This window comes from Nonomuraea sp. CX421 (assembly GCF_059358955.1).
The window spans coordinates 340,731-397,145 of sequence record NZ_JCADBK010000001.1 but is presented as its reverse complement, the minus strand read 5'-3'; the positions used below and the strand labels follow the sequence as shown (position 1 = coordinate 397,145).

The window sequence follows — 56,415 nt, the reverse complement described above, 5'->3', positions numbered from 1 at the left end:
GGTGTGACCGTGGGCGTGACGGTCGGGGTCGGCGAGGACGTGCCGCCCGGGCCGACGCCGGTGACCTCGCCGTTGCCGCCGTCGAAGACGACGTCGGAGCAGCTGTAGAAGTTCTCCTGGCTGTCGGCGCGGATCCAGTGGATGTAGATCATGTGTCGGCCGGTCTTCCCGGACGGCAGTTGGACGTTCCAGTAGTAGTAGTTGAGCCCGCCCGGCCCGCCGGACTGCGGCGGGTCGGTCACGCTGCCGAACGACTCCAGGTCGGACCACTTCAGCGGCCCGTTGGGGTTCCAGCCGTTCTTGGTGACGTAGTAGACGAACGAGCCCGGGTGCGAGGCCCAGTTGCTGTGCTTGACCTGGATGGTGGCGCCCGAGGTCAGGTGGGTCAGCGGCCAGTCGGAGCGGACCGCGTTGTAGGCGCTGAAGTCGTACGGCCCGCCGGTGCCGCCGCTGCAGAGCTGCCCGTCGGGGATGAACCCCGAGGTCCGGCCGCCGCCGTCGGAGCGCAGCACGGCGAACCAGTTGTACAGCGGAGTGGTGCCGCTCTGCGCGACGGCCGCCGCGCACGCGGGGTTGTAGGAGATGATCTGCCCGTTGTCCCGGAGCCCGTCCTGCCAGCACAGGAAGGTACGGGCGCCGGGGAACATCGTGACGCCGTGGGCCTGGGCCTGACGCGGGATCATCAGGGCGGTGGTGACCAGGGCCACGGCCAGCGCGGCCACGAGGGCCGCCGACCGGAAGAGTCTCATGGGGATTCCCTTGTTCGAACGACAGAGGAACCCGCCCACGACCTACCCGCCCGGCAGCAGTCGCGCGAACGCATTGAAACACGTACGAACCGGACCGGCAACGCGCGGTGAAACTTTCACCCGGATCCGCCCGTCGACCAGCCGGGCCCCGCCCATCGACCACCCCGGCCCGGCCGGTCGATCAGTCCTGGCGCCGCCCGTCGACCAGCCGGATCCCGCTGATCATCTCGATCTGGATGGAGATGACCTGGTCCATCTCGGGCTCGACCCAGGGCCTGAGCAGCTTCCGGTACCGGGTGACGGCGGCGGGCTCGGTGACGAGCCGGGCGGTGCCGGTGACGATGACGCTCCAGCCCACGTGCTCGACCGGATCCAGGTCCTCGGCCTCGTAGGCGACGACCGCGCCGCCCCGTACCGCCGAATGGGAGACGATGGCGGCCCCCAGATGGCTGCGGATGATCACCGCTTCCTCGTCGACGATGTGGTTCACCGGGCGGATCGCGGGCAGCGCCTGCTGGGTGAAGACGACCCGGCCCAGCGTGACGCTGCGGAGGAGGTCGAGGGACTCGCGCTCGGTCAGCTTCAGCGTGCGCCGCGGCGAGGGAGCCGTCGTGAGGGACTCCGCGGGGGAGGTCGCGGGGGAAGGCATGGTGTCTCCCGTCTCGTGATGCTGCTCCAGGCGGACGCCGGGCGGCGTGCTCATCTCGGCTCCAGGCGGCCGGCGGGGGGCGTGCTCATCTCGGCTCCAGCGGGCGCTCGGGGCCGTGCTCAACTCAGGCACCTTGCAGGATCCGGTCGTAGGCGAGGACCGGGCCGTCCAGGCAGGCCCGCAGCACGCCTCCGGAAGGGGCGAGCCGGCACCGGCCGCAGCGCCTGTTGCCGCACCGCAGGAACGAGTGGGCGGCCAGCTGGACCGATGCGGCGGGCAGCCCACGGTCGATCAGCGCCCGAGCGGTGTCGCAGGCCATCGGCCAGGGGCCGGCCACCAGGGCGATCGTGTTGCCGGGGTCGAGGTCCAGCTCGCCGGCGGCGGCGCTCATGTCCGATCCGGGCGACAGGCGCACCCCGTCCCGGCCGGCCAGGTCGCGCCACTCGGGCCGCGACAGCCAGCGCTCGCAGCCCCCGGCCCACATGCGGACGCTGCGGACGCCCCGCGCCTCGGCCTGCTCGACGAGCGGGCTCAGCAGGGCGACCCCGGTGTCCCAGCCGATGAGCACCAGGTCGCGACCGGTCACGGACTCCAGGTCCCAGCCGGCGCCCATCGGCCCCCTGACCTCGATCAGGTCGCCGACCACGCCCATGGTCTGCCCGCACGGCACGCGCAGCGTGGTCACCTGGACCACCGCGTCGCCGCACGCCTCCGTCAGGTCCGTCACGTCGACGGCGGGCACCTGCACCCCGCCCGCCAGGTCGAGCACCCAGTACTGCCCTGGCAGCGGCCGGGTGGCCGGTCGGTCCGCGCCGGCCTTGGGCGGGGACGCCGGTTCCAGGGACAGGGTCACCCGCCCCGGCCCGTCGGTCCGCCGCTCCACGACCCGGTGCGGCCGGGGAGCCGTCGCCCATCTCCGATCACGCTCGTCACCAGGCACGACAGCCTCCTCACGGCCCATATCCGAATGATTTTCAGCACAGCGCATCATCAGGGTTCCGGCTGGTTCCGGGGACGGCTAGGGCCGAAAGTCCCCTCTTCGTGTTCCCGGCCTTCGTGTCCTCGGCCTTCGTGTTCGGGTTCGTGCCCGCAGGCGCGGGTGACGGGTGACCCTAGGAGCCGGTGATCGTCTTGTCGGCTCCCAGGGCCTTGGCACGGGTCTGGAGGGTGGTGCGCAGGGCGGTGGCCTCCTTCGTGGCGTTCGCGGTGTCGGCCCGCTCGTTCAGTCCGTAGGAGTCGAGCACGCCGTTCAGCAGCTTCAGCGCCGTCCCGTTCTCCAGCAGCTTCGCGTACAGGTCCCGGTACTGCTTCTCGTACGACTGCTTGAACGCCGGAGTCGCCAGGAACCTGTCCTTCAGCGCATGACCCATCCGCATGCCACCCGGCCGCTCACCGCCGGGCTGCCGCTGCCCTTCGCCGGACGTCCGTGCGGTGGGCTGTCGCTGTTGCCGGTCGGGCGTCCGCGTCGTGGACTGTTGCTGATCGGGCGTCTGGGGCGTGGGCTGCTGTCCGTCCGGTCGGCGCCCGCCGAACCCCATGCCGATCGTGTCGTGCGGCCCGGCCTCGGCGTCGCCGCCGAAGACCAGATTGAGGTCCCAGCTGATCACCTGGAACTTCCGGGAGTCGAGGTCGTACCAGAGGTAGTAGTTGCGCCCCGGCCCGGACATGTCGTCGAAGTTCAGCATCAGGTTCTGCAGGACGAGGTAGCGGGCGAACGACTCGACGTCCAGCCGGTCGGCGAGCCCGGCGGCGAACTCCTCGTCCGACGCCTGCTCCACCCACTTGACCAGGCCGATCACCGGCTGGAGATCCTGGTCGCCCTTCCGGTTGACCTGCTTGAAGTCCTCGGTGTACTCGGTCTGGTCCTCGCCCTTGTACGAGAAGTCGCTGGACGCCAGAGACTTGTAGAGCACGCCCGTGCCCAGCCGGGAGGCGTAGTCCTCGTCCAGATACTCCACCAGCAGCCGGGGCGCGGTGGTGCGGCCGTTGACCTCGAAGGCGCTGTAGGCGAACCGCTGCGTCGGCTCGCCGGCGGCGTCGACGAGCGAGATGGCGAGCGATTCGTTGAGCAGCGTCGTCGACCGCATCGCGCCGGGGCGGACGGCGATCTGCGAGTGGCCCTGGTAGCGGCGGCCCTCCACGAACTCGTCGAAGCTGATCAGCCACGGCAGCGTCTCGGGCTCCTCCGCCTTCAACGACCCGCCGGGCCCGCCGGGAAATCCGCCCCCTCCGGGCGGCTGATCCTGGCCCTGCGGCCGGCCGTTCCCGGGTGGCTGAAAGCCCTCCGGCGGTTGGAAGCCCTCCGGGGGTTGGAAGCCCTCCGGAGGTTGGCCGCCGTCGAGTCGCCGGCCGCCGCCGGGCATGCCGCGCTGGCGGGTCTGGCCGTTCCAGCTCAGCCCGCTCAACGTCGAGTTGCCCTTGAGGCGGATCCCGACGCTCGGGATGGTGGTCCCGTCGATGGTCAGGTCGGCTTCGACGTACTTCTTGTCACCGTCCTTGAAGTACTCCTGGAGCATGTCCTGGTAGCTCTCGTCGCGGAAGGTCAGCTTCACCTCGTGGGGCACGGAGGTGTCGAAGAGCTCCTTGGCCCCGGTGACGTTCTGGGTGACGGTGTCGGCCGAGGCCGTCTGGACGCGGGTGACATACGGGCGGATCGTCCCGGTTCCGAAGACTCCCGCGCAGACGGCGAGGAACGTCAGGCAGGCCGCCACGAGTTTCCAGTGCTGCCGGAGCCTGATCGGGACGCGGTGCCGCAGCCGGCGACGGTTGGTGGTCTGGTCCACGACGCTACAGGTCCGTCTGGTCGTATCCGGTCAGCACGGTGACCGACTGACCGCTGTTGCGCTCGCGCAGGGCGGCGATCAGGTCGGCGGGCTCGCCACCCTTCTTGATCTTGACCGTGTACATCAGCTCGGTCAGCGCCCCGGCCCTGATCGACTCCATGCTGACCAGCTCGAACTCGTCGGTGTGCCGGACGAGTACGTCCTGGATCGCGGGGGTGTGGTCGCCGTCCGACGGCACCTGCACCTTGACCACCTGGCGCCGCACGTTGAGCGCGAACCAGTTGAACCGGTTCATGACCAGGATGATCAGCGAGATCGCCACGGCGGCGACCACGGCCAGCAGATAGAAGCGGGTGCCCACGGCCATGCCGATCGCCATCACCAGGAAGATGAACCCGACGTCCCTGGTCTCCTTGATGGCGTTGCGGAAGCGCACCACCGACAGCGCGCCGACCAGCGCGAAGGCGCGGGCGATGTTGGATCCGACGACCAGCATGATCAGCGAGATGAGCATGCCCAGGACGACCAGCGTCTGCACGTACGACTGGCTGTAGGACACGTTGCGGTGCGTCGCCCGGTAGACCCAGCCGATCATGGCGCTGAGCACGAAGGACAGCGTCATCGCGATGGCGATGTCCGCCACGCTGAACGTGCCGGAAAGGTCCTGGAAGGTGAAGTCCATGGGGGTCAGGCCTCCGTCGAAGTGATCGACCGGTCGAAGCCGAGGTCGAGGTCGTGGTCCGGAATGTGGAAGATCGACCGTGGCGCCCGTCCGTGGGCCTCCACGCTCTGGCAGTACTTGGACACCCGCACCACCTGCAGGTTCCGCTTGGCGGTCAGGTCGGTGAGCCAGTAGGGGACCCGCTCGTTCGCCTTGACCTCCATGATCGCCTTTCTGGGCGGGACGATGAACCGGTTCTGGGCGTCGGCGCCCAGGTGGAAGTCCCGGTCCCGGCCGCGGACGCGCTGGTCGAAGGTGACCCGCAACCCCACGTCGGCCTCCCGTCCCACGTAGGCGTGGCGCTGGTAGCCGGTCATCGCGGTGGCGCGCAGGTCGAGCCGGCAGACCAGGTCGAGGACCTCCTCCAGGAAGCCGCGCGTGGAGGGGTCGTGCTCGACCGGCTCGCGCCCGTCGCACAGCCGCAGCGCGTCGTGGTACGGCAGGCGTACCCGTCGTTTCTGGGTGACCCGGTTGACCCGCTGCTTGATCTCGACGAAGACAGGGGTGTCGGGGCCCACCGCGAACCGGTCGCCGTAGTGCCGGATCCGCAGCTTCCTGCGGAACCTGAGGCCCTCGATCTTCTCCCAGTAGAACCGCAGCTGCCGGGTGTCGTAGTAGACGCTCCAGATGCCGTAGCCCTGGTCGCCGCTGTGCTTGTCGCGGTCGAGAACCTGCTCCAACTCCTCCCGGAGCTCGCCCACCAGGGCCGCGTCGACCAGGTACTTGATCTCGTAACGGTTGAAGGCGTGCAGCTTGCTCGGTGCGCGCAGCGCGTGCCCGAGCTCGCCGGTGGCGGGGGAGGGCGCGCGCTGCCCGGCGGGCTCACCTGCGGCAGCGGCACGATTGCGGAGTCTTCGCAGCATGACTCTCCTTCCTTGACGGAAGGCATTTGACAGCAACAACCTGGGAATAATGTGTGAACGGCTCACAAATCGGTGCTCACCCGACGGTGTACGGGCTCAGCCCGCCGTCGGCCCGGCGACGGGCAGGATGACGCGGAAGGCGGTGCCGCGGCCCGGCTCGCTGCGCGCCTCGACGCGGCCCTCGTGTGCCTCCACCAGGGCGGCCGCGATGGCCAGCCCCAGGCCGGTGCCACCGCTCTCGCGAGACCGGCCGGCCTCGGCCCGGTAGAACCGGTCGAACACGTGAGGCAGGTGCTCGGGCTCGATGCCCGGCCCGTCGTCCCGCACCTCGACGAACGCGGCCCGTCCGGCCGGGGCGATCAGCGTGCCGGCGGAGGTGACGCCCGGCTCCGGAGGTCCGGGCGCGGTGAGGTGCCCGACCGTCACTCGTACGGCCGTGCCCGGCGGCGTGTGGGCCAGGGCGTTGGCGACCAGGTTGGCGACGACCTGGTGGAGGCGGTGCTCGTCCCCGACCACGCGCACCGGGTCGTCGGCCGGCGCCAGCTCGATCTCCCGATCCGGCTCGGGGATCCGCGCGTCGTGCACCACGTCTCCGGCGATGACGCGCAGGTCCACGTCGCTCAGGTCGAGGGCGCGCTCCTGGTCGAGCCGGGCGAGCAGCATCAGATCGTCCACCAGCACGCCCATCCGCTCGGCCGCGCCCTCGATGCGCCCCAGGATGCGCGCCACCGCCGGGTCCCGTTCGCCCCGGCCGTGCCGGTACAGCTCGGCGAACCCGCGGATGGAGGTGAGCGGGGTGCGCAGCTCGTGTGAGGCGTCGGCCAGGAAGCGGCGCAACCGCAGCTCGGAGTCCTCCCGCCGGCGCAGCGCGTCACCCAGGCGTTCGAGCATGACGTTGAGCGCGTGACCCAGCCGGCCGGTCTCGGTCCGCGGGTCACTGTCGGGCACCCGGCGATCGAGGTCGCCGGCGGCGATCGCGGTGGCGGTCTGCTCCATCCGGGTCAGCGGGCGCAGGCCCAGCCGTACCACGGCGAGCGCCACGACCCCGAGCAGGACCAGGATCAGCGCCCCTGTCGCCACCTCGATCAGCAGCAGTTGCCGGACGGTGCTCTGGGTGGCCTCCAGCGACATGGACACCGCCACCCGGTCGCCGTTCGGCGAGCGCACCACCAGCGTGCGCCAGTCGGCCGCCTCCGTCCTGGCGGGGACGGTGACGGGCCGCGCCGGCACCGTGGCGATCGCCTCGGCGGGAATCGCGGGGCCATCGGCCGAACCGGGCGGCACATCGCGCAGGAGGGTTCCGGACGGATCGTAGAAGGCGACCCTGAACTGGGTGGGCAGCTCGACACTGCCTTCGCGGGGCCGCGGCGCGGGTGGCGGAGGCCGGCCCGCGCGGAAGGTGGCGGAGATCTCGTACAGCTGGGTGTCCACGCGCGAGATCAGCGACCGCTCCAGCAGCAGCACCCCGGCGCCGGCGAACACCGTCAGCGCGGCCGCCGACAACCCCAGCAGGGCCGCCAGCAACCGGTGCCGCAACGGCCACGGCCTGCCTACCGTCGCCACCCGGCTCCCCCCTGACCGGGCCCCCGCAGGCAGTAGCCCACGCCGCGCAGCGTGTGGATCAGCGGCGGCCCCTCGACGTCGATCTTGCGGCGCAGATAGCTGATGTAGGACTCGACGATCCTGCTGTCGGCGTCGACGTCGTGGTCCCAGACCCGGTCGAGGATCTGCGCCTTGCTCACGACCCGGTCAGCGTTGATCATCAGGTAGCGCAGCAGGGCGAACTCCGTAGGCGACAGATGGATGCGCCGCCCCGCCCGCCGCACCGCGTGGGCCTCCTCGTCGAGCTCCAGGTCGGCGTAGCGCAGCAGACCGTCGTCGCGGAACTCCTCCTGGGCGCCGGTGCGGCGCAGGATGGCCCGGATGCGCAGCACGACCTCCTCCAGGCTGAACGGCTTGGTGACGTAGTCGTCGCCTCCCGCGGTCAGCCCGGCGATCCGGTCGGCCACCGTGTCACGGGCGGTGAGGAACAACACCGGCGGCCCGCCGCCGTCCGGCCGCAGCCGCTGCGCCACCGCGAACCCGTTGAGATCGGGCAGCATCACGTCCAGCAGGACGAGGTCGGGCCGCTCCTCGGCCACGCTCTCCAGCGCCCGCCGCCCGGTCGCCGCGGTGCGCACCCCGAACCCGTTCAGCTCCAGGGCGTCGCGCAGCAGCTCGCGGATGCCCGGTTCGTCGTCGACCACGAGCACCAGCGGACTCTCGGCGGGCCTCGGCCACGGGGTGGAGTCGTTCATCGGAGTCGTTCTACCTGATGTCGCTGTGAATACGATGAGAGTTCTTCGCTGCCTGATCACGACAGGGAGGCGCCTCGTTGACCGCCGTGACGCCGTTCAGGGTCGAAGTGCCCGACGCCGACCTGGAAGACCTGCGCGCGCGGCTGCGTCGTACGCGATGGCCTGAGCCGGAGACGGTGACGGGCTGGGAGCAGGGGGTGCCGCTAGCCTACCTACGCGATCTGTGTGCTTACTGGGCCGACGGCTACTCCTGGCGCGCGGCGGAGGCCCGGCTCAACTCCTTCGCCCAGTTCCGCACCGAGCTCGACGGGCTCGGCATCCACTTCCTGCACGTCCGCTCGCCGCACGAGGGGGCGTTGCCGCTCCTCATGACCCACGGCTGGCCCGGCTCGGTCCTGGAGTTCCTCGACGTGCTCGGGCCGCTGACCGATCCCACCGCGCACGGCGGTGCCGCCGCCGACGCGTTCCACGTGGTCTGCCCCTCGCTGCCGGGCTACGGCTTCAGCGACCGCCCGGCCGAGCCGGGCTGGGGCGTCGAGCGCATCGCCGACGCGTGGATCACGCTGATGTCCCGGCTCGGCTACCAGAGGTACGCCGCGCAGGGCCACGACTGGGGCACCAGCATCAGCACCCTCGTCGCCCAGCGCGACCCGCGCCACGTGACGGGCATCCACCTCGTCCCGCCGCTCGCGCCACCCGACCCCGCGACCTTCGACGACCTGACCGAGGAGGAGCGGGGCGCGCTCGCCGCGCTGGAACACGCCAAGGAGTGGGAGGACGGCTACTCCGTCCAGCAGGCGACCCGCCCGCAGACGATCGGCTACGGGCTGGTCGACTCCCCGGCGGCGCTGTGCGCGTGGCTCGTGGAGAAGTTCCGGTCGTGGTCCGACCGGGAGAGCGCGCTCGGCCGCGACGAGTCGCCGGACCACCCGGAGAGCGTGATCAGCCGCGACGAGCTGTTGGACAACGTCACCCTCTACTGGCTGACCGGCACCGGCGCGTCGGCCGCCCGCCTCTACTGGGAGAGCATCCGGCGGATCGGTGAGTGGATGACCGAGTCGACGGGCGAGACGGTCGACGTTCCCACGGGCTGCTCGGTCTTCCCCGGCGAGGTGCCCCGCCCGTCGCGGCGCTGGGCGGCCAGGCGCTACACCGACATCCGCTACTGGAACGAGCCCGCCAGGGGCGGCCACTTCGCCGCGCTGGAGCAGCCCGAACTGTTCGTGGACGAGGTGCGCGCCTGCTTCCGTGCCCTCGGCCGCTCCGGGATCAGCGGCCGGAGCGGGGGCCGATGATCATGCCGGCTCCGACGGTGCCGTTGGTCGCCTCGTCGATGAGGATGAACGCGCCGGTCAGCCGGTTGCGGCCGTAGTCGTCCACGAACAGCGGCCGGGTGACCCGCAGGCTGATCCGGCCCACCTCGTTGAGGTCCAGGACGTCGGCCTGCTCGTCGCGGTGCAGGGTGTTGACGTCGAGGCGGTAGCGCAGCTCCCCGACCACGGCCTTGGCGGTGTTGGTCGTGTGCTTGACGACCAGCTTCATCCGAGGCGAGAGCGGCCGGTCGGCCGTCAGCCAGCACACCATGGCCTCCAGATCCTGGGCGGTGTCCGGCCGGTTGTTCGGCCGGGCGATCATGTCGCCGCGCGAGATGTCGATGTCGTCGGCCAGCCGCAGCGTCACCGACATCGGCGGGAACGCCTCGGGCACCGGGCCGTCCGGGCCGTCGATGTGGGTGACCGTGGTGGTCAGCCCCGAGCCCAGGTGCACCACCTCGTCGCCCGGCCGCAGCACGCCGCCGGCGACCTGGCCGGCGTAGCCGCGATAGTCGTGCAGCCCGGGGTCGTCCGACTTGTGCGGGCGGATCACGTACTGGACGGGGAAGCGCACGTCGATCAGGTTGCGGTCGGACACGATGTGCACGTGCTCCAGGTGGTGCAGCAGCGACGGCCCGTCGTACCACGGCATGTTCACGCTGCGCTCGACCACGTTGTCGCCGTGCAGCGCGGAGATCGGCACGAAGGTCAGGTCGCCGATGTCCAGCCGGGTGGCGAACGCGGTGAACTCGTCCCTGATCCGTTCGTAGACGGCCTCGTCATAGCCGACCAGGTCCATCTTGTTGACGGCGACGACCAGGTGCGGGACCCGGAGCAGCGTGGCCAGGAACGCGTGGCGGCGCGACTGCTCCAGCACGCCCTTGCGCGCGTCGACCAGGATGATCGCCAGATCGGCGCTGGAGGCGCCGGTGACCATGTTGCGGGTGTACTGGATGTGCCCGGGCGTGTCGGCGATGACGAACGAGCGGCGCGGGGTGGCGAAGTAGCGGTAGGCCACGTCGATGGTGATGCCCTGCTCGCGTTCGGCGCGCAGGCCGTCGGTGAGCAACGCCAGGTCGGCGTACTCCTCACCGCGTTCGGCGCTGGTCCGCTCGACGGCCGCGAGCTGGTCCTCGAAGATCGACTTTGAGTCGTACAGCAGCCGGCCGATCAGCGTGGACTTGCCGTCGTCGACCGAGCCGGCCGTCGCCAGCCGCAGGATGCCCGCGCTCCTGGGGCCGCTCTTGGAGATGTTCTCGGGGATGTTCTCGGGGGTGTTCATCTAGAAGTAGCCCTCCTTCTTGCGGTCCTCCATCGCGGCCTCGCCGCGGTCGTCGGCGCGGGTCTGCCCGCGCTCGCTGACCCGGGTCAGCTGGATCTCCTCGATCACCTCGGCCAGGGTGGCGGCGCTCGACATGACCGCGCCGGTGCACGACGCGTCGCCGACCGTGCGGTAGCGGACCGTCGCCTCGAACGCGGGCTCGTCGTCGTCCCGGTGCGCGTACGGGTTGTCGTCCAGCAGCATCCCGTCCCGCTCGAACACGGTCCGGGGATGGGCGAAGTAGATCAACGGGATCTCCAGCCCGTCGCGGCGGATGTACTCCCAGACGTCCAGCTCGGTCCAGTTCGACAGCGGGAACACCCTTACGTGCTCGGCCGGGTGGATCCGGGTGTTGAACAGGTTCCACAGCTCGGGCCGCTGGTTCTTGGGGTCCCACTGGCCGAACTCGTCGCGGAACGACACCACTCGTTCCTTGGCGCGGGCCTTCTCCTCGTCGCGCCGCGCGCCGCCGAACGCCGCGTCGAACCGGTGCGACTCGATCGCGTCCAGCAGCGTGATCGTCTGCAGCCGGTTGCGGGAGGCCCGCCGGCCCGTCTCCTCGGTCACCCTGCCCTGGTCGATGCTCTCCTGGACCGACGCGACGACCAGCCGGACCCCCAGCTCGGCCACCCGGCGGTCGCGGAACGCGAGCACCTCGGGAAAGTTGTGCCCGGTGTCGACGTGCATGATCGGGCACGGGATCGGAGCGGGCCGGAAGGCCTTCTCCACCAGCCGCAGCAGCACGACGCTGTCCTTGCCGCCGGAGAACAGCAGGACCGGCCGTTCGAACTCGGCCACGATCTCCCGGATGATCTGGATCGATTCGGCCTCCAGGACCTCCAGCTGCGAAAGCAGATGGGTGGTGCGCATGGGGTGCTCCCATCGGTGGGGGACGGTCGGTCGGTTCAGGCGGTCGGTTCAGGCGGTCGCGCGGGACGCGTTCCGTGGCCGGATCACGTACGCGATGACGGAGGCGACGGCGGCGGCCAGCGCGATCAGCGTCAGCCCGACGGGCAGCCCGAAGGCGTCGGACAGCAGGCCGATGGCGGGCGGCGCGGCCAGGATGCCGCAGTAGCCGAGCGTCGCGGCGAGGGCGATCCCGCTGGGCCCGCCCGCGACACCGGCCTGGGCCATGGCGACGGGGAAGATGTTGGCCAGGCCGATCCCGGTCGCGACGATGCCGACGAACACCAGCGGCAGCGACTGGGTCATCGCGGCCAGCAGGGTTCCCGCGCACGCGATCAGGCCGCCGGCCACTACGACGAGGGTCGGCCCGAGCCGCTCCAGCAGCCTGACGCCGGACAGCCGCATGAACCCCATGGTGAGCTGGAGCGCGGCGTAGCCGGCTGCCGCGGCTCCGGGGCTGCCGGCCAGGTCCTCCCGGATGTGCAGCGGCATCCAGCCGTCCAGAGCGCCCTGGCTGAACGCGGCGCACAGGCCGATCAGCCCGAACACCACCACGGCCACCCCGATCCGGCGCCCGCCCGTGCCCGCCGGCGCGGCCGCGACCCCGGCCCGCTCCGCTTCCGGGCCACCCCCGCGACCGGCGCTCACGCCTTCGGGAGCGCCGGTCGCGGGGGCGCCGTCCTGGGTGCTCGCCGGACTGGCCTGCCCGTCTTTCGCGTCCGCGCTCGGCAGCGGGTACGCCATCAGCATCCGCCCCAGGATCACGGTGGCGAGCAGCCCGGCCGGCACCATCAGCAGCATGTGCTGGGTCGGCGACAGGTACGGCGCGAGCAGCCCGCCGAGCGCCGCGCCGCCGAGGCTGCCGAAGCTGTTGGCCGCGTGGAAACCGGGCATGACAGGCCGGCCCAGGGCGGCGATCAGGTCGACCGCCACGCTGTTCACCGCCACGTCGATGCCGCCGTACGCGACGCCGAAGATGATCAGCACGAGCCCGAGCCCGACGGCGGAGTCGGTGAGGGTCGGGGGCACCACGCTGACGCAGAGCAGCGCGGCGGTCGCGATCGTGACCCGGCGGCTGCCGAAGCGCCGGCAGAGCGCGCCGGTCGCCAGCATGGTGAGCACCGCCGCGCCGGTCATGCAGAGCATCGCCAGGCCGAGCGGCCCAGGGGAGGCGCCGATCTGCTCCTTGATCGCGGGGATGCGGACCGCCCACCCGGCGAACAGGAAGCCGGCCAGGGCGAAGAACAGGGTGACCGCGACCCGTAACCGGACGAGCGCGGCGGGGGACAGTTCCCGGTCCGGGTGGTCGGACCCCGTCTGGAAACCCTTGATCAAGGACACGGGAGTCTCCTAACTCAGGTAGCGGTCCAGGAAGGAGTTGCCGAACTTGCCGGCCGGGTCCCAGACGCGTACCAGGTCGTGGAAGTCGGACGCCCGCTCGTAACGCGAGCGCAGCAGCGACGGGGGAGTGGTGAAGATCTTGGCCCAGTGCGGCCTGGCCCGGAACGGCGCGAGCCGCTCCTCGACCAGCGCGACCACCGGGAGGACGGCCTCGGTGTCGGCGATCCAGGTGAAGTGGATGCTCACCGAGTCCTCCTGGTAGAAGGGGCTCATCCACAGGTCGTCGGCGGCGACCGTGCGCACCTCGCAGATCTGCGACACCGGGCTGATCGACGTCCGGATCGCGTCGAGGGCGCGCAGCGCGGGCACCGCGTCGCGCCGGGCGACCATGTACTCGGAGTGCAGCTCGTCGCCGGCGCTGCTCGGTTCGAAGTCGGGCCGGAAGTGCGGCAGCCGCTCGTACCAACGGCCGGTGACGCCGAGCTGCTCGGTGCAGCTCGCCGCCGAGAACCCCGACACCGGGTGCAGAGGTCCTGTCGCGGGCGAGGCGGTGAACCACGGCTCCCTCACCACGAGCGACTCGGGCTCGTCGGCGCGTTCGATGATCCAGACCTGCGTCAACGCCGGCGAACGCCAGTCGGTGAAGAGGCACACGCTGTAGGCCGCGGTGACGAGCTCCTCGAAATGGTCGTCGAGCACGTCGAGCGGCAACCCCTCGTAGACCCGCTGCCGCATGTCGAACGACGGCACCAGGTCCAGCGTCAGGCTCACCACGATGCCGAGGGCGCCGAGGCCCACGACCATGCCGGGGAAGTGGGCCGCGTCGCGGCCCACCGTCACCAGGTCGCCGTCGGCGGTGACCAGCTCCAGCCGCGACACCGCGGTGGACAGGCAGCCGTTGCCCACGCCGGACCCGTGCGTCGCGGTCGCGCAGGCGCCCGCGACCGAGATGTGCGGCAACGAGCCGAGGTTCGGCAGCGCGAACCCCTTCTCGTCGAGGTGGCGGGCCAGCTCCGCGTAGCGCACGCCCGCGGCCACCCGTACGGTGCCGGCGGTCGAGTCCACGTCCATGGCCGGCGGCAGGCCCGCCAGGGACACCAGGTCTCCGGGGCCGTCGGCCAGCTCGTTGAACGAGTGTCTGGTGCCCAGGGCGCGGATTTGGTCACCGCGCGCGACCAGCGCCTGTAACCCCGCCACGGACGTCGGACGATGCAGCCGCGCGCACGTGTAGCTGACGTTCCCCGCCCAGTTCGTCCCGGCCGGCTCCGCACCCGCGGCGCCGGCCCGGTTCGGGGTTCTCGGGCGAAGGGTTCTCGTGCGAGAGGTTTTCGGGCGAGAGGTTTTCGGGCGAACGGGTTCGGCCGTCATGGCCCCTCCTCGATCCTGACGATCACGCCCTCGTCCGGAGCGAGACGCAACGGCCGCAGGTTCACCGTCTGGCCGGAGCGGGCGCCGGTCGACAGTTCCACCTGCCCCTCCAGCGGCAGATCAGGCACGGCGACCGAGGTGCTGTGCGGCGCGAAGTTCAGCGCGACGAGCAGTCGTTCGCCGGGCGCGGAGCGCAGGTAGGCGAAGACGTGATCCGAAGTCTCCAGCGAGCGGTAGTCGCCCGACCGGAGCGCCGCCGATGCGCGGCGGAACGCGATCAGCCGCCGGTAGAGGCTCAGCAGGGAGTCCGGGTCGTCCTGCTGCCTGGCCACGTTGACCTGGCTCTGGCCGTCGGCGAACGGCAGCCACGGCATCTCGGCGCGGGTGAAGCCGCGCCCGGTGGCGTCCCACTGCATGGGCACGCGGGCGCCGTCCCTGCCGTCGACGTCCAGCACCAGGTCGAGCGGCGGCTGCGCGTCGGCCATGCCGATCTCCTCGCCGTAGTAGACGCACGGGACGCCACGCAGGGTCAGCAGCATCATCGCGGCCACCCGGAGCCGGTCCCCGCCGCCGAAGCGGGTGACCGTACGGGAGATGTCGTGGGTGGCCAGCGCGTAGGTGGGCAGCGCCCCCGGTCGCGCCAGCCCGGCCAGTCTGTCCACCACCTCGCGGAATGCGGAGCCCTGCCACGGCTGCTCCCAGAACGCGATGTGGAAGGCCGTGTTCAGGCCGTCGCCGCCGAAGTACGCGGCCAGCCGCCGGTCGTCGCTGATGGGCACCTCGCCCAGCGCGAACCGGCCGCCGTAGGAGTCGAGCGTGCTCCGCAGCTCCCGCAGCACGTCCTGCGTCTCGGGCAGGTCCAGGTTGCGCTGCCGCACCTCCGGATGCGTCACGTGCCGCCGGGCGTGGGCCACCTCGACCGGGTTGTCACGCAGCGCGGCGTCCTTCAGCAGGCGGTGCGCCACGTCCACCCGGAAGCCGTCGACCCCTCGGTCCAGCCAGAACCGCCACACCTTGTGCATCGCGGCGCGCACCTCCGGGTTGCGCCAGTTGAGGTCGGGCTGTCCCGGCGTGAAGCTGTGCAGGTAGAACTGGCCCGTGGCCGCGTCCAGCGTCCAGGCCGGCCCGCACTTCTCGAACGCGCTGAGCCAGTTGTTCGGCGGCCCGCCGTCCGGTCCGGGGTCGGCCCAGATGTACCAGTCGCGCTTGGGGTCGGTCCGGCTGGACCGCGACTCGGCGAACCACGGGTGCTCCGCCGAGGTGTGGTTCATGATCAGATCGACCACCACCCGGATCCCGCGCTCGTGCGCCCGGCGGAGCAGCTCGTCGAAGTCCGCGAGCGTCCCGTAGACGGGGTCCACGTCCTCGAAGTCGCTGACGTCGTACCCGAAGTCGGCCAGCGGCGAGGGATAGAACGGAGACAGCCAGACGGCGTCCACGCCGAGCGATTCGAGATGGTCGAGCCTGCCGATGACGCCGGGCAGGTCGCCGATCCCGTCGCCGCCGGAGTCGGCGAAGCTGCGCGGGTAGATCTGGTAGATGACGGCTTCACGCCACCAGTCCTGGTGAGTCATCTCGAACTGGGTCATGTCGGCCCCTTTCGCTAGGCGTTCACCCCGGACATGTCCGGGTAGCGGTCGCCGGCGGCGGACCCCGACGGCACGAGCTCGTCGAGCGCCGCCAGGTCCGCCGGGGTCAGCTCCAGCGCGGCGGCGGCCACGTTCTCCGCCAGCCGCGTCCGGGTCTTGGTGCCGGGGATGGGCACGATGTCGGTCCCCTGCGCCAGCACCCAGGCCAGCGCGAGCTGCGTGACGCTCACCCCGTGCTTGTCGGCGAGCCGGGCGACCCGCTCGACCAGGGCGGTGTTGTGCGCCAGGTTCTCGCGCTGGAACCGGGGCAGCGTGCGGCGGAAGTCGTCGTCCGCCAGGTCGCCGGCGCCGGAGATCCGCCCGGTCAGCAGCCCCCGGCCCAGCGGCGCGTACGCGATGAACCCGATGCCGAGCGAGCGCAGCACCCCCAGCAGCTCCTGCTCGGGCTCCCGGCTGACCAGGGAGTACTCGGTCTGCACCGCGGCGACGGGGTGCACGGCGTGCGCCCGCCGCACGGTCTCGGGGGCGGCCTCCGAGATGGCCAGGTGCCGGACCTTGCCCTGCCGTACGAGATCGGCGAGCGCCGTCCAGGTCTCCTCGATCGGCACCGAGGTGTCCACCCGGTGCTGGCAGTAGACGTCGATGACGTCCACGCCGAGCCGGCGCAGCGACCCCTCGCAGGACTTCCGCACGTACGAGGGGCTGCCGTCGACGCCGATGACCCGCCCGTCCGGCCCCTTCACGTTGCCGAACTTGGTGGCGATCACCACCTCGTCGCGCCGGTCCCGGACGGCCCGCCCGATCAGCTCCTCGTTGGTGTACGGGCCGTACATGTCGGCGGTGTCCAGCAGGTTCACCCCGAGGTCGAGAGCGTGATGGATGGTCCGGACCGACTCCGCGTCGTCCCAGGCGCCGTAGAACTGCGACATCCCCATGCACCCGAGGCCGAGGTCGGAGACCAGCGGTCCGTCGCGGCCGAGCCGGCGCATCAGGCGGCCCTCGCCGTGGCGACGTTCTCGATCACCTGGGCCCAGTCCAGCAGCTGCCGGTCCGGCAGGTACCTCTCGTGCACCCACGCGCGGGCGCGGTCGCCCAGCCGGCGGGCGAGCGCGCGGTCGGTGAACAGCCGCCGGATGTCGGAGGCGGCCGTGCCGATGTCCCACGGGTCGGCCAGCAGCAGGCCGGTCTCGCCGTGCACCACCTGGTCCCGCAGCCCGCCGACGGCACTGGCCAGCAGCGGGCGCGACTTCCACATGGCCTCGGTGGCGGTCAGCCCGAACCCCTCGGCCAGGCTCTTCTGCACCACGACCGTGGCGTGCTGCTGGAGGGCGTTGACGACCACGGCGTTCTCCCGCAGGTCGTCCATCGGCAGGCAGAGCAGCTGGGAGCGGCGGCGGTGCTCGGGAGGCAGCGCCTTCCAGGCCCGTACGCACTCCTCGTACAGCTCCTTGGCCTCGGGGTCGTCGACGACCCCGCCGAGGTCGGCGCCGGCCAGGCTCAGGTAACCGTCGACGCCGGAGGCGACGAAGGCGTCGAGCACCCCGCCCATGTCCTTGAGCCGGTCCCAGCGCGACACCTGGACGACCATCGGCAGGTCCGGAGGCGGCGGGGGCCCGTCGCGGAGCACCAGCGCCGGTCGCCGAACCTCGACGTCCGGGCCGATCGGCACCGGCACGGTGACCGGGAGCTCCCGGCCACCGTCCAGGATGCCGACCGCGCTGAGGATCGAGACGGCGTCCTCGGCGCTGATCGCCATGTTCTTCGGCCCGCACGGGTCGATCGACGGCGCGATGATCTGCGGCCTGGGCGCCCACTCGGGGACGTGGCCGGGGGTGGAGAACACGGTCGCGTCCGCCGCCTGGACGAACCGGCTGACGAACGCCCCGCCGTCGCGGGTGTGCTCGTTCTGCTGGTCGCTGCCGATGTGGCAGCGCCACACCACGGTCGCGCCGCGCTCGCGGGCCTGCTCGATGAGGCCGGCGGGCTGGGCGTCGTGCACGATCACCACGTCGCCCGGACCGATCAGCTCGGCCAGCCGCGCCGCGTTGGCGTCGGTCGCCCGCTGGTAGTGCCGCAGCTCGGCCGGGCCGAGCGGGCCGCCGTCGCCCGCGATCCCGTAGAGCCGTGACACCAGCCGTTTGGCGATGGCGTAGAACTCGGGATCGCCGTCGACCACCAGCCACCGCACGTCCAGGCCGGTGGCGCGGGCCAGCGGGCCGAGCACGTGCAGCAGCTCGGCCACTCCGCCGCCCGCCGCGGTCGAGTTGATGTTCCAGATCGTGCGGCCGTCCAGCAGCCGCCCGACGCGTCCGGCGTCGTCGCGCAGCCGCGCGACCCGCTCGTCACCGAGCACCTGCCGGTACGGAGCCAGGGAGATCTGGCGGAACGGAACCTCACGCATCGCGGCCTCCTACCTTGACGGGCCCCTGATCGACGGACTCTTGGGAAACGGGCTCCTGGGAGACGCGCTCCTGATCGACGGGCTGCTGCCTGACGGGCTCCTGCTTCTTCCCGGCCTGCTCGAAACCCTGGTTGATCCAGACGCCGGTCCAGAACTCCGGGTCGGACGGCAGGACGAGCTCGATCATGGTGGGGCCGGGATGGTCGACCATCGCGTCCAGCGCCCGGGCGAACGTCTCCAGCCGCATCGCGGCGTGCTCCTGGTCCAGCCAGCCGCGCAGGTCGACGCGCAGGCTGCGGACTCCGAGCGCGGTGGCGATCTCGACGTAACGCATGCCCTCGGCGTTGTCCAGGTAGCGGTTCTGACCGCTGTCCAGCCAGCCCGAGGGAGTCGACTGCTTGCGCAGCGACACGGCGCCGCCGTTGTTGCACACCAGGAACGTGACCGGCGCCGCCTCCTGCACGGCGCTCACCAGGCCCTGCATGCTGTTGGTGAACCCCTGGTCGCCCAGGCAGCAGATCACCTTGGCCGTGGGCTCGCCCAGGGCCAGACCGGTGGCCAGCGTGATGCCGCTGCCGACGAAGCCGCCGTGGCCGCCGGCCACGCGCAGGTCGGGCGGGAACTCGTCGTACTCCTCGGCGAGCAGCCCGCCGAACATCTGGCTGTCGTCCACGAGCACCACCTGCCGCGACAGCCGGGCGGCCACCTGGCCGATGGTCCGGGCGATCCCGGTGCGCAGCGTCGCGGCCTCCTCCGGAGGCGTCAGGTCCGGGGCGGCGGGCGCCCGCTCGCCGGTCGCGATGCCGGCGTACCAGGGGGCCGAACCGTCGCGACCGGGCGCGGCGGCGGTGAGATCGCGTAGCGACGCCACCACGTCCGCGTGCACGAGCGCGTCGTCCGGTCCCAGGTAGCCGTTCTTCTCGACCGCCGCGGGCTTGGACGTGAGGGCGATCTTGCGGCAGCCGGGCAGCTCCCCGACGACGCGGGGATACATGTTGCGGTCCTCGACGGTGATCAGCAGGTCGGCGCTCTCCAGCACCTCGCGGTGCGCGGGGTCGGCCGGGTCGTACCAGCCGAGGAACCCCGGGACCTGGCTATCGCTGATCCGCTCGAACAGCATCGGGCCGCGGCGGTACTTCACCTGGAGCACCGGTGCGCCGGTCCGCTCGCAGAACGCCGCGAGCGCGGGCATCGCGCCGTCATGGAGCAGCGCGTAGTCGTCTACGAAGACCACCGGCCGGCGGGCCTCGGCGAGTAACGCCGTGGCCGCGCGGAGCGCCCCGTCGTCCCGGGCGGCGTCGCCGCCCGAGCCGCCCCTTCCGGGCAGCGCGTCGAGCGGCACCCAGGCGGCCTCCGCCACGTCCTGCGGCACGGCCACGAGCGCCGGTCCGTACGGTGCGCTCTTCGCGTCGTCGATCGCCGCCTCGACCGCCTCGACCAGCGCCTCCACCGCCGGTCGGCGCTCGCCCGGCTCCTTGGGAACGGCGCGCAGCTCACGCCACGACTTGGCGAAGGCGCCCGAGACCGGCACGAGGTCCGGCTCGGCGTGCGGCGGCAGGAACGGCTGGGAGCCGGTGGACGGCAGCCCGACCACGGCGACCGTGCCGATCTCGTTGCGGCGCAGGTCGGCCAGCGCGCCGAGCGCGTTGGTCAGGCCACGGGCGCCGTGCAGGACGGCCGCCCCGTTGCCCGGCCGCAGCCGGCTGGCGCCCCCGGCCTGGAAGAGGGACTCCCGGTCGCCGCGCCCGTTGACGAGCAGGCCCAGCCGGGCCATCGCGTCGCACATGACCAGCTCGGAGGTGCCGGCGTAGGCGAACGCCACGTTCACGCCGGAGCGGCGCAGCATGAGCCCGACCGCCTCGGCGCCGGTCAGCAGCACGTCACCGGCGTCGGGAATGGCGTCGTCGACGACGTGTTCGAGCGAGGCGGCCGACGCCTTGAGCGCCGAGGCCAGCGCCTTGACGAACGCGGGCCGCCCGGCGTCCTCGATCAGCCCCACGGCCAGGCCGTTGACGCCGCCGGTCGGACGGGTCAACAGGGCTCGGACCAGGTCGTGGACCGTGCCGCCGGCCGTACGCGCGGCCCGTACCTCGGCCGGGTAGAGCCCGAAGTCTCCGAGCGCCCCGTAGGCGGCGTTCTCGGCGACCACGCTGATGCCGACGTCGGCGGCGCACTGCTCGTCCAGCTCGTCGAACGGCACGCCGCCGTCCTGCACGAGGGTGATGCGCAGCCGGTAGTCGCCCAGCTCGGAAGGCGTGCGCGCCCGGATGGGCACCCGGGCGATCGCCTCCGGCGGCAGCGACCGGGGCAGCGGCACCGTGATCGGCTGCGTCGAGACCACCTGGCCGTCCGCGTCGTACCAGCGGTGCAGCACCCGGACCGGGAACGGCGGGGCGGGGGTCAGCACGCCGGCTCCGGTGTTGCGGATCCGGCAGTCCACCGTGATCAGGCTGTCGGCCTCGACCTGCTCGTCCGCGGGCTCGGCCACGGTGACGCTCACCCGGCAGTCCTCGACGGCCAGCGGGTCGCCGACCGCCCAGAGCCGTTTCGGCTGCCTGCCGAGCCGGTCGAAGAGCTGCCGCTGGCCCTGCTCGTGCACCCGGGTGTGGTTGGCGTCGAAGCCCTGCCTGGCGCCCTCGGCGAGCGGCGACGGGGCGAGCGTGAGCGCGTACACCTCGCGCGCGGGCAGGTCCACCAGCCCGATCACGCTCCAGTCGGCGCGGTCCACCACGGCCACCGCCGCCGTCTCCACCGAGTCGGTGATGTACCGGTGCGGGCTGACCCCGACGAACAGGTGGTCGTCCGTCACCACCAGGCCACGCGGCCAGCCGGGCAGGCTCAGCCGCCTGGTCTCCTTGCGGGTGGCGTCGGAGATCTCCACGATCTCGCCTTCGGCCGAGTCGCAGACCAGCCACACGCCGTCGCCGTACCACGGGTTGTGCGGGGCGCGCAGCCCCTTGAGCACCGGCTCGCCGGTGTCGAGATGCACGACCTGGCCGGTGGTGGGCTTGCCGCTCTCGTCCCAGCCGCGACGGCGCAGGAACGGGCCGAACCCGCACACCACGACCCGGTCACCGGCCAGGGCCAGGCTGTTCAGGTGCCAGCTGTCGACCTCGCCGGGCGCCCGCCAGCGCCACGCGATCTCACCGTCGGGCGCGACGCACTGCACCTCGTTCTGGGTGGTCGCCACCACCAGCACCTGGCCGTCCACGACCAGGATGTCGTGCGGCGTGGAGACGTCGTCCAGCCGGTGGTACCGCCGTACTCCCGTCTCGTCGTACGCGACCAGCTCGGCCGGGCTGCCCTCGGCGCTCCACAGGCACCGGAACAGCAGGCCGTCCGCCGCGAACAGGCCGGTGCTCGACACCCGGTCGATCTCCTCGACCGAGCCGTTGATCGCGAACAGTCCACCGCCGATCGTGTGGTGCGCGTCGAAGCACGACGCCAGCAGGTGCTGATCCGGCGGCACCAGGCCGTCCAGCGTGGTCAGCTTCTCGATCGTCATCTGGATCCCCTTGTGTTGTCGTGGATCGTGTCGTCGTGAATGGCGTGAATGTCGTGCGCGGTCTCGTGAGCCGGGTCGTGTGCGGTCTCATGAGGGAGGTCGTGGGCGGTCGCCTGGACCGTGTCGTGTGCGAGGTCGGGAGCCCGCCTCGGGCAGAGCACCGTGCCGTCCCAGGTGTCGCTCACCGGCCCGAAGACCGGTCCGGCGAGGAACAGGGCCGCCTCGGCGACGGCCACCGGATCGGCGGTCGCGACGGCGTTGACCGTCAGGCCGAACCGGCCCTCCGCGTCCGCCTCCAGACGGCCGATCTCCAGCTCCAGCTCGCCGGCGGTCCGCCCGTCGCGGGCCAGCAGGACCGAGCCACGGCGGCGCTGACGGTCGAAGACGGCGAGCGCGGCGGACGTCAGGCCGCCCGAGCGAGTCAGGTCGATGAAGACGTCGAACCCGCCGTAGGCCAGCACCGCGTCCCGCACGGCCGCCTCCGGGTCGGAGGCGGGCGACGGCAGGGCGACGGCCCGCCGCTCGCCGTGCCGCGCGCAGATCTCGGCGGCCGAGGCCGCCATCCCGGCCTGTCGCCGGGGCAGCTCGGCGGCCAGGGCGACGTGCGCGCCGGACGCGGCCAGCCGGTCGGCGACGGCGGTGGCGCAGGCCTCGTCGGAGGCGGCGACGAGGAAGACCTTCCCGGCCAGCGGCCCGTCCGGCGGCCGGAGCTGGGGCTTCAGCCGCATCAGCGGCCAGTACTCGTCGGCGGCGCCCTGCGCCTCGGACAGCGACACGTAGCCGCCGGCCGCGTCGGCCGCCCGGATCACCGTCATCGTCTGGGCGAGGTGGTCGGCGCACAGCCGGGCCTTCGCCGCGTCCGGCCCGGCCGTCACCGCGCCGAGGCCGGGCAGCACGATCGCCCGGGGCGCGTCACCGCGCCTGCCCAGGCCACGCGCGGTGAGCGGCACGTGCCGCTCGTAGTAGTCGTTGTACCAGCGCCGGTGCCGCTCGATGCCGTCCAGAACCGCGCCGGCATCGGCCATCGTGCGGTTCGATGCCGTGCCGGTGCCGGCCGATGTGCGGTCCGGGTCCGTGCCGGTGCCGGCCGATGTGCGGTCCGGGTCCGTGCCGGCGTCGGCCGATGTGCGATTCGGGTCCGTGGCGGTGCCGGCCGGGGTGACGTCCAGGACGAGCGGGCGGTAGCCGACCGTGACCAGGTGGTCGGGACAGCTCGGTCCGTCCTGGGTGCACCGCGGGCCACGCGCGGAGGAGGCGAACCGCACCGCCTCGTCGCTCCGGTCCAGGTGCAGGACGACGCCGGGGGTCCCGGCCGACAGCGCGCCGCGCATCGCCGGGAGCAACTCGCCGAGCAGGTCCGTCGCGACCTCGGGAGCCGGCGGTCTCACCACCTGACCGCCCAGGTCCGGCGGACGCCGCACCGCCTTCCGCACCGCCCGCGTGGCCCGTTCGGCGGCTTCCAGCGAGTTGCGGTAGCACTCCTCGCTGGAGTCCGCCCAGGTGAAGAGCCCGTGGTTGGCCAGCAGCACGAACCGGCAGCCCGGTTTGGCGGCGATCCGGCCGGCCAGCTCGCGGGCCACGCCCACGTCGAACTGCCGGTAGTCGAACCAGATCGCCTCGTCGCCGAACTCCGCGTCCGCCGCCTGCCGCCCGCCGGGGAACGACGTGAGCGCGATGACCGCGTCAGGATGGCAGTGGTCGACATGGGGGTACGGGATGAACGCGTGGGTCAGGGTCTCGATGCCCGGTCGTCGCTGCTCCCCGCGCAGGCCGCAGTCGACCAGGTAGTCGATCATCCCGTTCTCGCTCAGCGGGCCCGAGGCGCGGAGTTCGAGCAGGTCGTCCAGGCGCAGCGCGGGAAAGTCGGCCGGGGTGGTCGCGGCGCCGTCACAGCCCCACGCGCTCATCCAGAGCACCCGGGTGATGCGGTGGCGGTGGTCGGAGACGATGCCCTTGGCCGAGAAGTTGCCGCCGCCCTCCTTGGTCAGCGCCGGGTCGGCCCCGACGAGGTGAGAGCGGTGCAGCACCGCGTCCCTGCCCGTTAACTGGGCGGCCTCCGGCTCCCAGCGGTCCACCGGTGGCACGAACAGCTCGTCCATGAGTTGACCCCTTCCGGATCAGGCCGGTCAGTCAGTTGGCGCGGAGACGGCGGCTCTCGCGGGCGGTCGTGAACGGGAAGCCCGTCTGGCCGCCGACCCGCAGCAGGTGCTCGTACGGGTCGAAGGAGATCCGCTCGAAGTCCCGTACGACGGTCGAGGCGCCCGCCTCGATCACCTGGGCGGCGCGGTGCGGCGCGGCGAGCGCCACGCAGGCGGCGCCGGCGGTGACGGCGGAGGTCACGCCGCTGATCGCGTCCTCGAACACCAGGCAGTCGCCGATCGCGGCCGACAGGCGCTCGGCGGCCAGCTGGTAGCAGGCCGGATGCGGCTTGCCCAGTGCCACGTCGTCCGCGCAGATCAGCACGTCGAAGGTGTCGGCCAGGTCCAGCTGGCCGAGCACCTCCGCCGCCTTCCAGTCCTGCGCGCCGGTGACCAGGGCGACCGGGACGCGCGCGTCGCTCAGCTCGGCCAGCAGCCTCAGCACTCCCGGGATGGCGGTGTAGCGCAGGCTCTCCTGGTTCTCGCGCAGCCGCTGGTAGACCTCGCCGTACCGGTCGGGCGAGATGCCGGGGAACAGCTCGCGGAGCGTGTGGTCCGCGCGATGCCCGTAGACATGCCGTTCCAGGTCGTCGGGGGCGATCGAGAAGCCCTCGGACCGGGCCAGCCGCTGCCAGAACTCGGTCACCGAGTGCTCGGTGTCGACGATGACCCCGTCCATGTCGAACAGCACTGCCTCGTACATGTCAGCCCCTCTCGATCGGCTGCTCCACGCGGTACTCCTCGGCGAACGCCCGCTCGGCCTCCAGCGCGGCCGGGTGCTCCAGCACCCGCTCCAGTACGGCCAGCGGCGCGGTCACCGCGTCGGCTCCGTCGAGGTACGCCTGGGTGAACTGGCCGGCGTTCTTCACCGAGGCCGCGACGATTCGGGTGGCGCCCTTCCTGACCCGGGCCAGGGCCGAGACCAGGTGACTGTCGGTCCCGTGGTCGCGCAGGGCGCGGTCGACGTAGGGGATGACCGCGACGCAGCCGGCCGCCTCGGCGGCGATCATCGCGTTGGGCGTCTGGGCGGCGGTCAGCGCGACGGGGATGCCCCGGTCGATCAGGCTCCTGGCCATCGTGAGACCGGCGGTGGTCGCCGGGATCTTGAGGATGACCCGGTCCGGGGCCAGCGACCAGGCCATCTCGGCCTCCTCCACCAGGCCGCCGTACGCGCCGCACGGCTGGTAGTAGAACTCCGTGAGCTCCGTGTCGGAGAGCAGTTGCTTCGCGTGCTCCAGCGGGTCCTTGGTCACCGCGCGCATGAGCGTGGGATTGGTGGTGATTCCGTGCACGAAGGCGAGACGTACGGCCGCGTGGACGTCGTCTCGATCCGCTGAGTCCAGATAAATCGTCATATCCGAAGCCCTTGGGTCGCCTGTCGTTGGACATTTCTCAACGTAGGCGTCCCGTTGTCCCGGATTCGTGGGAGCCAGGTCCCGACCCGGTCCCTGATTCGCGGCCGAGGTCTAGGCCGGATCGAGCCCCAGACCGGCGTTCCTGGCGCGTAACGCCGCCGTCGTGCGGTCGGTGACGTCCAGCTTCATGAAAATGCGCGTGATGTGGTTGCGAATGGTCTTCTCGGCCAGCACCAACTGGCGGGAGATGTCGCGGTTGTCGTAACCACGCGCGAGCAGGTCGAGAATCTGCGTCTCGCGGTCGGTCAGGTCGGGAAACGCCACCCGGCCCGGCACCTGCCCGATCGCGGAGAAGTACGTGGTCAGCCGGGAGGCGACGTGCGGGCTGAAGACCGCGCCGCCCTTGGCCACCAGGTGAATCCCGTGCAGCAGGTCGTCGCGGGAGGTCGCCTTGTCGAGGAAGCCCTTCGCGCCCGCGCGCAGCGCCCCGAGGACCACCTCGTCGTCGTCGGCGGCGGATATCACGAGCACGTGCGGAGCCCCGGCGCCGCCCGTGATGAGCCGCGTGGCCTCGATGCCCGAGCAGCCGGCGAGCTTGACGTCCATGAGCACGACGTCCGCCCCGGGCCGCAGCGTCGGCAGGGCCCGGACCGCCGCCTCGCCGGTGTCGGCCTCCCCGACGACCCGCGTCGTCTCGGCCGAGTCCACCGCCACCCGCAGCCCGTCGCGGAACGTCGGATGATCGTCCACCAGGTAGACCCCGATGCTCATGCGGCCTGCCCCGGGAGCACGGCTCGAACCAGGGTGCCGGACCGCCCGTCGCCTCGGGGCAGCACGTCGCAGCGGCCTCCGACCTCTTGGGCGCGTCTGGTCATCGACGACAGGCCGATGCCTCGCGCATGACGGACCGCCTGCGGGCCGACGCCGTCGTCGGTGACCTCCAGCACGATGTGCTCGTCGTCGAGGGCGAGCCGCAGGGTCACCTGACCCGCGTCCGCGTGCCGTACGACGTTGGTCAGGCTCTCGGAGGCGATGCGGTAGGTGGCCACCTCCACCTCGGCGGGCAGCCGCGGCGAGACCTCGGGCACGTCGAGCACGATCGTCATGCGGGCGCCCTCGTCCAGGCGGGCGGCCAGCCGCCGCAGCGCGCCCGGCAGCCCGAGATGCAGGTCGGTGGGGCTCAGGCCGTCGATGATCTGCCGCAGCTCCTGTGCCGTGCGGGCCGTCTCCTCGGCCGCCTGGATGATCAGGCGGTGGGCCTCCGGCGCGTGGGCGACCATGGTCGCCGCGGTGTCGAGACGCAAACGGATGCCCGCCAGTGCCGGGCCGACCGTGTCGTGCAGGTCGCAGGACAGGCGGTGGCGCTCGTCCCGCCGGACCTCGGCGGCCGGCTCGCCCGTGGCCGGGTTGATCGTCTTGCTGAGGCTCATGGTTGGGGTCCCAGTCTCAGACAATTCGTAGACTTGAGTCTAAAAGCAGATCGAAGTACGCGTCAAGGCGCGGAGCCGGTCCCCGGCCGGGTCAAGATCCCGTCGAAGATCAGCCGTAGCGCGCCCGTCATCGCGTCCGCCAGCGGGAACGGCGCCTTGGCGGCGCCGCCGACCCAGCGGTAGAGGGTGCCCAGATACATGTCCCTGATCAGCTGGCCCGCCATCACCGGATCGACCTCGGGCCGCACCTCGCCGCGCGCCTTGCCGTCGGTGACGATCTGGGCGAAGACGTAGGCGCTGTAGGGCTCCTCCAGCACGGGCGCGCCGGTGCGCACCCAGGCCAGCAGCAACTCGCTCGTGAGGGCCCGCTCCTGCGTCGTGACGTCGCTGAGCGCGCGCATGCAGCGGGTCAGCTGGTTGACCACGCCGACCTCACGGGTGCTCTCCTGGATGAGCAGCGCGCCCAGCCGGCGACGGCGTTCGTCGCCCCACGCCAGCAGGAACTCGTCCTTGCGCCGGAAGTGGTTGAACACGGTCGCGCGGGCGACGTCGGCCCGCGCGGCGATGTCGTCGAAGGAGGTCGCCGTGAACCCCTTCTCGGCGAACAACGACACCGCGGCCTCGTAGACCCGGGCCCGCATCGCCTCGCGGTTTCGCTCCCGCCTCCCGGCAGGGTGCTTGGCATCCATCAGAGCGAGCTCACCAGCCATACTGGAATCAAATAATAGACCGAAGTCTACGTTCAGTAGCGCCCTCATCGCAATGAGCACGGAACGCCGCAGGCAGGGGCGTTCCCAGGTCGCCGGTTCTGGAGCGGCTGCCGACGCTCATCTGTGGTGCGCCGCACATGATCAGCGCTACCGCACGAAGATCGATCCGGGTAATCTCGCTCCAGCGGCGAACGTGCGGGTCGGCGAACAAGGGAGCGTCGAGTGTCGGCAGACTCTGACAAGCTGAAAGTGACCGGCAAGACCCTCAACGATGCTTCAGTAAACATTTCCCAGGCGGCGTCGGCCGTCGAATCCAGCCTGCGCGACCTTCCCAGAGACACCCTCCTCCAGAATAGGGTCGCGTTCTACGAAGAATTCGTCGTCCAGGATCTCGTCCCTTCCGTCAACGAACTGGTGCAGTTCATGGAGAAGGCGCTCACGAGCCTGGTCGAGCAGGGGGAGCACGCATCAGACGGGCTCACCCTGATGGCCAGGAACATCGAGCTCGTCGAGGACACCGGCATCGCCGGCATCTTCAGAGACCTCGAGAAGGCCCTCGACCGGCCTGGGGAAAACAGTCGTGATTGACATCGCGCTGGATCCCGAGCTCGCCGCCGTCGTCCGCCGGTGGACGGCCGACGGGGAGATGGACTTCCGCTGGCCGGCTGACAACGAGGACCTGTGGGAGATCGCGGCCAGATTCTGGCGCCTCCCGTCTCCCCTGCTGAATCTGGCACATATCAATGACCGGTCCAACGACTCCTCGGTGGGGAAGGCCATCGACTCACTACGCAAGGCGAACGAGGGAGCGGCGATCGAGGCATTCCTGGAATACTGGGATGCCGTTCCCCGACGCAACGCCGAGGATCTTCTCGCCGCGTACGCCGGTCTTCATAAGGCGATGGTGTTCGTGAGCGTGCTTCTTGATGAGTACAAGATGTCCATTGTGCGCGGTCTCGAGGCGCTCAAGGAAGCGCTGGACAAGACCTACAGGTGGAAGTGGTGGCCCTTGGCCGACCACGCGGCGATGGAGCGGGACGCCAGGGCCCTCGTCAATGAGTTCGATGCGAAGCTCGCGACCCTCCGCAGTTCGTTCAAGAGCGAGCTCTACCAGAAATGGGACGAGCACAAACCGGATGCGAGCCTCCTGCGGGCCATGGCCAAGCCCATCCCGAAGAACCTCCACTTCGACAAGTGACCGGTCACCTCATCCGATGGCGGGCGGCGGTCCGCCCGCCTCTCGGCATCACGTGTCCGGTGGTCTGGCGCATTATTCGGTTGGGCGGTTCCACCGCTCGCCGAAGCAGGCCCGCCATTCTTCGGCGCCTCCGTCGGACGCGGTTCTGACCTGTTCGAGCAACTCACCCATCGGCTGCTCGGCCAGCAACGTTCGCGGCGACACCTCGATCCCCGGATCGGCCCGCAGGCTTCGGGCCAGCCGCGAGGCCATCAGCGAGTCCAGGCCCAGCGAGCGCAGCGGCCTGCGCGGGTTGAGCCGGGCGGCCGGCATCGACAACTCCTGAGCGATCCGCTCCACCACCCGCCCCACGACTCCGTCACCCTCCTGAAGCTCCGAACCCGTACGGCGACATCCATCCGAGGGAGCGGTGGGGATCGGCGCGCTCTCGTGGGATGACGAGGACGGCGAGGGTGGGGCGGAGGTGAACCAGTGGCTCTCACGTTGCCACGGATAGGACGGCAGGCGCACGGGCCGGCCCTCCGGGTAGAGGCGGCGCCAGTCCACCGGCCCGCCCGCGACGTGGATCGCGGCCAGCGACTCCCGCAGGGCGGGCCACGCGGGCCGGTCCCGGCGCAGCGAGGCCACGGCCGAGCCGGGGAGCCCGTGGTGGCGCAGGCAGTCGCCGATCGATCCGGCCAGGATGGGATGCGGGCTGACCTCCACGAACACCGTCGGCGCCGCCGCGGCCAGCCGACTCACGGCGGACTCGAACCGTACGGGCTCGCGGAGGTTGCGCACCCAGTAGCCGGCGTCGAGCTCCGCGCCGTCGGTGAAGCCGTCGAGCACCGTCGACCAGATCGGCACGTCCGGCGCGGCCGGCCGGAGGTCGCGCAGCTCCAGGAGCAGGTCCTGTCTGAGGTCGTCCACCTGCGGGCTGTGCGAGGCGAAGGCCACTTGGACCGTACGGTGGAAGACGCCCCGCCGGTCGAGGTCACGCGTGATCTCGCCGAGCGCCTCCTGATCGCCGGACAGGATCGTCGAGGACGGGCTGTTGAAGGCGGCCACCGCGACCCGGTCCTCGTGGCCGGAGAGCGCCGCGCGGGCGGCTTCCCCGGAGAGCCCCGCCGAGACCATCGCACCGCGCCCGCTGATCCGCTGGGCCAGCCCGCTGCGGCGGCAGATGATCGCGGCGGCGTCCGGCAGCCCGAGGCCGCCCGCCACGCAGGCCGCCGCCACCTCGCCCATGCTGTGCCCGATGACCAGGTCGGGTTCGACTCCGAGGGAGCGCCACAGCGCGGCCAGCGCCACCGACACGGCCCACAGGGTGGGCTGGATCTCGTCGGCGCGGTCCGACAGGGGAGCCGCGGCCCGCAGCCTGGCGAGCACCGACCAGCCCGCCTCCGCCTCGACCGCCTCCGAACACCGCCGCAGCGCCTCTTCGAAGACCTCGGAGGACGACAGCAGGTCGCGGGCCATCCCCGTCCACTGCGAACCCTGCCCCGGGAAGACGAACGCGACCCGGGGCGCGTCGCCCGACAGGTCGTCGCCGGCGATCACGTCGTCGGCCGCCCCCGCGCGTCCGTACTCGCGTAACGCCGAGGCCAGGGCGTCGTGCGTCGCACCTACGGCGACCAGCCGGCTCTCGTGGTGGCCGCGCCGCCGTGCCGCCGTGTAACAGATGTCGCGCAGGCTCGGCCGGCGTCCCGCGCCACCGGGCTCCAGGTAGCCGGCGGCCTGGCCGGCCGCCTCCCTCAACGCCTCCGGCGAGCGGGCCGACAGCGTGAACAGGTGCGCGCCGCCCACCGGCGGACGGCCCCGCGCGCCGACTTCCGCTCGGCCCCGCGTACCGACTTCCGCTCGGCCCCGCGTACCGGCTTCCGGGTGGCTCCGCGCACCGGCCTCCGCTTGGCCCTGGGCACTGGGCTCCGCTCTGTTCTGGACGTGCTCTCCGAGTACGACGTGCGCGTTCGTGCCCGAGATGCCGAACGAGCTCACCCCGGCGATCATCGGTTCCGGGCCGGTCGGCCGCCATGGGTCGGTCGGGAGCTCCAGAGCCGAGTCGTCACGCGTGATGGCAGGGTTCGGTTCGAGGACGTGCAGCGTGGGCGGGACGGCCCGGTGGTCGACGCAGAGCGCCGCCTTGATCAGCCCGGCGATGCCCGCGGCGGCCTCGGCGTGCCCGATATTGGACTTCACCGAGCCCACCAGGCACGGCTTCCCGGCCGGTCGCCCCTCACGCAGGATGTTGCCGAGGGCGGTCAGCTCCACCAGGTCGCCCACCCTGGTCCCGGTACCGTGCGCCTCGACGTAGTCGACGTCGGCGGCGTCCACCCCGGCGGCCTCCAGCGCCTGCCGCAGCAGGTGCTCCTGCCCGGCCACGCTCGGCGTCATGAGCTGCCCGTTGCTCCGCCCGTCGTTGTTGACCGCGCTCCCGTGGATGACCGCGTACACCCGGTCCCCGTCGGTGACGGCGTCGGGTAACGGCTTGAGGACGACGACGCCGACCCCGTCCGACCGGACGAACCCGTCGGCGGCGGCGTCGCCGAACTTGCACCGGCCGTCCGGCGCCAGCATGCCGGCGTCCGCGAAGGCCGCCCCCTCCTGATGGAGCAACGCCAGGTTGACACCGCCGACCAGGGCTGTCGTCGACTCGCCCAGCCGGATGCTCTGGCAGGCCAGATGGACGGCGGTCAGTGACGCGGAGCAGGCGGTGTCGACGGACACGCTCGGCCCACGCAGGTCGAGGTGGAACGAGACGCGTCCGGGCAGCGACGCCCGGAACTCGCTGCCGACCAGGCCGTAGATGTCGGGGTCGGCCTGCCGGCAGAGCAGCTCCCAGTAGTTGGAGGTCACCTGCCCCACGAACACGCCGGTCCTGCTGCCCGCGAGCCGGTCCGGGCACAGCCCAGCGTCCTCGATCGCCTCCCAGGCGGTCTCCAGGAAGAGGCGGAGCTGAGGATCCGCCTGCTGCGCCTCCCTCGGCGCCATGTCGAAGAAGCCCGCGTCGAAGCGGTCGATCGCGTCGAGCCGGCCGCCGTGCCCTGCTTCGGCGCCGTGCCCTGCTTCCGCTCCGTGCCCTGCTTCCGCGCCGTGAGCGCGTGCCGCGTCGCCGACGACGTCCACCCTGTCCATCAGCAGCCGCCAGAACTGGTCGGGCCCGTGCGCTCCCGGGTATCGGCACGCGATCCCGATGATCGCGATCTCCGTGGGCTTCCCGGGCTCGTGGTTGAGCCGGTCCATAACTGACCCCGTCCGCGTCGTTTCGGTGTCCATGTCGTGCAGCTCGCCCCAGTGCCCCGACTGCAGTGCCCAACGCGGTGCGCGGTATGCGTCATGGACGGAAGTCGTGGCGAGATTCCCTGTGACCTGCGGGACCCCGGAACAGAGACGCCCCGCGACGGGCGACCGTCACGGGGCGTCTCATTCACCCGCCGTGGGCTGGTGACTCTCGTACGCGTTCTTTCTGGCTTACCTGGCTTACCTGGCTTACCAGGCTTACTTGGCGGCGAAGTTCTGGGTCCAGTAGATCTGGCCCTTCGAGTTCTTGGCCGCGCCGACACCGATGAGGGTGTACTTGCAGTTCATGATGTTGGCCTTGTGACCGGAGCTGTTCATCCAGGAGGTCATCACGGCCGCCGGGGTGGACTGGCCCATGGCGATGTTCTCGGCCCAGCCGGAGCCACCGGTGAAGCCGGCGCCCCGGATACGGTCCATGAAGGTGCGGCCGTCCTTGGACGTGTGGCTGAAGTAGTTCTGGGTCGCCATGTCCGACGAGTGGCCGAAGGCGGCCTGGCGGAGCTGGGCGTCGTGCTTGAGCGGCTGGCAGCCGCCCTTCGCGCGCTCCACGTTGGTCAGCCGTACGACCTCGTTCTCCTCGGGCGTGCCCACGGTGCCGGCGGGCGGCGTCGCGGTGGCGGACGGCTTGGGAGTGGACGACGACGTGGTGGTGGGGGTCGGCTTGGGGGTGGTCGACGAGGTGGGGGAGGCCGTCGGGGTCGGCGTGCTCGGGGTGCACGTCAGCCGGGTGGCCCGGGACTTGCCGGTGTTGCCGCGATAGTCGGTGACCACCGCGTAGTAGACGCCGGGGGTGCACGGCAGGGTGACGGTGACCTTTCCGCCGGTGGTTCTCCTGGCCCCGCTCTTGATGACCGGATCGGTGCCGGCCTGGGCGCGCTTGACGCGGATGCGGACCAGTGCGGTGCTGTCACAGCCGCTACGGGACGCGGACGCCCGGATCCTGCCGTCGGCGGTGAGCGCCGGCTTGGCCACCTTCACCCCGCAGGCGGCGGCCTGCGCTTCCGTCGCGGCGTTGGCGCTGGCGACGGGCATACCGAGGGCCATCAGGCTTACGACGCTCGCGAGTACCCCAAGGGGTCTACGCATATGGGGGTTCCTCCAGTCGGATTGGACGCTGGATAGGCTCCGCATTCTGTCGGGGTGGGTCGCGCCTTGTCACGAAATTTCGGACATTTTTTGAGATTTGGGTAAACCAATGGGGCTCCAGAGGCGTCCCGCTCCGGTCTCCGCCCGGCTCCCCGCCCGTGTTCCGACCGGCTCCCCGACCGACCTACGACCGCCTCCCGGCCGGGGGCCGGCGCGTGCGTTCCAGCGGTCTGCAAGCCGCCCGCCGACTTTCAGCCCGCTATCGGCGGCTCTCGTCAGTGCCGGGCAAGGCACTCGCAGGTGGCGGAGCGCATAACTGGTACGAGACCCGGGGCAACGCCGGACCGGGAACACCACGAACAGGAGACCCCCCATGAAGCGCACCTCGCTCGGTCTGGCCGTCTTCGCGATCGCCGGCCTCGCCACCGCGGTCCCCGCCACGTCCGCCTCCGCCGCCACCACGGAGGCCGCCGCCACGTCCGCCGCCCTGGGCACCACCGCTGTCACGGGCGTGGCCACCGCGGCCAACACCACGGTCACCGCCGCGGACCCCGGCCCCGAGACCTGCCGCCAGGGTTACGTCTGGCGGGTCGCCCGGTCCTCCGACCTCGTCTGCGTCCTGCCGAAGACCCGCAGCCAGGTCGCCGCCGACAACGCCGCCAAGGCCGGCCGCTGGACCAACGGCGCCTACGGCCCGCACACCTGCGTCGTCCCCTACGTCTGGCGCGAGGCCTACAAGGGCGACGACGTGTGCGTCACCGGCACGCAGCGTGACCTGGCCGCCGCCGACAACCGGGCGAGCTCGGGCCGCAAGGTCCTGGCCAAGCTGTGGATCACCAAGTACACGGTCCCGCCCAAGGACAACGGCGACGGCACCGCCACCAGCACGTCCGTCGACGACATCGCCCGGCTCAAGCTGAACGGCAGCCACTACAACTTCGGCAAGGTCCAGCTCGTCATCCGGTGGAGCCACAACGACGCCGTCTACTGGCACGGCAGCGTGACCGCCAAGTCCAACGGCGGCTACCCGGGCGGCAGCTTCGGCTACAAGACCGGCAAGTTCGACTGCTCCGCCAAGAACAAGCCGTCCAACGCGTACGCGTACGCCTACGACACGATGTCGGGCCGCTACTCCGCCCGTGTCCCCGTCCGCATCGGCTGCGCGGTCCTCTGACCGTGCGCCGTTCCCTGCGGGGCCGGCCTTCCCCGTGGCCGGCCCCGCTCGCCGTCCTGACTACCCGTCCTGACCGCCGCCGTCAACCCGTACGGCGAGTCACTGTGCGAGGGCGAGCGGGGGGATCATGGGTTTGCCCCGTGCACGACGGGGCGCGTGCTAGACTCAGGATCAGTTGCAGTTTTGGTACCCATGAACTTTGTGTGCGCCTGGCGAATGTAACCCAGGCGCATTTTGTTTTGCCGGTCATTTCCGGATGGGTCATGGCGGCGACGTGGGATCCGTGAAGTGCGGATACCAGCTCTGCGCCTATCGAAGGAGAATGACATGGCGACTGGCACCGTTAAGTGGTTCAACGCTGAAAAGGGCTTCGGCTTCATCGAGCAGGACGGCGGCGGCGCCGACGTCTTCGCTCACTACTCCAACATCGCCGCTCAGGGCTTTCGCGAGCTCCACGAGGGCCAGAAGGTGAGCTTCGACGTCACGCAGGGCCAGAAGGGCCCGCAGGCCGAGAACATCGTTCCCGCCTGACGCGACGCACCACCTCGAGCCGGGGTCCGGACCTGAAAGGGTCTGGGCGCCGGCTCGTTCGTTTTCAGGGGCCTGTCGTCGGCGGCTCACGGAGATCGTGGACCTGGCGCAGCTCGGTGTTGGCGCGCTGAGCGTCGGCGAGCTGGTCTTCCAGGATGATGATGCGGCAGGCCGCCTCCAGGGCGGTGCCTTGGTCGATGAGCTCACGGACGCGGGCGGCGATCCGGAGCTGCCTGCGTGAATAGCGGCGGTGGCCGCCACCGGATCGCTGCGGCGAGATCAGCTCGGCGCTGTCCAGAGTGCGGAGGAAAGCCTGGGTGACACCCAGGATCTCCGCTGCCCGGCCCATGCTGTAGGCGGGGTAGTCCTCGTCTTCGAACTTGTCGTCGGGGAAGTTGCCCGGCGACTCGGCTTGAGCTTGATCCATCTAACCTTCCGTAACGCGAACGGGGGGCCCGGTGCGTGTGCACCGGACCCCGAGAGGTTCAACACCATCCGCCGGCCACTGGGCCGGCTCCTTGTGTCCGCGTCATCCCCCAAGGGACGGGACGCGGGGATCGCGTAAGCGAGACCGTAGACCACCTTCCAATCTGCGGGACCTGCGGTGACCCGCGCGGCGCTGGGCCGGCGACGGGCGATCCTGATGGCGCTCAACGCTCCCTTCTGTGTCTTCCACTTCACTGACAAGACTTCGGCGGCCCGTATGGCCGCTCACTGATGACTTTCTCCCGTTGCTTCGTTAGGAACTCTACTGGTGATGGCTGCGTATGTCTACATCGAGCGCTGTAGATTTTCTGCCTCTCGCTGGAAAGAGCCGAGGTCGATTGGCCGAGGCATCTGAGGGCACGTGATCAGCCTGTCTATCGTCAGGAGAGACCGCCGTGCACACAGGTGACTTCTACGACTACTTCGACCTGCTTGAGGACGACGAGAAGAAGATCGTCCTGCGCGTCCGCGAGTTCATGAACCAGGAGGTCGCACCCATCGCCGACGAGGCGTGGACCACCGCTAGGTTCCCCCACCAGCTGATCCCCAAGTTCGCCGAGCTCGACATCGCCGGCCTGCCCTATCGGGGGGCGCGCAGCCTGCTGACCGGATTCGTGGTGCTGGAGATGAACCGCGTGGACCCGTCGATGGGCACGTTCTTCGGCGTGCACAACGGCCTGGCCATGGGCAGCATCGCCCGGCTGGGCTCGGACGAGCAGCAGGAGAGATGGCTGCCGCCGATGAGCGACCTGACGAAGATCGGGGCGTTCGCCCTGACCGAGCCCAAGGGCGGATCCGACGTGGCGGCCGGCCTGCGCACCACGGCGCGACGCGACGGCGACAGCTGGGTGCTCAACGGCGCCAAGCGCTGGATCGGCAACGCCACCTTCGCCGATCTCATCGTGGTCTGGGCCAAGGAGGAGACGGACGGGCAGGTCAAGGGGTTCGTGGTGGAGAAGGGGACGCCGGGGTTCACCGCGACGCGGATCGAGAACAAGATCGCTCTGCGGACCGTGCAGAACGCCGACATCACCCTGACCGGCTGCCGCGTGCCCGACGCCAACCGGCTGCCCGGCGCCCGCACGTTCCGGGACACCGCGGCGATCCTTCGTCAGACGCGGGGAGGGGTGGCCTGGCAGGCCGTCGGCTGCATGATGGGCGCCTACGAACGGGCCCTGTCCTACGCCAAGGAGCGCGAGCAGTTCGGCCGGCCTGTGGCGGGCTTCCAACTGGTGCAGGACCTGCTCGTCCGGATGCTCGGCAACGTCACCTGCTCGCTCGGCATGGTCGTACGGCTCGCGCAGCTCCAGGACCAGGGCGTCTACAAGGACGAGCACTCGGCGATGGCCAAGGCGTTCTGCACGGCCAGGATGCGGGAGGCGGTGGGCTGGGGCAGGGAGATCATGGGTGGCAACGGCATCGTCCTCGACTACGGCATGGGCAGGTTCGTGGCCGACTCGGAGGCGATCTACTCCTACGAGGGCACGCGCGAGATCAACACTCTGATCGTGGGACGCGCGATCACCGGCCTCGGCGCCTTCGTCTGAACCGGAGCGTCCGAGCCCGGGCCGGCCAGCCCGGGCGTCGGAGCTCGGGCGTCGGCGCCCGGGTCCGCCGGACATGCCGGACCGCGCCTGGAACGGCTCATCCAGGCGCGGCGCCGGCGACTCGTTCCCCGTGTCCGGTGACCGGGGAACGAGGGTCAGACATTGAAGATGCTCACTCCTCCTGGGCCGACCAGCAGCCCGAGAACGATGAGGACGATGCCCCACAGAATGTCGCGGCGGGCGATGAGTACGTAGACGCCGGCGATGACCAGTACGACGGCCAGAATCCAGAGCAAGGTAGCCATGACCTATTGCTGCCCTGAGCTTGAGGGGTAAACCTCAGGAGGGTAATGGTCTGGTCAGTGACGTTCCTGCCGGGGCAGCACGACCTCCGCCGTGATCAGCTGGAGCGCGGCGGCGGCCGGGATGGCGAGCAGCGCGCCGACGACGCCGAGCAGGGTGCCACCGATCAGGGCGGCGACGATGGTGGTGGCGGCCGGCACGTCCACGGACGACTTCATCACCCGGGGCGCGATCAGGTAGTTCTCGATCTGCTGGTAGACGACGAAGAACACCAGCGTGGCGATGGCGACCGGGAACGATACGAAGAGGGCGACCAGCGTGGCCACGGCCGCGCCGATCCCCGCTCCGATCAGCGGGATCAGATCGGTGATCGCCACGATGATGGACAGCGCGAGGGCGTAGGGCACTCCGGCGATCGACAGGAACATGAACGACGTCACGCCGGCGATCAGCGAGATCAGCAGGTTGCCGGCCACGTAGCCGCCGACGCGCTGGAGGATCTCGTCGCCCAGCATCTGCACGCGGGTCCGGCGGCTGCGGGGGATCAGCCGGTAGCCGTACCTGGTGATGGAGGGCAGCGCGGCGAGGAAGTACAGCGTCAGGATCAGCGCCGTGATGGCGGAGAAGACCGCGCTGACCAGCAGGGTGGCCGCGCCGAGCAGCCCGCCGAAGAGCTGCTGCCCCAGGTTGCCGCTGAGCAGATACTCCTGCGCCCGTTCCAGCAGCCCGTAGCGCTGGTCGAGCTCGCGCACCTGCGGGTTGTTCTGCAGCTGGGTGACGTACGTGGGCAGCTGCTCGACGAACTGGCCGGCCTGTGCCGACAGGGCGGGCACGGCGGCCAGGGCGAAGATCACGAAGAAGGCGATCACCGTGACGAACACGATGGTGATCGCGAGCACGCGGGACAGGCCGCGTTCCTCCAGCCATTCCACGAACGGGTTCAGCCCGACGGCGAGGAACAACGACACCACGATCAGGATCAGCACGGAGACGGTGGATGCCAGCGCCTGGACCAGCAGCCAGGCCGTCAGCACACCAAGGGCGGCGTTGAAGCCGAACAGGAACGGGTTGCCGTTGAACGGGCGGCCGGGCCGGCCGAAGGGCAGCGCGGTGGTCGTGGAGGTGGGCGCGTCGCCGTCGGACGACGCGACCTGCGGCGAGGCCGACGACGCGGAGGGTTTGGGCGCGGGGGTTTCCGACACGGGGGGGCTCCTCGGGGTGACGGGCCCTCCACTGCCCCGCGGAGCGGGTTCTAGCCGTGTTCCGGTGGCGTCACAGGCCCGGCGCCGCCTCGGGTTCGCCGGCGAGCAGGGTCATGATGCGGTGGGCGTCGGTGAGCAGGCTGCCGCTGATCGCCCAGCCGGCGGGGTGGTCGACCTCGCCCGCCTGGATCTCACTGGTCATCCGCTCGTGGATGCGGGTCGCCTGCCTGTCGGCCCGCGACAGCAGCTCGCGGACCCGTTCGGGGTCGTCGGCGTGCCGGATCTGGCTGGTCAGCAGGTCGGCGAGCAGGTCGAGCAGGTCGGCGTAGTCGCGGGCGTAGGCGTCGCTGAGGTCGGACGGGTCCGGCCGCGAGGTCCCGGTGGGGTCGAGATGGGTCAGGGCGTGCACGATGGCGTGGAGGTGCACGCTGACGCCGGTCATGGTGCGCAGCAGAGCGGCGTGGTCACGGTCGGCCTGGCGGCGCAGGCGGCGTAACTGGTAGTGGCGCAGGTTGTAGCGGCGGCTCTCGGCGCTGTCGGCGACGGCGGTCCTCGCCTCGGCCAGCCGGGAGTCCAGCCGGGCGGCCTGGCGTTCCCAGTTGGGGGCGCCGGACAGGTCCCAGCCGTGGCGCAGGCTCTCGGCCATGTCGCGCAGCAGGTCCGACTGGTGTTTGGCCAGGCGGCGGAAGGCCAGGTCGGGGCGCTCGCGGTAGAGCGGCGGCCACAGCACGGTGTTGACCACCGCTCCGCACAGGGCGCCCAGGGCGGTGGCGATGATGTAGGCGAGCAGATAGCGCTCCTGGGAGGCGGCGCCGAAGGAGAGCATGAGCACGGCGGTGGTGGCCACGTCGGTGCCGTGCCGTCCCATCCGGTGCCAGCGCGCGGCGACCAGCGCGGGCGGGATCACCAGGACGAGGCTGAGCGCGCTCAGGCCGAGCAGGTGCCCGATGCTGCCGGCCAGGATGACCCCGGCGGCGACCGCGCTGACCCGGCGCAGGCCGTTGGTCAGAGTCTGGTAGACGGTGGCGTGCACCATGATCACGGCGGTCGCCGGGGCGAACCAGATGCTCTCGCGCGGCAGTAGCCGGTCGGCGAGGAACCAGGCGGTCACCGCGGCCAGCGTCGCCTTGGCGACCTGGCGCACCTGGAGCCGCTGCTGCGAGCCAGGGCGGCCGAGTCCTCTCAGTTGGGTGCGGATGTAGCCGAGTTCGTGGCGTACGGTTTGCCGCAGGTTGCCGAGCCAACGGGACCTCATATCGCGACATTTAACGATAGATCGGTTAGATGCAAGCCGCCGCCCGGGATGACGCTCAGCTGAGCCGGCCGACGTGGGCCAGTGCCTGCTTCAGCAGGACGCCCTGCCCGCCGGCCATCTCCTCCTGCACCATCGGGGAGCACGCCTCCTCCGGCGTGAACCAGACGAGGTCGAGCGCGTCCTGGCGGGGACGGCAGTCACCTGCCACCGGAACGATGTACGCCAGCGACACGGCATGCTGACGGGGATCGTGATAGGGCGTCACGTCGCGCGACGGGAAGTATTCGGCGATGGTGAACGGCTGCGGCGACGCCGGCACGTGCGGCAGCGCCACGGGGCCGAGATCCTTCTCCAGGTGGCGCAGCAGGGCGTCGCGCACCCGCTCCTGGTGCAGCACCCGCCCGGAGACGAGGGCCCGGCTGACCGCCCCGTCGGCGGAGATCCGCAGCAGCAGGCCGACATGCGTCACGACCCCGGTGGCGTCGACCCGCACCGGCACGGCGTCCACGTAGAGGATCGGCATCCGCCCCCGCACCGACTCGAGCTCCTCGGGGGCGAGCCATCCGGGCCGGGTCTCGGTATCTTCGATCATTCGTCGATCGTACGTGCAGGTCGGGCCGGAGCGGCGAGGCGGGGAGCGGGCAGGCGGCGGGCCGCTCGGTCACCGCTGGTCGCCCGGCGGCTGCTCGTCGTCCCGGAGATCCCGGTGGGTGAACATGTCGATCAGCACCTGCACCGGCACGTCCGCCTCGGTGGGGTGGCGGAAGTGCTGGCGAGGATCGATGCTGTAGTTGTTGCGTCGTCCGATCCGGATGCGTTGCAGATAGCCCGCGTCCTCCAGGTCGGAGACGATGCCCTGAGCCGCTCGTTCGGTGATGCCGATGGCGGCGGCGATGTCCCGGAGGCGAGCCTGTGGGTCACGGGCGATCACGAGCAGGACACGAGCGTGGTTGGTCAAGAACGTCCAGGAGGATGGCGTTTCCGGCATCTTGCCCTCAGGTGGAATTTCGGATCTTCGTCACAGGACCTGGGGGCCCTTACCCGAAGATTTTATACTGAAAAATTCTTCCGGTAATCTTCTTCTGACGTTACCGTTGACGAGGACCCCCGTCCCCGTTTCGAAGGGGCCGACCTTGAGCATCCGAGTTGTGTGTGGCAGGCGCGTGCCGCGCCCGAGCAGCGTGTCCGCGAGCCTCGACGAGCTGGTCGTCTAGGTGCGCGCCATGATGTCGACGGACAGCGACGACGCCGTTCGCTCACGTCGTGACGACGCTGTTCGCGCACGCGGTGACATCGCCTCCGGCGGCGTGCCGGCCGACGAGGTGCTCTACGTCGACGAGATCCTGCGCATCTCCTGCGCCATGATCGCCGGCTCGACCGTGGTCCGGCTGGTGGGCGAGGTCGACGCCACCAACAGCGGCGCGCTGCGTCGTGCGCTGGCCCGAGCCCTGCGGTTGGATCGCCATCTCGTCATCGACGCGGGCCGGGTCGTCTTCATCGACGTGTCGGGGGTCCGCGAGCTGGTCTCCTTCGTCCAGGAGACCCGGGTGCGTGTGCACAACGTGCCGTCCCAGATGCGCCGCCTGCTGCACATGCTGCGCCTGGGCCTCTGAGCTCGCCAACCGCACACCCCCGGATCGAGCGCGGCGGACGGTACGTAGACTTGGAGAACCCGCCGGTGATGGATCCCGCCGGGGCGGCTCGCCGCCCGCACCGCCCACGTGGCTGATGGTTCCTGACTCAGGTCAGCGACGCGTGTCCAAGGGGGGATGAAGGTGACCTCGCGACCGGCCCACGACCGGCTCGGCGGCTTCCGGGGCCGGCCGGCCAAGGATGTGTTCCAGATACGCGCGCGTACCCGTGACAGGCGGGCCGCCCGGGTGATCGCGGTCATCGCGCTGGGCGGCGGTCTCGGCAGCGTGGCCCGTTACCTGGTCGGCGAGGCGGTGCCGGTCGCCGCCGGCGGCTTTCCCTGGGGCACGTTCCTCGTCAACGTGACGGGCTGCTTCCTCCTCGGCCTGCTCATGGTCTTCGTCCTGCACGTCTGGCCGCCCACCCACTACGTACGTCCCTTCCTCGGCGTCGGGTTCCTGGGCGGCTACACGACCTTCTCGGCCTTCACCGCCGAGATCGTCCTCCTGGCCGACGACGGGGTCTGGACGCCGACCGACCTCTACGCGCTGGACAGCCTGCTGGCCGGGCTGGCGGCCGTCTGGTTCGGGACGGTGCTGGGCCGAGTGGTGGCCGGCCTGCCGCGGCGGCGGGCCGAAGGGAGCCGACGATGAGACTGCACGGCAGCGCGATGCGGCTGACCATCCTGATCGGCGAGGACGCCCAGTACAAACAGCGCCCGCTCTACTCCGAGATCGTGCGCCGCGCCCACAACCAGGGGATGGCCGGCGCCAGCGTGTTCCGCGGGATGGAGGGCTTCGGCGCCTCCTCGCTCATCCACACCGACCGCATCCTGTCGCTCAGCGACGATCTGCCGATCGCGATCGTCATCGTCGACAACGAGGAGCGGATCAACGAGTTCGTGGCCCAGCTCGACGAGCTGGTGACCGAAGGGCTCGTGATCATGGACCGGGTGGAGGTCTACCGCTACGTCGGCCGGCCGCCCTGGGCGGCCGGGTGACGGTCCTGCTCGTGTTCCTCGGCGGCGCCATCGGCGCGCCGGCCCGTTACCTCATCGACCGCTACGTGCAGAGCCGCCGTCAGGGCGTCTTCCCCTGGGGCACCCTCACCGTCAACGTCCTCGGCTCGCTCGTCCTCGGGTTCCTGCTCGGCATGAGCGCCGGGGTGGGACTGCCCGCACAGGTCCTCCTGCTGGTCGGCACCGGCGTCTGCGGCGCCCTGACCACGTTCAGCACCTTCGGCTTCGAGACCCTGCGGCTGCTGGAGGAGGGGGCGGTGACGGAGGCCGTGCTCAACGCCGCCGGCAGCCTGGTGCTCGGCGTGCTGGCCGCGTTCGGCGGCTACCTGCTCGGCGGGCTGCTCTGAGGCCGGGCGTCGGCAACCGTCCGGCGGGCTGACGGCGGGCGTTCGCCGGCATCTGTCCGAGTGGCGCTGACGGCAGGTGTGCTCACCGGCAGCTGTCCGAGCGGGCCGATGCCGGTGGTGGGTTGGGCGCCGGGTACGGGGCTCCGCTGCTGGAGCTGCCCGTACGCGCGGGCGTGGGGCAGGCGCGACCGGCGTGCAGCACCACGATCACCGGCAGCACGGCCAGCAGGAGCGCGGCGATGAGCACGCAGACCATCTCCATCCCGCTCACGTGCGAGGAGAACCGGCGCGGGCCCTCCTCGGCGGCCGCGTTGAGCGCGTCGATGCGGCGGGCGAAGGCCTGGTCGCACTCACGCAGGCCCAGCTCGATCTCGGCCAGGATCCGCCGCTCCCGGTGCGACAAACTCATGGTCCGGGCCCCTTCCGGAGACCCGGGCGCGCGTGCCGGCCGGTCGCGGGCGGCGGTGGGAACCAGGGCGTCAAGGCCGGTACCTCCTCGCGGGTGCCACGGTGAGCTGCGTGCTGGGGTCGCCGTGCGGATGGCGTAGGTCGAAGGCGGGCCGCTCGGAGCGGATGGGCGGCATCGAGGTGAAGTTGTGCCGGGGCGGCGGGCAGGAGGTGGCCCACTCCAGCGAGTTGGCGAACCCCCACGGGTCGTCCACCTTCACTTTGGGCGCGTGGCGCGCGGTGTGCCAGACGTTGTAGAGGAACGGCAGTGTGGAGAGGCCGAGCAGGAAAGCACCCAGCGACGAGATCTCGTTGAGCGTGGTGAACCCGTCGATCGCGCTGTAGTCGGCGTAGCGGCGCGGCATGCCGATCACGCCGAGCCAGTGCTGGACCAGGAAGGTCGTGTGGAAGCCGATGAACAGCATCCAGAACTGGATCTTGCCCAGGGTGTCGTTGAGCATCTTGCCGGTCATCTTGGGCCACCAGAAGTAGAACCCGGCGTACATCGCGAACACCACGGTGCCGAAGACCACGTAGTGGAAGTGGGCCACCACGAAGTAGGTGTCGGTGACCTGGAAGTCGAGCGGCGGCGAGGCCAGGATCACCCCCGTCAGGCCGCCGAGCAGGAACGTCACCAGGAAGCCGACCGTGAACAGCATCGGTGACTCGAAGGACAGATAGCCGCGCCACATGGTGCCGATCCAGTTGAAGAACTTCACACCCGTGGGCACCGCGATCAGGAATGTCATGAACGAGAAGAACGGCAGCAGCACCTGCCCGGTGCCGAACATGTGGTGCGCCCAGACGGTCATCGACAGGCCCGCGATGGCGATGGTGGCGCCGACGAGGCCGACGTAGCCGAACAGCGGTTTGCGGGAGAACACCGGGACGATCTCGGAGATGATGCCGAAGAACGGCAGCGCGATGATGTAGACCTCGGGATGGCCGAAGAACCAGAACAGGTGCTGCCAGATCATCGCCCCGCCGTTGGTCGGGTCGAAGACGTGGGTGCCGAGCTTGCGGTCGGCCTCGAGCACCAGCAACGCGGCGGACAGCACGGGGAACGCCATCAGCACGAGCATGCCGGTCAACAGCACGTTCCAGGTGAAGAGCGGCATCCGGAACATCGTCATGCCGGGCGCGCGCATCCCGAGGATCGTGGTGATGAAGTTGACCGAGCCGAGGATCGTGCCCAGGCCGGCCAGCGCCAGTCCCATGATCCACAGGTCGCCGCCCGTCCCGGGGGTGAAGACCTTGTGCGACAGCGGTGTGTACGCGGTCCAGCCGAAGTCGGCGGCGCCGCCGTTGGTGAAGAAGCCGGACAACGCGATCAGCCCGCCGAACAGGAACAGCCAGTAGCTGACCGCGTTCAGTCGTGGGAAGGCCACGTCCGGGGCGCCGATCTGCAGCGGCATCAGCACGTTGGCGAACCCGGCGAACAGCGGGGTGGCGAACAACAGCAGCATGATCGCGCCGTGCATGGTGAACAGCTGGTTGTAGACCTGCTGGCTGACCAGCTGCAGCTCCGGCCGGGCCAGCTCGGCCCTGATGACCATCGCCATGATGCCGCCGGCGAGGAAGAAGACGTAGGAGGTGATCAGGTAGAGGTATCCGATGACCTTGTGGTCGGTGGTCGACAGCCAGGCGGCGATCTTCCTGCCCTTGCTCGTCCTGGGCCGGGCCGGTGAGGTCGGCGGTTCGTCGGCCAGCGGCTCGTAGATGGTCACCGGGAAACTCCTTCCGCCGTGGTGGCGGGTGTCGCGATCGCCGGCCGTGTGCCGTCCTGAAGCGGCTGTCCCGGCCCCTCGACCGGCGACCAGCCGTATGCGGGGATTACCCCCGTCCACCAGGCGCTATGCCTGTCCGTGGGCGCGTCGCCACGGAGGGGGACGTTCCCTTCTGGTCAGGTTTTCACCGTCTTGAGAGGTAGGCCCCGACCAGGTCGGGTAACGGCCACACCGCGCGCGTGCTCGACGTGCGTGCCTCCGACGCGGGCCGCCGGCCGGGTGGTCCGGCGGGCGGCTTTGGAAAGATCCGGCAAAGGTTCCGGCGGTCCCGTCAGCGGGTCTCGGCAGGAGAGCCGTCCCGTTCCTGCTCCAACGGCTGCCGGGTCCGGTCACGCCGGGCGGCCAGGCGGCCGGTGACGGCGGGCAGCAGTCCCTGGGGCAGGAAGAGGACGACGACGATGAGGACGAGCGCGTAGACCGCGTACGACAGCACGCTCGGCGCGTACGTCGGCATCCCCGGCACGGTGGCGAGGGTGTTGAGGCCCTGCAGCAGCAGGGTGATCGCGGTCGCCCCGACGACCGCCCCCCAGATCGTGCCGAGCCCGCCGACGACGGCCATCACGATGTACTGGATCGAGATGAGCACCGGGAAGGAGCCCGGCGCGACGTAGCCGGTGTAGAAGCAGTAGATGCCGCCGGCCAGCCCGGCGAAGGCGGCCGACAGGGCGAACACGGTCAGCTTGTAGCGGCCGACCGGGATGCCGGAGGAGGCGGCGGCCGTCTCACTGGTGGCCAGGGCCCGCAGCGCGCGGCCGGGTCGTGAGGTGATCACGTTGTGTGTCACCAGCATCACCAGCGCGAGCCCGCCCCAGGTCAGATAGGCGTACGCGGCCGCGCCGCCCATCTCGAACGAGCCGACGCCGAACTGCGGGATGGCCTGCAACCCGATGTCGCCGCCGGTGAAGTCGAGCTGCCCGGCGAGGGAGAGCAGGATCAGCTGCATGGCCAGCGTCGCGAAGGCGAGGTGGTGACCGCGCAGCCGGAGCAGCGGCGTGCCGATCACGACGGCGAACACCGCGGCCACGACCGGGGCCGCGACCAGAGCGACCGGCGGCGGGACGCCGCCCAGGCTGAGCAGGGCGGCGGTGTAGGCGCCGATGGCGTAGAAGGCGCCCTGGCCGAGCGAGACCTGGCCGGCGTAGCCCATCAGCAGCGATACCCCGACCGTGACCATCGCGGCGAGGCCGAGCAGGATGTAGACGGCCAGCGCGCTGTCGTCGAGCACCGCGGGCAGGGCGAGTGTCACCGCCGCGACCGGCAACCCGATCAGCGTCCCCACAGGCGGACGGCTCACACGGCCTCCTGGTGGATGGTCGAACGGCGACCGGCCCGTACGATCATGACGACCAGCATCAGGCCCAGCGCCACCTCCAGCTGGTGCGCCCCGTAGCCGTAGCCGGCGGCCATGGTCTCGGCGACGCCGAGCAGCAGCGCGCCGGCGAGCGCGACGACCGGCCGGGTGAGCCCGCCGAAGACGGCGGCGGCGAATCCGTTGACGATGAGCGTGACGTCGGTGTCGAAGGAGATCGGCCGCAGCGGCGTGACCAGCACCCCGGCGATGCCGCCGAGCAGCCCGCCCAGCGCGAAGGCCAGCAGCCCCAGCCGCCGCACGTCGAGACCGACCACCCGGGCGGCGTACGGGTTGGAGGCGCACGCGGTCAGCGCCTTGCCCAGGTAGGTGCGGCCGAAGAAGAGGGTGAGCAGGACGAACGTCACCGCGGTGACGGCGATGACGAGCAGGTGCTGCGTCTGGATCCGGGCGCCGGCGACGGTCACCGAGCCGGCCAGGCCGGGGGCCGAGCGCGGCTGGTCGCCCCACAGCACGATCTCGACGGCGTACGCGAGGACGCCCACGCCGAGCGTGACGATGAGCGACGACAGCGGCGTGGTGCCCGGCCGGCCGATGGCCGCGAGACCGGTCAGCAGGCCGGCCAGCGCCGCGACCAGCACGGCGGCGACCTCGCTGAGCCCGTGCGGCAGCCCGAGCCCGAGCAGCGAGGAGGCGCAGAGCCCCGCGACCACCGCGAAGGTGCCCTGGGCGAAGTTGACCACGCCGGTGACCCGGTGGACGGCGACCAGCCCGCTGGCGATGAGCGCGATGGCGCACCCGACGGCCAGGCCGTTCAGCAGGTAGCCGAGGAAGGCGCTCATGTGATGGCACCGCCGAGGTAGACGCTCATGTGATGGCACCGCCGAGGTAGGCGCCCGCCACCCGCGGGTCGCCGGCCAGGTCGGCGCAGTCGCCCTCGGCCACCAGCCGCCCCGACTCCAGCACGTACGCCCGCTCGCACAGCTCGAAGGCGAGGCGCGCGTTCTGCTCGATGAGCAGCACGGTCAGGCCCCGTTCCCGGTTCAGCTCGACCAGGTGCCGGGCCAGGCCGGAGGTGACGTTGGGGGCGAGCCCGAGGGACAGCTCGTCGACGACGAGCACGTCGGGCCGCGACATCAGGGCCCGGCCGAAGGCCACCATCTGCTGCTCGCCGCCCGACAGCACGCCCGCGCGCCTGGGGGCCAGCTCGGCCAGGCGCGGCAGCAGCGTGTAGACCGGGGCCGGGTCGCGCTGCCCGGAGCGCCAGCCGCCCAGGGCCAGGTTGTCGGCGACCGACAGGTCGGGAAACAGCTGGCGGCCCTCCGGGATGAGCGCCAGCCGGCCCTGTACGGTCACGGTGCCCGAGGCCGGGGTGAGGAGGCCGGCCAGGGTGTTGGCCAGCGTCGACTTGCCCGCTCCGTTGGGGCCGAGCAGGGCGACCATCTCGCCCGGCCGGATCGAGAGGGTGACGTGGTCGAGGGCGGTGGCGGAGCCGTACGAGACGACCAGGCCGGTGACGTCGATCATGACGCCTGCCCGAGGTAGGCGGCGAGGACGAGCGGGTCCGCGCGCACCTCGGCGGGCGGCCCGTCGGCGATGACCTGCCCGAGGTCGAGGACGACGACGCGGTCGGCGAGCCGGGTCACGAAGCCGACGTCGTGCTCGATGAGCAGGATCGTCAGCCCGCTCGCGCGCAGCTCCTCGACCAGGCTCGCGAGCCGCTCGCGCTCGCCCGCGCGCAGGCCGGAGGCGGGCTCGTCGAGCAGCAGCAGCCGGGGCCGCGCGCACAGGGCGCGGGCGAGCTGCAGGGCGCGCTGCTGGCCCATCGGCAGCCGGTCCGCGGGCCGGTCGGCCCACTCGGCCAGGCCCACGCGGTCCAGCGCGAGACCGGCCTCGCGGGCGATCTCCCGCTCGTCGCGGCGGTGCCGGGGCAGCCGCAGCGCCGCCGAGACGAAGCCGGCCCGGGTGCGGCCGTGCATCCCCACCATGACGTTCTCCCGGACCGTCATGCCGCGGAAGACGCGGGCGCCCTGGAAGACGATGGCCATGCCGAGCCGGGCCCGCCGGTGCGGCGCGAGCCGTTCGACCGGCCGGCCGAGAAAGGAGACGCCGCCCCGGTCGGCCGCCAGATGGCCGGTGATCAGGTTGAACAGGGTGGACTTGCCGGCCCCGTTGGGCCCGATGACACCGCACACCTCGCCCTCGCCGACGGCGAGAGTGACGTCACGCACGGCGTAGACACCACCGAAGGAGCGCGAGATCCCGGTGACCGCGAGCACGGCTACCCCGCGCCGACGGTCTTGGCGAGCTGTGTCCTGGCCCACTCCGTGGGGACGAACTGGCCGTTCTTGACCGTGTTGACCGAGATGAACTCGGGGGACAGCCCGGAGTGGTCGGTGGGGGAGTAGCGGAACCGGCCGTTCGGGGTGACCAGGTCCATGGTCTCCAGCGCCTGCTGGATCTTGGGCTTGTCGGTGCCGCCGGCCTTCCTGATCGCCTCGAACAGCAGCAGGCAGGCGCTGTAGCCGTCCTGCGCGAACTGCGGCGGCGGATAGCCGTGCTTCTCCTGGTAGGGCTTGGCCATCTGCTCGATGATCTGCTTCTGCCGCCCGTCGGGCAGGTGCTCGCCCACGACGCCGATCGCGCTCTGCACGGTCATGCCTTCGGCGGCGGCGCCCATCGGCTCCAGCCAGAGCTTGCTGGCCTGGGACGCGGTCAGGAACAACGGCACCTTCAGCCCGGCGGCCGTGTACTGCTTGGCCGCGGTGACGCCGGGCGCGCCCGAGCCCCAGAAGACCAGCGCCTCGGCGCTCGACTCGCGGACGTGCGTGAAGATCGCGCTGAAGTCGGAGGTCGTGGTCTCGTACGGCTCGTCCACGGCGATCTTCACGTCGTACTTCGGGGCGAGCGCGACCATCGCCTTGTGCCCGGACACCGAGTAGGCGCTCTTGGAGTCCCAGGCCACGGCGACCGTCTTGACGCCGATGGCCTGGATGTACTGCAGGTAGCGCTCGGCGTACATGCTGGACAGGGCCGGCGTGACGAAGACGTACGACTTGATCGGCTCGACCTGCTCCTGGGCCGGCGCGAGCGACAGGTAGGGCATCTTGTCGCGCTGCGCCAGCGGCTCGATGGCCAGCGCCGCGTTGGAGAAGACCGGGCCGATGAGCGCGTCGATCTCGCCCTTGATCTGGTTGTAGGCCACGATTCCCTGATCGGGCGCGGTCTTGTCGTCGCGGGTGACCAGCTCGACCTTGCGGCCGTGCAGCCCGCCCTGGGCGTTGACCTGCTCGACGGCCAGCTCGACGGCCTTCTTGTCCTCGCTGCCGAGCGGCGTGTAGTTGCCGGTCAGGGAGACGATGAGGCCCACTCTGATCGGGTCGCCGGCGCCGGATCCGCCGCTCGCGCCGCCGCCGCACGCGGTGACGGCGAGAAGGAGACAGGCCAGGGACGGGAGTAACCGGCGCATCTGGACCTCCGGGACCGCGATGAGGCCCTGAATGTAGGCAGGTACATTACAGCTGTCAAGAGAATGCCCAACCTTGCTGGGTCAGGAGATGGACGTGACCGGACCAGGCCGGGACGGCGGAGTGCGCCCCCAGTCGGTGATGCTCACCTTCCTCGGCGACCACGTCCACGGCAATGACATCTGCGTGTTCTCGGGCAGCTTCATCGACGCGTTCGCCAGGGTGGGGATCTCGAAGGAGGCGACCCGCTCCACGTTGACGCGGATGGCCCGCCGCGGGCTGTTGCGCCGCCAGCGGGCCGGCCGCCGCATGTACTTCGGCCTGACCTCGGTGAGCGCCCAGGTGCTCAGGGACGGTGGGCGGCGCATCTGGGGCAGCGGGGTGGTCAACGACGACGGCGACGACCGGTGGACGCTGATCGGCTTCTCCCTGCCCGAGTCCTGGCAGCGCCAGCGGCACGAGCTGCGCTCGCGGCTGACCTGGGCCGGGTTCGGCCCGTTGCGCAACGGCCTGTGGATCGCTCCAGGCGAGGTCGACGTCACGCGGGTGATCGACGATCTGGGCGCCAACGTGCGCGTCTTCGCGGCCGAGCCCCGATCGCCCACCGACATGCGGGCGCTGGTCGCCGACGCCTACGACCTGGCCGGGCTGGGGCGGCGCTACCAGGCGTTCCTGCACCGGTGGGATCGGCCGGACCCGATGCCGGAGGCGCCCGACGACCTGGCCCGCTCGCTGGTGCTGCTGACCGAGTGGTTGCAGATCATCCGGACCGATCCGCGGCTGCCGCTGCGCCACCTGCCCGGCGACTGGCCGGCCCAGCAGGCCCAGCGCGTCTGCCACGCGCTGCACGAGAGGTTCCGGCCGGAGGCGGAGGCGGTCGCGAGCGCGATCCTCGACACGGTGCCTGACGCGCAAAGTTGGGCAGATCAGTGACAGCCGTTGCACACTGGCCTAACTTGAGGGCGGGACCGATCTGACCGTCGACCTGACCGTCAAGGAGTGCCGATGCGCAACCAGGGGCTCGGCTCGTGGCCGGCGCGCCGGGCGCGGATGACGCCGGACCGGGTGGCGCTGAGCCACCGGGGAGATAACCGGACCTACCGCGACCTGCGGACCAGAACCGATCGGCTCGCCCACGCGCTGCGCGGTCTCGGCGTGGGGCGCGGCGACCGGGTCGCCTATCTGGGAGTCAACCATCCGGCCCTGGTCGAGACCTTCTTCGCCGCGGGGCTGCTGGGGGCGGTGTTCGTCCCGCTCAACCACCGCCTGACCGCGTCCGAGCTGAGCTTCGTCGTCGAGGACGCTGGCGCAGCGATCGTGCTGCTCGGCGACGGACAGGACGGCTCCGGGCTCCCCGGCCGGCACGTCGCGGCCGGCGACTACGAGCGGCTGGTGGCCTCGGGCGCCCCCGGCCCGATCGACGAGCCGGTGGACCGCGACGACCCGTGCCTGATCATGTACACCTCGGGCACCACCGGGCACCCCAAGGGGGCCGTGCTCACCCACGCCAACCTGACCTGGAACGTGGTCAACCTGCTGGTCGACGTGCCGTTCGCGCACGACGAGGTGACGCTGATCAGCGCCCCGCTGTTCCACATCGCCGCCCTGGCCCAGACGCTGCTCCCGAGCGTGCTCAAGGGCGGCCGGGCGATCCTCGAACCGTCCTTCGACGTGGCGCGCGTCTTCGACCTGATCGAGACCGAGCGGGTCACCGTGATGTTCGGCGTGCCGTCGATGTTCGGCTTCCTCGCGCGGTCGCCGCGCTGGCCGTCGGCCGACCTGTCCAGCCTGCGCCATCTGCTCTGCGGCGGCGCTCCTGTGCCCATGCCGCTGATCAGGTCGTACGAGGAGCGTGGGCTGACCCTCCTGCAGGGCTACGGCATGACCGAGACGGCGCCCGGCGCGCTGTTCCTCGCCGCAGAGCACGCGGCGGACAAGGCGGGCTCGGCCGGTGTGCCGTGCTTCTTCACCGACGTCCGGCTGGTCGCGCCCGACGGCTCCGACGCCGCTCCGGGCGAGCCCGGCGAGGTGTACGTGCGGGGCCCCAACGTGATGCCCGGCTACTGGCGGCGCCCCGAGGAGACCGCGAAGGTGCTGTCGCCCGACGGCTGGTTCCGCTCGGGAGACCTCGGGGTGGCCGACGAGGACGGGTACGTCCGCATCTCCGATCGGATCAAAGACATGATCATCTCTGGCGGTGAGAACGTCTACCCCGCCGAGGTGGAGAGCGTCCTGTACGGCCACGCCGCGGTGGCCGAGTGCGCGGTGATCGGCGTGCCCGACGAAAGGTGGGGGGAGGTCGGCAAGGCGCTGGTCGTGCTGCGGCCCGGCGCGACGGCACGGCCCGCCGACCTGCTCGCGCACCTGGACGGCCGGCTGGCCCGCTACAAGATCCCCAAGTACCTGGAGTTCGTCGCCGAACTGCCCAGGAACGCCGCGGGCAAGCTGCTCAAGGCCCCGCTCCGCGCCCGCTACGGTGACCCGGCGCGCACCGGCGGCGCCGACGGCTGATCCCCCGACCCCTCGTCGACCCCTCGTCGCGACCGACCACGGAGGAGAAGATCCCCATGCGCACCTCACCGCCGTTCCGAGCCGACCACGTCGGCAGCCTGCTGCGCCCGCCCGCCCTGCTCCGCGCCCGCGACAGCCTCACCGGGGAGGCGCTGCGCGAGGTGGAGGACGAGGCGATCCGCGAGGTGGTGCGCCGCCAGGAGGAGATCGGCCTGCGGGCGGCGACCGACGGAGAGTTCAGGCGGGCCTCCTGGCACATGGACTTCATCTACCAGCTCGGCGGCATCGGCCAGGCCGCCGACGAGCGCATCACGGTCCGCTTCCACAACCGGCAGGGCGACATTGAGTTCACCCCCGCGGCCCTGCGGGTGCACGACCGGATCAGCCTGCCCCGGCCCGTCTTCGCCGACGCCTTCACGTTCCTGCGCGACACGGCCCGCACCGCGGTGCCCAAGCTGACCATCCCCTCGCCCAGCATGGTCCACTACCGCGGCGGGCCGGCCGCCATCGACCCGGCCGTCTACCCCGACGTCGAGGAGTTCTGGAGCGACCTCAGCGCGGCCTACGCCGAGCAGGTGCGCCGGATCGGCGAGCTGGGCTGCACCTACCTCCAGCTCGACGACACCAGCCTGGCCTACCTGAACGACCCGGCCCAGCGCGCCGAGCTGGCCGAACGCGGTGACGACGCCGAGCACATGCACCTGCGCTACATCAAGCAGATCAACGCCGCGCTCGCCGCCAAGCCCGAGGGCATGACGGTCACCACCCACATGTGCCGGGGCAACTTCCGCTCCTCGTGGGCCGCCTCGGGCACCTACGACTTCGTCGCCGAGGCGCTGTTCGGCGAGCTGGCCGTGGACGGCTTCTTCCTGGAGTACGACGACGAGCGGTCGGGCGGCTTCGAGCCGCTGAGGTTCGTGCCGCCGGGCAAGACGGTGGTGCTCGGCCTGGTCACCACCAAGACCGGCGAGCTCGAGTCCAAGGACGCGCTCAAGCGGCGCATCGACGAGGCGGCCAAGTTCGTCGACCTCGACCAGCTCTGCCTGTCGCCGCAGTGCGGTTTCTCCTCCACGGTCGAGGGCAACACACTCACCGCCGACCAGCAGTTCGCCAAGCTGGCCCTGATCGTCGAGACGGCACGGGAGGTGTGGGGCTGACAGGTTTGGCGCCCGCGCCTGGCGGTAGCTCGCATGCAGGGGGGAAGCATGAAGGGAATCGTTGTCTCTGGGGTCGGGTTGCTGGCCATCCTCGGGATGGTCGTGGGGTTCACCCGGGATGGCTCTGAACCACGAGAGGTGAGCGAGGACCAGTACCACGTCCTGATGGAGCAGTGCCGCTACGCCGACACCTCGGCCCGGCAGGCCGAATGCCGGGCGGCCGTCAAGGAGGGATACCGGGTCGGCAAGGTCGCCGATCCGACGCTCGACTGCCGCACCTACGTGGGCGTCACCGTATGCGGCGAGCTCACGCTGAGCGACGCCGAGCAGAAGTGCGTGCGCCACTCGGTCGACGAGGGGCTGCCCTACCGCCGTGCCGAAGTGGAGTGCTACGTCGCGGCATGACCGGATGCAACCGGACGGGGAGGCCCTGACGAAGGACAGGGTATGAGGTCGAGGACTGAGGGTCAGGCGGTCGACTGCCGCCTGGCCTTCGCCGTGGCCTCGACGGCGCGGTCGAGAAACCTGCCGATCACCTCGCGCTCCTCGGGGGCGAACTCGTCGATCACGGTGGCGAGCTGGCGGGCCAGGGGCGTGAAGAACTGCCCGGCCAGCCGGGCGGCCTGCTCGTTCAGCACCACCTCGACCTTGCGCCGGTCGGTGGCGCTGCGGCGGCGTTCGACGTGGCCGACGCCTTCGAGCCGGTTGATCAGGGCCGTCGTGGCGGGTGGGCTGAGGTTGAGCGCGGCGCCCAGATGGCCGGGGGTGAGCGGGTGGCCGGCGGCGTACGCGTCGAGGATGACCACGAGCGCGTTGAGGTCGGTGCGGTGCAGGCCGTGCAGGTCGGCGAAGCGCTCGGCGAACCGGTCGTTCTCCACGTTGAGGCGCCGGATCGCGAACATCAGCTCGGTGGCGTCGGGAATGCGCGCCGTCACGGTCCCCCCTCCCTCAGCTCCGCCTCTTGGGGCATGCTAACGTTTCCACCATCGAAATATTCCACCATGGAAAGAGTTTTACATGTGGCGAGCAGAGCCTAGTAGGTGGGACGTCTTGTGGGGCAGATCGGGTAAATGGCTCACGATCGTTCTCGCGATCGTGATCTCCGGCCTGGCTCTGGCGTTCGGCGGTGCCGCCAAGGTGAGCACCGACCCCGCCGACTCGCTGCCCAAGGGGGCGGAGTCGGCGGCGGTGGCGCGGCTGCAGCAGGAGTTCCCCAGCGGCCAGGTGCTGCCCGCGCTGGTCGTCTACAGCCGGTCGGGCGCGCTGACCGCCGACGACCGCGCCGCCATCGACGCCGACGCCGAGCGGATGGCCGCGCGGGCCGTGGGCGGCAGGGTGCCGCCGCCGGTCATGGCGCCGGAGGGTGACGTGGCGCTGCTGACCGTGCCCCTGGCGGGCACGCTGTCCAACAGCGAGCTGTCCGAGGCCGTGGCGCAGGTCAGGGCCGAGGCGCGAGACGGCCTCCCGGCCGGCGCGAGGGTCGAGGTCACCGGCGGCGCCGGGTTCAAGGTCGACCTGTCCTCGGTCTTCAGCGGGGCCAACATCACGCTGCTGGCCGTCACCGCGAGCGTCGTGGCGCTGCTGCTGCTGCTCACCTACCGCAGCCCATGGCTGTGGCTGGTGCCGCTCGCCGTCGTCGGGGTGGCCGACCAGGTCGCCGCCAAGGCCGTCGCCCTGCTCACCAACCTCACCGGGCTGACCGTCGACGACTCCACCCTCGGCATCACCTCCGTCCTGGTGTTCGGAGCCGGCACCAACTACGCGCTGCTGCTCATCGCCCGCTACCGCGAGCAGCTCCGCGTCCACGAGGACCGCCACCGGGCGATGTCCGCCGCGGTGCGGTCCGCCGCGCCCGCCATCCTGGCCAGCTCGGCCACCGTCGCGCTGGCGTTGTGCACGCTGCTGTTCGCGCTGTCGCCGTTCAACCGGGCCATCGGCATGGCGGGCGCCATCGGCATCGTGATCGCCGTAGTTTACGCGCTGATCGTGCTGCCGGCCGCGATGGTGCTGTTCGGCCGCGGGCTGTTCTGGCCCTTCGCCCCCAAGGTGGGCCAGGCCGATCCGGCGCGCGACGGGCTGTGGCGGCGCGTCGGCACCGGGGTGGCCCGTCGCCCGATCCTCATGACGCTGGTGAGCGTCGGCGTCCTGGCCCTCCTCGCGGTGGGCGCGGTGGGCGTACAGAGTGGGCTGTCGCAGACGGAGCAGTTCCGCGAGAAGGTCGAGGCCATCGCCGGGCAGGAGACCCTGAGCAGGGCCTTCCCGGCGGGCAGCGCGCAGCCGGTGGTCGTGATCGCCCGCGACCGGGCGGCCGAGGCCGTGCTCCAGGCCGCCGAGGGCGCACCGGGCGTCTCCACGGCCACCGTGGCCGACAGCGCGTCCGATCTCACCAAGATCAACGTCGTGCTGGAGGCCGAGCCGGGCAGCGACGCCAGTCTCACCGCCGTCGAGAAGCTGCGCGAGGCGGTCAAGGCCGTGCCGGACGGGCAGGCGCTGGTGGGCGGCCCCGAGGCCATCGACCTGGACGAACGGCAGGCCGCCACCCGTGACCAGTTCGTCGTCATCCCCTTGGTGCTCGGCGTGGTCATGCTCGTGCTGCTGCTCCTGCTCAGGTCGGTCGTCGCCGCCGTCACGCTGGTGACGACCGTGATCATCAGCTTCGTGGCCAGCTTCGGGGCCGGGTGGTTCGCCTTCGAGCGGTTCTTCGACTTCCCCGCCATGGACCTCTCGGTGCCGTTGCTGAGCTTCCTGTTCCTGGTCGCCCTGGGTGTCGACTACAACATCTTCCTCACCCACAGGGCCCGCGAGGAGGCCGTCCGCCAGGGCACGCACGCCGGCATCGTCACCGCCCTGGCAGTCACCGGCGGCGTCATCACCAGCGCCGGCATCGTGCTCGCCGCGGTTTTCGCGGTGCTCGGCGTGCTGCCGCTGATCACGCTCACCCAGCTCGGCATCATCGTCGGCTTCGGCGTGCTGCTCGACACGCTGCTGGTGCGCAGCGTGCTGGTGCCCGCCCTGGTCACGCTGATGGGCGAGCGCTTCTGGTGGCCGAGCCGCCCGCTGTCGCTGAGCGCCGCGCGGAGGCTCGACAGAGAGCGCGAGCTCCAGAGCTCGTAGAGTTGGCGGGGTTCGCGGGTCAGGCGGACAGCGGGTTGACCGCCCGGTGGTGCAGGCCGATGACGGGCATCTCGTGCAGGCTGCCCGAATACAGGAACTGCGTCATGCCGACCAGCAGCCGCCGCA

54 protein-coding genes (2 of these 54 running past the window's edge) are annotated in these 56,415 nt (G+C 71.1%); 15 read left to right on the top strand and 39 right to left on the bottom strand.

The features are described from left to right. The 8 genes from AC5L3X_RS01840 to AC5L3X_RS01805 form a co-directional block, all read right to left on the bottom strand. Positions 1 to 749, bottom strand: partial view of a lytic polysaccharide monooxygenase auxiliary activity family 9 protein gene (locus AC5L3X_RS01840; protein ID WP_494854637.1) — the 5' portion only. 343 nt of this gene lie to the left of the window's left edge; only the first 749 of its 1,092 coding nucleotides appear in the window; the start codon lies at positions 747 to 749; the stop codon falls past the left edge of the window. Positions 750 to 930: 181 nt separating this feature from the next. Beyond that, positions 931 to 1,452 carry a pyridoxamine 5'-phosphate oxidase family protein gene (locus tag AC5L3X_RS01835; protein ID WP_494854636.1) on the bottom strand — a complete coding sequence of 174 codons (522 nt, stop codon included), beginning with the start codon at positions 1,450 to 1,452 and terminating at the stop codon, positions 931 to 933. A 70-nt stretch (positions 1,453 to 1,522) separates the two neighbouring features. Continuing rightward, positions 1,523 to 2,338, bottom strand: coding sequence for a ferredoxin reductase domain-containing protein (locus tag AC5L3X_RS01830; protein ID WP_494854634.1), 816 nt, complete (start codon positions 2,336 to 2,338; stop codon positions 1,523 to 1,525). Positions 2,339 to 2,510: 172 nt separating this feature from the next. Further along, on the bottom strand, positions 2,511 to 4,181 hold the full coding sequence (locus AC5L3X_RS01825) for a CotH kinase family protein (protein ID WP_494854633.1): 1,671 nt from the start codon (positions 4,179 to 4,181) through the stop codon (positions 2,511 to 2,513). Between the two features lie 4 nt (positions 4,182 to 4,185). Then, entirely contained in the window at positions 4,186 to 4,863 is a 678-nt protein-coding gene (locus tag AC5L3X_RS01820) for a DUF4956 domain-containing protein (RefSeq protein ID WP_494854632.1), read from the bottom strand. A gap of 5 nt (positions 4,864 to 4,868) precedes the next feature. Next, positions 4,869 to 5,765 carry a polyphosphate polymerase domain-containing protein gene (locus AC5L3X_RS01815; protein ID WP_494854630.1) on the bottom strand — a complete coding sequence of 299 codons (897 nt, stop codon included), beginning with the start codon at positions 5,763 to 5,765 and terminating at the stop codon, positions 4,869 to 4,871. A 96-nt stretch (positions 5,766 to 5,861) separates the two neighbouring features. Beyond that, entirely contained in the window at positions 5,862 to 7,328 is a 1,467-nt protein-coding gene (locus tag AC5L3X_RS01810; protein WP_494854629.1) for a sensor histidine kinase, read from the bottom strand. Continuing rightward, a complete protein-coding gene (locus tag AC5L3X_RS01805) occupies positions 7,316 to 8,062 on the bottom strand; it encodes a response regulator transcription factor (protein ID WP_494854628.1) in 747 nt (248 codons plus the stop codon). Before AC5L3X_RS01805 ends, AC5L3X_RS01810 begins: the two co-directional genes overlap by 13 nt. A gap of 86 nt (positions 8,063 to 8,148) precedes the next feature. On the opposite strand from AC5L3X_RS01805, the gene AC5L3X_RS01800 reads away from it, so the two are divergent. Then, positions 8,149 to 9,357 (top strand): epoxide hydrolase family protein, encoded by a 1,209-nt coding sequence (locus AC5L3X_RS01800; RefSeq protein WP_494854953.1) that lies wholly within the window; start codon positions 8,149 to 8,151, stop codon positions 9,355 to 9,357. Here AC5L3X_RS01800 and AC5L3X_RS01795 read toward each other — a convergent pair. From AC5L3X_RS01795 to AC5L3X_RS01730, 14 genes are all read right to left on the bottom strand, one after another. Then, positions 9,332 to 10,657: a sulfate adenylyltransferase subunit 1 gene (locus tag AC5L3X_RS01795; RefSeq protein ID WP_494854627.1), complete on the bottom strand. Its 1,326-nt coding sequence runs from the start codon at positions 10,655 to 10,657 to the stop codon at positions 9,332 to 9,334. The genes AC5L3X_RS01800 and AC5L3X_RS01795 overlap by 26 nt on opposite strands. Beyond that, entirely contained in the window at positions 10,658 to 11,566 is a 909-nt protein-coding gene (gene cysD, locus AC5L3X_RS01790) for a sulfate adenylyltransferase subunit CysD (RefSeq protein ID WP_494854626.1), read from the bottom strand. It lies immediately after the preceding gene. 48 nt (positions 11,567 to 11,614) lie between these two features. Continuing rightward, on the bottom strand, positions 11,615 to 12,943 hold the full coding sequence (locus AC5L3X_RS01785) for an MFS transporter (protein WP_494854625.1): 1,329 nt from the start codon (positions 12,941 to 12,943) through the stop codon (positions 11,615 to 11,617). 9 nt (positions 12,944 to 12,952) lie between these two features. Beyond that, positions 12,953 to 14,140, bottom strand: a complete 1,188-nt coding sequence (locus tag AC5L3X_RS01780; protein ID WP_494854623.1) for an FAD-binding protein — start codon at positions 14,138 to 14,140, stop codon at positions 12,953 to 12,955. Positions 14,141 to 14,307: 167 nt separating this feature from the next. Next, on the bottom strand, positions 14,308 to 15,900 hold the full coding sequence (locus AC5L3X_RS01775; protein ID WP_494854622.1) for an alpha-amylase family glycosyl hydrolase: 1,593 nt from the start codon (positions 15,898 to 15,900) through the stop codon (positions 14,308 to 14,310). A gap of 14 nt (positions 15,901 to 15,914) precedes the next feature. After that, on the bottom strand, positions 15,915 to 16,889 hold the full coding sequence (locus AC5L3X_RS01770) for an aldo/keto reductase (protein WP_494854620.1): 975 nt from the start codon (positions 16,887 to 16,889) through the stop codon (positions 15,915 to 15,917). Further along, positions 16,889 to 18,301, bottom strand: coding sequence for a glycosyltransferase (locus AC5L3X_RS01765; protein ID WP_494854619.1), 1,413 nt, complete (start codon positions 18,299 to 18,301; stop codon positions 16,889 to 16,891). Before AC5L3X_RS01765 ends, AC5L3X_RS01770 begins: the two co-directional genes overlap by 1 nt. Then, positions 18,294 to 21,806 (bottom strand): DUF4915 domain-containing protein, encoded by a 3,513-nt coding sequence (locus AC5L3X_RS01760; protein WP_494854617.1) that lies wholly within the window; start codon positions 21,804 to 21,806, stop codon positions 18,294 to 18,296. The genes AC5L3X_RS01765 and AC5L3X_RS01760 overlap by 8 nt, the downstream gene beginning before the upstream one ends. Further along, on the bottom strand, positions 21,803 to 23,905 hold the full coding sequence (locus AC5L3X_RS01755) for a class II aldolase/adducin family protein (RefSeq protein WP_494854616.1): 2,103 nt from the start codon (positions 23,903 to 23,905) through the stop codon (positions 21,803 to 21,805). The genes AC5L3X_RS01760 and AC5L3X_RS01755 overlap by 4 nt, the downstream gene beginning before the upstream one ends. 31 nt (positions 23,906 to 23,936) lie before the next feature. Continuing rightward, positions 23,937 to 24,647, bottom strand: coding sequence for an HAD family hydrolase (locus AC5L3X_RS01750; RefSeq protein WP_189122096.1), 711 nt, complete (start codon positions 24,645 to 24,647; stop codon positions 23,937 to 23,939). A 1-nt stretch (position 24,648) separates the two neighbouring features. Continuing rightward, positions 24,649 to 25,299, bottom strand: coding sequence for a transaldolase family protein (locus AC5L3X_RS01745; RefSeq protein ID WP_494854615.1), 651 nt, complete (start codon positions 25,297 to 25,299; stop codon positions 24,649 to 24,651). A 111-nt stretch (positions 25,300 to 25,410) separates the two neighbouring features. Further along, positions 25,411 to 26,070, bottom strand: a complete 660-nt coding sequence (locus AC5L3X_RS01740; RefSeq protein ID WP_494854613.1) for a response regulator transcription factor — start codon at positions 26,068 to 26,070, stop codon at positions 25,411 to 25,413. Beyond that, complete coding sequence (locus tag AC5L3X_RS01735; RefSeq protein WP_494854612.1) at positions 26,067 to 26,729, bottom strand: sensor histidine kinase; 663 nt, start codon at positions 26,727 to 26,729, stop codon at positions 26,067 to 26,069. Before AC5L3X_RS01735 ends, AC5L3X_RS01740 begins: the two co-directional genes overlap by 4 nt. A 62-nt stretch (positions 26,730 to 26,791) precedes the next feature. Continuing rightward, positions 26,792 to 27,439, bottom strand: a complete 648-nt coding sequence (locus AC5L3X_RS01730; RefSeq protein WP_494854610.1) for a TetR/AcrR family transcriptional regulator — start codon at positions 27,437 to 27,439, stop codon at positions 26,792 to 26,794. 222 nt (positions 27,440 to 27,661) lie between these two features. On the opposite strand from AC5L3X_RS01730, the gene AC5L3X_RS01725 reads away from it, so the two are divergent. Then, positions 27,662 to 28,027: a hypothetical protein gene (locus AC5L3X_RS01725; protein ID WP_494854609.1), complete on the top strand. Its 366-nt coding sequence runs from the start codon at positions 27,662 to 27,664 to the stop codon at positions 28,025 to 28,027. Then, entirely contained in the window at positions 28,020 to 28,637 is a 618-nt protein-coding gene (locus AC5L3X_RS01720; RefSeq protein ID WP_494854608.1) for a hypothetical protein, read from the top strand. Before AC5L3X_RS01725 ends, AC5L3X_RS01720 begins: the two co-directional genes overlap by 8 nt. A 72-nt stretch (positions 28,638 to 28,709) precedes the next feature. On the opposite strand, the gene AC5L3X_RS01715 is transcribed toward AC5L3X_RS01720, so the two are convergent. Continuing rightward, positions 28,710 to 31,859, bottom strand: coding sequence for a type I polyketide synthase (locus AC5L3X_RS01715; protein ID WP_494854606.1), 3,150 nt, complete (start codon positions 31,857 to 31,859; stop codon positions 28,710 to 28,712). Between the two features lie 255 nt (positions 31,860 to 32,114). Next, the gene (locus AC5L3X_RS01710) at positions 32,115 to 32,960 is read right to left on the bottom strand and encodes a CAP domain-containing protein (RefSeq protein WP_494854604.1); all 846 of its coding nucleotides are present in this window, start codon (positions 32,958 to 32,960) and stop codon (positions 32,115 to 32,117) included. A 415-nt stretch (positions 32,961 to 33,375) separates the two neighbouring features. On the opposite strand from AC5L3X_RS01710, the gene AC5L3X_RS01705 reads away from it, so the two are divergent. Further along, the gene (locus AC5L3X_RS01705) at positions 33,376 to 34,176 is read left to right on the top strand and encodes a hypothetical protein (protein WP_494854603.1); all 801 of its coding nucleotides are present in this window, start codon (positions 33,376 to 33,378) and stop codon (positions 34,174 to 34,176) included. A gap of 327 nt (positions 34,177 to 34,503) precedes the next feature. Next, positions 34,504 to 34,707 (top strand): cold-shock protein, encoded by a 204-nt coding sequence (locus tag AC5L3X_RS01700; RefSeq protein WP_014179498.1) that lies wholly within the window; start codon positions 34,504 to 34,506, stop codon positions 34,705 to 34,707. 64 nt (positions 34,708 to 34,771) lie between these two features. On the opposite strand, the gene AC5L3X_RS01695 is transcribed toward AC5L3X_RS01700, so the two are convergent. Continuing rightward, positions 34,772 to 35,134, bottom strand: a complete 363-nt coding sequence (locus tag AC5L3X_RS01695; RefSeq protein ID WP_494854602.1) for a MerR family transcriptional regulator — start codon at positions 35,132 to 35,134, stop codon at positions 34,772 to 34,774. A gap of 454 nt (positions 35,135 to 35,588) precedes the next feature. Here AC5L3X_RS01695 and AC5L3X_RS01690 point away from each other — a divergent pair, with 454 nt between their 5' ends. Continuing rightward, complete coding sequence (locus AC5L3X_RS01690; RefSeq protein WP_494854601.1) at positions 35,589 to 36,740, top strand: acyl-CoA dehydrogenase family protein; 1,152 nt, start codon at positions 35,589 to 35,591, stop codon at positions 36,738 to 36,740. Positions 36,741 to 36,895: 155 nt separating this feature from the next. Here the strand turns inward: AC5L3X_RS01690 and AC5L3X_RS01685 are convergent, their stop codons facing one another. The 5 genes from AC5L3X_RS01685 to AC5L3X_RS01665 all read right to left on the bottom strand — a co-directional run bounded on the left by AC5L3X_RS01685 (position 36,896) and on the right by AC5L3X_RS01665 (position 40,488). After that, positions 36,896 to 37,045 carry a GPGG-motif small membrane protein gene (locus AC5L3X_RS01685; RefSeq protein WP_189122083.1) on the bottom strand — a complete coding sequence of 50 codons (150 nt, stop codon included), beginning with the start codon at positions 37,043 to 37,045 and terminating at the stop codon, positions 36,896 to 36,898. A 54-nt stretch (positions 37,046 to 37,099) separates the two neighbouring features. Then, on the bottom strand, positions 37,100 to 38,245 hold the full coding sequence (locus AC5L3X_RS01680) for an AI-2E family transporter (RefSeq protein WP_494854599.1): 1,146 nt from the start codon (positions 38,243 to 38,245) through the stop codon (positions 37,100 to 37,102). Between the two features lie 70 nt (positions 38,246 to 38,315). After that, positions 38,316 to 39,500: an FUSC family protein gene (locus AC5L3X_RS01675; protein ID WP_494854597.1), complete on the bottom strand. Its 1,185-nt coding sequence runs from the start codon at positions 39,498 to 39,500 to the stop codon at positions 38,316 to 38,318. Between the two features lie 55 nt (positions 39,501 to 39,555). Then, positions 39,556 to 40,092 (bottom strand): NUDIX hydrolase family protein, encoded by a 537-nt coding sequence (locus AC5L3X_RS01670; protein WP_189122080.1) that lies wholly within the window; start codon positions 40,090 to 40,092, stop codon positions 39,556 to 39,558. Positions 40,093 to 40,161: 69 nt separating this feature from the next. Further along, entirely contained in the window at positions 40,162 to 40,488 is a 327-nt protein-coding gene (locus AC5L3X_RS01665) for a helix-turn-helix transcriptional regulator (protein WP_494854595.1), read from the bottom strand. Between the two features lie 235 nt (positions 40,489 to 40,723). Between AC5L3X_RS01665 and AC5L3X_RS01660 the strand changes: the two genes are divergently transcribed. From AC5L3X_RS01660 to crcB (AC5L3X_RS01645), 4 genes are all read left to right on the top strand, one after another. Further along, positions 40,724 to 41,113: an STAS domain-containing protein gene (locus tag AC5L3X_RS01660; protein ID WP_494854594.1), complete on the top strand. Its 390-nt coding sequence runs from the start codon at positions 40,724 to 40,726 to the stop codon at positions 41,111 to 41,113. 162 nt (positions 41,114 to 41,275) lie between these two features. After that, positions 41,276 to 41,785 (top strand): fluoride efflux transporter CrcB, encoded by a 510-nt coding sequence (gene crcB, locus AC5L3X_RS01655; RefSeq protein ID WP_494854592.1) that lies wholly within the window; start codon positions 41,276 to 41,278, stop codon positions 41,783 to 41,785. Beyond that, positions 41,782 to 42,132, top strand: coding sequence for a DUF190 domain-containing protein (locus tag AC5L3X_RS01650; RefSeq protein ID WP_494854591.1), 351 nt, complete (start codon positions 41,782 to 41,784; stop codon positions 42,130 to 42,132). The genes crcB (AC5L3X_RS01655) and AC5L3X_RS01650 overlap by 4 nt, the downstream gene beginning before the upstream one ends. After that, the gene (gene crcB, locus AC5L3X_RS01645) at positions 42,129 to 42,497 is read left to right on the top strand and encodes a fluoride efflux transporter CrcB (RefSeq protein WP_494854589.1); all 369 of its coding nucleotides are present in this window, start codon (positions 42,129 to 42,131) and stop codon (positions 42,495 to 42,497) included. Before AC5L3X_RS01650 ends, crcB (AC5L3X_RS01645) begins: the two co-directional genes overlap by 4 nt. 82 nt (positions 42,498 to 42,579) lie before the next feature. On the opposite strand, the gene AC5L3X_RS01640 is transcribed toward crcB (AC5L3X_RS01645), so the two are convergent. The 7 genes from AC5L3X_RS01640 to AC5L3X_RS01610 form a co-directional block, all read right to left on the bottom strand. Then, positions 42,580 to 42,906, bottom strand: coding sequence for a DUF3040 domain-containing protein (locus tag AC5L3X_RS01640; protein ID WP_189122075.1), 327 nt, complete (start codon positions 42,904 to 42,906; stop codon positions 42,580 to 42,582). Between the two features lie 70 nt (positions 42,907 to 42,976). Beyond that, positions 42,977 to 44,665, bottom strand: coding sequence for an aa3-type cytochrome oxidase subunit I (gene ctaD, locus AC5L3X_RS01635; RefSeq protein WP_494854951.1), 1,689 nt, complete (start codon positions 44,663 to 44,665; stop codon positions 42,977 to 42,979). A 337-nt stretch (positions 44,666 to 45,002) separates the two neighbouring features. Then, a complete protein-coding gene (locus tag AC5L3X_RS01630) occupies positions 45,003 to 46,025 on the bottom strand; it encodes a branched-chain amino acid ABC transporter permease (protein ID WP_494854587.1) in 1,023 nt (340 codons plus the stop codon). Continuing rightward, positions 46,022 to 46,882: a branched-chain amino acid ABC transporter permease gene (locus AC5L3X_RS01625; protein WP_494854585.1), complete on the bottom strand. Its 861-nt coding sequence runs from the start codon at positions 46,880 to 46,882 to the stop codon at positions 46,022 to 46,024. The genes AC5L3X_RS01630 and AC5L3X_RS01625 overlap by 4 nt, the downstream gene beginning before the upstream one ends. A gap of 25 nt (positions 46,883 to 46,907) precedes the next feature. Continuing rightward, positions 46,908 to 47,567, bottom strand: coding sequence for an ABC transporter ATP-binding protein (locus AC5L3X_RS01620; protein WP_494854583.1), 660 nt, complete (start codon positions 47,565 to 47,567; stop codon positions 46,908 to 46,910). Beyond that, entirely contained in the window at positions 47,564 to 48,319 is a 756-nt protein-coding gene (locus AC5L3X_RS01615; protein ID WP_494854582.1) for an ABC transporter ATP-binding protein, read from the bottom strand. The genes AC5L3X_RS01620 and AC5L3X_RS01615 overlap by 4 nt, the downstream gene beginning before the upstream one ends. Positions 48,320 to 48,321: 2 nt before the next feature. Then, positions 48,322 to 49,509, bottom strand: a complete 1,188-nt coding sequence (locus AC5L3X_RS01610; RefSeq protein ID WP_494854580.1) for an ABC transporter substrate-binding protein — start codon at positions 49,507 to 49,509, stop codon at positions 48,322 to 48,324. An 88-nt stretch (positions 49,510 to 49,597) separates the two neighbouring features. Between AC5L3X_RS01610 and AC5L3X_RS01605 the strand changes: the two genes are divergently transcribed. The 4 genes from AC5L3X_RS01605 (at position 49,598) to AC5L3X_RS01590 (ending at position 53,580) form a co-directional block, all read left to right on the top strand. Next, entirely contained in the window at positions 49,598 to 50,440 is an 843-nt protein-coding gene (locus AC5L3X_RS01605) for a PaaX family transcriptional regulator (protein ID WP_494854949.1), read from the top strand. A gap of 72 nt (positions 50,441 to 50,512) precedes the next feature. Next, positions 50,513 to 52,018, top strand: coding sequence for an acyl-CoA synthetase (locus tag AC5L3X_RS01600; protein WP_494854578.1), 1,506 nt, complete (start codon positions 50,513 to 50,515; stop codon positions 52,016 to 52,018). A 56-nt stretch (positions 52,019 to 52,074) separates the two neighbouring features. After that, a complete protein-coding gene (locus tag AC5L3X_RS01595; protein ID WP_225261965.1) occupies positions 52,075 to 53,175 on the top strand; it encodes a 5-methyltetrahydropteroyltriglutamate--homocysteine S-methyltransferase in 1,101 nt (366 codons plus the stop codon). 48 nt (positions 53,176 to 53,223) lie between these two features. Next, on the top strand, positions 53,224 to 53,580 hold the full coding sequence (locus AC5L3X_RS01590; RefSeq protein ID WP_225261964.1) for a hypothetical protein: 357 nt from the start codon (positions 53,224 to 53,226) through the stop codon (positions 53,578 to 53,580). Between the two features lie 62 nt (positions 53,581 to 53,642). Here the strand turns inward: AC5L3X_RS01590 and AC5L3X_RS01585 are convergent, their stop codons facing one another. Further along, positions 53,643 to 54,110: a MarR family winged helix-turn-helix transcriptional regulator gene (locus tag AC5L3X_RS01585; RefSeq protein WP_225261962.1), complete on the bottom strand. Its 468-nt coding sequence runs from the start codon at positions 54,108 to 54,110 to the stop codon at positions 53,643 to 53,645. A 160-nt stretch (positions 54,111 to 54,270) separates the two neighbouring features. On the opposite strand from AC5L3X_RS01585, the gene AC5L3X_RS01580 reads away from it, so the two are divergent. Continuing rightward, a complete protein-coding gene (locus AC5L3X_RS01580) occupies positions 54,271 to 56,289 on the top strand; it encodes an MMPL family transporter (RefSeq protein ID WP_494854576.1) in 2,019 nt (672 codons plus the stop codon). A gap of 19 nt (positions 56,290 to 56,308) precedes the next feature. Here the strand turns inward: AC5L3X_RS01580 and AC5L3X_RS01575 are convergent, their stop codons facing one another. Then, a protein-coding gene (locus AC5L3X_RS01575; RefSeq protein ID WP_494854575.1) for a pyridoxal phosphate-dependent aminotransferase crosses the window boundary here: on the bottom strand, positions 56,309 to 56,415 show its 3' end. The gene runs 1,057 nt beyond the window's last position; only the last 107 of its 1,164 coding nucleotides appear in the window; the start codon falls outside the window, past its right edge — the gene reads right to left on this strand; its stop codon occupies positions 56,309 to 56,311.

Coding starts and splice junctions, on each gene's coding strand:
- AC5L3X_RS01835 (WP_494854636.1), bottom strand. CDS start 1,452: ATGAGCACGCCGCCCGGCGTCCGCCTGGAGCAGCATCACGAGACGGGA.
- AC5L3X_RS01820 (WP_494854632.1), bottom strand. CDS start 4,863: ATGGACTTCACCTTCCAGGACCTTTCCGGCACGTTCAGCGTGGCGGAC.
- AC5L3X_RS01815 (WP_494854630.1), bottom strand. CDS start 5,765: ATGCTGCGAAGACTCCGCAATCGTGCCGCTGCCGCAGGTGAGCCCGCC.
- AC5L3X_RS01805 (WP_494854628.1), bottom strand. CDS start 8,062: ATGAACGACTCCACCCCGTGGCCGAGGCCCGCCGAGAGTCCGCTGGTG.
- AC5L3X_RS01795 (WP_494854627.1), bottom strand. CDS start 10,657: ATGAACACCCCCGAGAACATCCCCGAGAACATCTCCAAGAGCGGCCCC.
- cysD (WP_494854626.1), bottom strand. CDS start 11,566: ATGCGCACCACCCATCTGCTTTCGCAGCTGGAGGTCCTGGAGGCCGAA.
- AC5L3X_RS01775 (WP_494854622.1), bottom strand. CDS start 15,900: ATGACCCAGTTCGAGATGACTCACCAGGACTGGTGGCGTGAAGCCGTC.
- AC5L3X_RS01770 (WP_494854620.1), bottom strand. CDS start 16,889: ATGCGCCGGCTCGGCCGCGACGGACCGCTGGTCTCCGACCTCGGCCTC.
- AC5L3X_RS01765 (WP_494854619.1), bottom strand. CDS start 18,301: ATGCGTGAGGTTCCGTTCCGCCAGATCTCCCTGGCTCCGTACCGGCAG.
- AC5L3X_RS01760 (WP_494854617.1), bottom strand. CDS start 21,806: ATGACGATCGAGAAGCTGACCACGCTGGACGGCCTGGTGCCGCCGGAT.
- AC5L3X_RS01755 (WP_494854616.1), bottom strand. CDS start 23,905: ATGGACGAGCTGTTCGTGCCACCGGTGGACCGCTGGGAGCCGGAGGCC.
- AC5L3X_RS01750 (WP_189122096.1), bottom strand. CDS start 24,647: ATGTACGAGGCAGTGCTGTTCGACATGGACGGGGTCATCGTCGACACC.
- AC5L3X_RS01745 (WP_494854615.1), bottom strand. CDS start 25,299: ATGACGATTTATCTGGACTCAGCGGATCGAGACGACGTCCACGCGGCC.
- AC5L3X_RS01740 (WP_494854613.1), bottom strand. CDS start 26,070: ATGAGCATCGGGGTCTACCTGGTGGACGATCATCCGACGTTCCGCGAC.
- AC5L3X_RS01735 (WP_494854612.1), bottom strand. CDS start 26,729: ATGAGCCTCAGCAAGACGATCAACCCGGCCACGGGCGAGCCGGCCGCC.
- AC5L3X_RS01730 (WP_494854610.1), bottom strand. CDS start 27,439: ATGGCTGGTGAGCTCGCTCTGATGGATGCCAAGCACCCTGCCGGGAGG.
- AC5L3X_RS01715 (WP_494854606.1), bottom strand. CDS start 31,859: ATGGACCGGCTCAACCACGAGCCCGGGAAGCCCACGGAGATCGCGATC.
- AC5L3X_RS01710 (WP_494854604.1), bottom strand. CDS start 32,960: ATGGCCCTCGGTATGCCCGTCGCCAGCGCCAACGCCGCGACGGAAGCG.
- AC5L3X_RS01705 (WP_494854603.1), top strand. CDS start 33,376: ATGAAGCGCACCTCGCTCGGTCTGGCCGTCTTCGCGATCGCCGGCCTC.
- AC5L3X_RS01700 (WP_014179498.1), top strand. CDS start 34,504: ATGGCGACTGGCACCGTTAAGTGGTTCAACGCTGAAAAGGGCTTCGGC.
- AC5L3X_RS01695 (WP_494854602.1), bottom strand. CDS start 35,134: ATGGATCAAGCTCAAGCCGAGTCGCCGGGCAACTTCCCCGACGACAAG.
- AC5L3X_RS01685 (WP_189122083.1), bottom strand. CDS start 37,045: ATGGCTACCTTGCTCTGGATTCTGGCCGTCGTACTGGTCATCGCCGGC.
- AC5L3X_RS01675 (WP_494854597.1), bottom strand. CDS start 39,500: ATGAGGTCCCGTTGGCTCGGCAACCTGCGGCAAACCGTACGCCACGAA.
- AC5L3X_RS01670 (WP_189122080.1), bottom strand. CDS start 40,092: ATGATCGAAGATACCGAGACCCGGCCCGGATGGCTCGCCCCCGAGGAG.
- AC5L3X_RS01665 (WP_494854595.1), bottom strand. CDS start 40,488: ATGCCGGAAACGCCATCCTCCTGGACGTTCTTGACCAACCACGCTCGT.
- AC5L3X_RS01660 (WP_494854594.1), top strand. CDS start 40,724: ATGATGTCGACGGACAGCGACGACGCCGTTCGCTCACGTCGTGACGAC.
- AC5L3X_RS01650 (WP_494854591.1), top strand. CDS start 41,782: ATGAGACTGCACGGCAGCGCGATGCGGCTGACCATCCTGATCGGCGAG.
- AC5L3X_RS01640 (WP_189122075.1), bottom strand. CDS start 42,906: ATGAGTTTGTCGCACCGGGAGCGGCGGATCCTGGCCGAGATCGAGCTG.
- AC5L3X_RS01625 (WP_494854585.1), bottom strand. CDS start 46,882: ATGAGCGCCTTCCTCGGCTACCTGCTGAACGGCCTGGCCGTCGGGTGC.
- AC5L3X_RS01620 (WP_494854583.1), bottom strand. CDS start 47,567: ATGATCGACGTCACCGGCCTGGTCGTCTCGTACGGCTCCGCCACCGCC.
- AC5L3X_RS01610 (WP_494854580.1), bottom strand. CDS start 49,509: ATGCGCCGGTTACTCCCGTCCCTGGCCTGTCTCCTTCTCGCCGTCACC.
- AC5L3X_RS01605 (WP_494854949.1), top strand. CDS start 49,598: ATGGACGTGACCGGACCAGGCCGGGACGGCGGAGTGCGCCCCCAGTCG.
- AC5L3X_RS01600 (WP_494854578.1), top strand. CDS start 50,513: ATGCGCAACCAGGGGCTCGGCTCGTGGCCGGCGCGCCGGGCGCGGATG.
- AC5L3X_RS01595 (WP_225261965.1), top strand. CDS start 52,075: ATGCGCACCTCACCGCCGTTCCGAGCCGACCACGTCGGCAGCCTGCTG.
- AC5L3X_RS01590 (WP_225261964.1), top strand. CDS start 53,224: ATGAAGGGAATCGTTGTCTCTGGGGTCGGGTTGCTGGCCATCCTCGGG.